Here is a 54,326-nt window from a genome sequence, read left to right on the forward strand (position 1 = left end):
CGCGAAATTCCCGAAACGTTTTGTCGCACTCGGCGCGCTGCCGATGCGTGCACCAGAGCTTGCCATAAAAGAGATGCGCCGTATTCGTGACGAGCTCGGCATGCCGGGTGTGGAAATCCTCTCCAACATTAATGGCGAGGAGCTGGACGATCCAAAATTCTTTGCCATCTTTGAGGCGGCGGCCGAGTTGGGTATGGCGATTTTCATCCACCCATGGGGTGGGTTTATGTCACCGACGGAACCGAAACTCAAAGCCCGTATGCATGCCTCGCGTAACTGGCGACCATGGCTGATTGCGATGGGAATGGAAACCGCACTTGCGTTTGATGCGATGCGTAGTGGCGGTGTGCATGAGCGTTTGCCGCATTTACGCGTGCTCTATGCGCATGGCGGCGGGGTGTTCCCCAGTTTGTTAGGGCGCTTGGAGCATGGTGCCTATTGCCGCCCTGATCTCTTCACGCAGGCTTCTAATCAGAACCCGTATGATGCGGTGCGTGATTGTCAAATTTACACCGATACGCTCACCCATAATCCATGGGTGTTAGAGCTGCTTATCCATACGCTTGGTGCAAGCTGGATCGCCATGGGTTCTGACTATCCCTACCCGCTAGGCGAGGTCGAACCGTTTAATGCCGATAGCCTAAAAGATGCCAAAGGTAATAGCTGTCCCTATCCACAAGCGAAGGGCATTTATCCCGGTCATATGATCGAGCACCTCCCATCGACCGATGCAGATAGAGAAGCCGCGTGGAGTCATTTCCATTGGCTGGCCCGCGATAATGCTGATGGCATGCGTCGTTTGCCATTGTTAACGGGCGAACAAAAACAACGGATGCTGTCTGGCACGGCAAAAGAGTGGTTAGGGCTATGAAATTAAATCTCGAAATTGCAGGCGAAAGCTTCACCGCGAATCTGAATAATCCATTAGATATTACTATCCCCGTGAAATTCGATGGGGCAGGGCTAACCGCTTTCGGCGCGCCCGCAGCCAGCGGTGTGGCTTATGCTGCAGGTGATTATATTGGTGATGTGCGGGCGGGCGGAAGTTGTAACTGTGAGGTGCTCACCTTCGCGCCGCATTTGCATGGCACCCATACGGAATGTGTCGGTCATATTTCCAATGCGCGAATATCAGTCGCAGATGTCTTTAAAGGCGGCTTGGTGCCGGCGAGTTTGGTGACGATTGCTCCCGTTTCTCCCAACGATACAGATGAAACTTACAGTGTAGAGCTTGCGGCCGATGATAGGTTAATTACTGCGGAGAGCTTGAAAGAAACCCTCATTGCTGACGCTCCTCGCAATGACGGTTTCTTAAAAGCATTAATCATTCGTACCACCCCCAACGCACTCGCCAAACAAAGCGGCGATTATGCTTGCGATATGCCGCCCTTCTTCACGCTCGAAGCAATGGGTCTCATTGTTGAACTCGGCGTGCAGCATGTCTTGATTGATACACCTTCGGTTGACCGACTGGATGATGACGGAAAACTCACCAATCACCATATCTATTGGGGTATCCCAGAAGGCAGCCACGCGGTAGATGCCGCTAATCCTTCACCCAAAACTATCACCGAACTTATCTATGTGGTGGATGCGATTAAAGACGGAAACTATTTGCTCGATTTGCAAGTCGCAGCCTTTATGATGGACGCGGCACCCAGCCACCCAATTCTCTATGAGGTAACTAAAAATGACTGACTATCGCACCGATAAAGCCTTTGCCGTTGAGCTGGATGCACAGGATCCACTCAAAAACTATCGTGATGAATTCTATATTGCGCAGGCGCATGGCAAGGAGTCGATTTACTTTTGCGGCAACTCGCTCGGCCTGCAACCCAAGCGTACTGAAAGTGCCATTATGCAAGAGCTGAAAGATTGGCAGAAGCTCGGCGTAGAAGGGCACATGCATGCGAAAAATCCATGGCTGCCCTACCATGAGTTTTTGGCGGAAAGCTATGCTAAGATCGTCGGGGCAAAGCCATCCGAAGTAGTGGCGATGAACACGCTCAGTGTGAACCTGCATTTGATGATGGTGTCATTTTATCGCCCCACGGCGCAGCGTCATAAAATTGTGATTGAAAATAACGCCTTCCCGTCCGATCAATATGCCGTACAATCTCAAATTAGCTTCCATGGTTTTGATCCAGAAACTTCGTTAATTGAAATGCAGCCACGAGATGGCCAAACAACCTTACAGACGCAAGATATTCTGGATTTAATAGAACGTGAAGGCGACAGTATCGCGCTCATTATGGTGGGTGGCGTAAATTATTATACAGGCCAACTTTTCGATATGGCGGCGATTACCAAAGCCGGTCATGCAAAAGGTGCTCAAGTCGGTTTCGATCTTGCCCATGCGGCGGGGAATGTGCCACTCAAATTGCATGAGTGGGGTGTCGATTTTGCGTGCTGGTGTAGTTATAAATATCTGAATTCTGGCCCCGGTAGTGTGTCAGGTTGTTTTGTGCATGAACGTCATGCGCAAGCCGACCTTCCACGTTTTAACGGCTGGTGGGGGCATGATAAAGAAACTCGTTTTAAGATGGGTCCGAACTTTAAAGCCATCGGTGGCGCAGAAAGCTGGCAGCTCTCGAACCCGCCGATTTTATCGCTTGCCGCAGTCAAAGCCTCACTCGAAATTTTCGATGAAGTGGGAATGGATAAATTACGCAAAAAGAGCTTAAAAATAACCGGTTATATGGAGTTCCTACTTGATAGCTTGAAGTGTGATGCTTTCGATATTCTAACCCCTCGCGATACGAATCAGCGCGGTGCACAGCTTTCCATCGTTGTGAACGAAAATGGCAAAAAGGTGTTTGAAGCGCTCGAAGCGGCCGGCGTGATTTGCGATTGGCGCGAACCGAATTGCATTCGCGTAGCACCGATGCCGCTCTATAATAGCTACGCTGATGTGTATCGTTTTGTTGAAATATTTGCGCAGGAATTAAATATAAAGGTGGCCGCATGAGTCAGGAAATTCATGTTGTAGGTGGCGGCTTGGTTGGTTCGCTTGCTGCCGTCATGTTAGGCAATGAAGGCTTTCAAGTTAAGCTCTATGAGCGCCGCCCTGATATGCGTAAGGTGGATATTGCCGCCGGTCGTTCGATCAATTTGGTGCTGACATCACGTGGGATACAAGCGTTGGAACGTGTAGGTTTAAAAGAGAAAGCGATGGAACTTGCGATTCCAGTCAGTGCGCGGATGCTGCATGATGTGGAAGGCCAGACCAATCGAGTACCTTACGGTCAGCATGAGGGCGAGGTGATTAATTCCGTCTCACGTGGCTTGCTCAATAAGCTGCTACTAGAAGCAGCAGATGCGCACGATAATGTTGAGGTGCTGTTCCATCGCACCTGTACCGATTATGATATTAAAGCGAAAACGCTGACTTTTCATAATGATCAGACAAATGCGTCTGAAACCGTGCCGGTGGAACGAGCCATGGGCACGGACGGTGCCTTCTCGGCCATGCGCAAGGCGATGTTGAATCAGGTAGTTAATTTTGATTATTCGCAAAATTTCCTAAGCCATGGCTATAAAGAACTCGTCATTGCTGCTAATGTGGATGGTAGCCATCCGATCGACCCTAATGCTCTGCATATCTGGCCGCGCAAAGATTTTATGTTTATGGCGCTAGCGAATCTGGATGGTAGCTTCACCTGCACTCTCTATATGGCGCATGAGGGTGAGAATAGCTTTGATAGTTTGAAGACGGAGCAAGAGGTTGAAGGTTTCTTTCAGCAATATTTCCCCGATGCTTTACGAATGATGCCGGATTTAAAGCAGGAGTATTTTGAGAATCATGCAGGCTCAATGGTGACGGTGAAGTGTTTCCCATGGAGAGTTGGCGAGCAGTCGATTTTGCTAGGAGATTCGTCTCATGCGATCGTCCCCTTTTTCGGGCAAGGGATGAATTCAGGCTTTGAAGATTGCTTTGAGTTGGGACGCTTGTTGGATAAGCATGGCAGTCACCTTGATTGGGATGCACTATTTGACGAGCTGCAATATATTCGAAAACCCAATACCGATGCCATTGCGGATATGGCACTTGAGAACTTTGTGGAGATGTCTGAGACAACGGCGGATCCAAAATTCCAGCTCAAAAAAGAAATTGGATTCGAGCTTGAGAAGCGTTACGAAGGCAAATTCATCCCGCGCTATTCGATGGTGGTGTTTCATCCAGAAATTTCCTATTCGGAGGCTCAGCACCGTGGTGCGATTCAGTTCGAAATTCTTGAGGAGTTGAGTGACGGTATTGAAAGCGTCGAGCAAGTCGATTGGGCTAAAGCCGCTCGATTGATAGTGAAGTTGGAAGTCTGATTCGATGGTTGATTACGATTATAAATCGATTGCAAAAATGCCGGAATATCAAGCATTGCTTGCGAAGCGGCGTAGGCTGGTTTGGCCGCTGCTTTTTTTGACCGTGATCGTCTATTTTGCCTTTATTTTAACGATTGCTTTCGCGCCGGAATCACTCAGTGCCTCGGTGGGGCAGGGTGTTATCTCTTTAGGCATCTATGCGGGTTTTGGGATGATCCTACTGACCTTTATGATCACCGGTTATTATGTGTATCTTGCGAACCAGCGCCTTGAGCCGTTGGTGGAAGAAATTCAAAAAAAGTTGAGTGAGCAATAATCATGCATGAGTTGAACGAGACCGCCATCATCATGTTCGTACTATTTGTCGGAGCGACGTTAGGCATCACTTATTGGGCCGCGCGCCGGACTAAAACCGCCGCCTCTTTCTATACCGCTGGTGGAGGCATTACTGGCTTCCAGAACGGCTTGGCCATTTCGGGAGACTTTATGTCTGCTGCTTCTTTTCTGGGGATTTCGGCGTTGGTATTTGCGTCGGGTTTTGATGGTTTAATCTATTCTATCGGCTTCCTGATTGGTTGGCCGATTGTGTTGCTTCTTATCGCCGAATCCTTGCGTAATTTGGGCCGCTATACGTTTGCAGATGTGGCTTCCTATCGTTTGAAACAAGCACCTATTCGTGTGCTGTCAGCCTGTGGGTCGCTGATCACCGTATTGCTCTACCTCATCGCACAAGTAGTGGGGGCAGGGAAACTAATCGAGTTGTTATTCGGGTTACCGTACCTTTCGGCGGTGGTCATCGTCGGCACGTTGATGATCCTTTATGTCACGTTCGGCGGGATGCTGGCGACCACTTGGGTGCAGATTATCAAGGCTGTTTTGCTGCTATTTGGTGCGTCTCTCATCGCTTTCCTCGTATTGCAGCAATTTAATTTTGATCTCCAGCTTTTCTTTGCCAAAGCGGTGGAGGTGCATCCAGATGGGTTATCTATTATGCAGCCCGGCGGGTTAGTGTCGGATCCCATCTCCGCGATCTCCTTAGGGTTAGCTTTGATGTTCGGAACAGCCGGTTTGCCGCATATCCTGATGCGTTTTTTTACGGTTAAGGATGCCACACAAGCGCGTCGTTCGGTATTTTATGCGACTGGATTTATCGGGTATTTCTACCTTCTTACCTTCATTATCGGATTTGGCGCAATTGTGCTTGTGGGTACGGATTCTGCCTATCTTACCGCAGAAGGCGGTTTGATTGGCGGCAATAATATGGCGGCGATCCATCTGGCCGAGGCGGTGGGGGGTAACATCCTACTGGGCTTCATCTCTGCCGTAGCTTTCGCAACGATTTTGGCCGTGGTGGCGGGGCTTACACTCGCAGGAGCCTCGGCAATCTCGCATGATCTTTACGCTAATGTGTTCAGAAAAGGCGACGCCGATGAAGCGAAGGAGATGCGGGTTTCTAAAGTTGCGACGCTTTGTTTAGGAATGGCGGCGATTGGTTTGGGCATTTTATTTAAAGAGCAAAACATCGCCTTTATGGTGGGGCTGGCCTTTGCCATTGCGGCGAGCGCGAACTTCCCGGTTCTGTTGCTCTCCATGTATTGGAAGAAGCTGACCACACGCGGAGCGCTCATCGGAGGCGCCGCAGGTTTACTCGTTGCCATCGGGCTGGTGGTGCTTAGCCCTGTGGTGTGGGTCGCGGTATTCGGTTTTGAGGAAGCAATCTTCCCGTATAAATACCCGGCTTTATTTTCTATGAGTGCGGCCTTTGTCGGTATTTGGTTATTCTCTATTACGGATAAGTCAGCGCAAGCTACGCTTGACCGTGAGAAATTTGAGGCACAATATATCCGTGCGCAAACCGGTATCGGTATTTCCCAAGCGGCGAAGCATTAGGCGCTTTAGTATATTCTAGGTTGTAATGTTTTGCAGTTAGCGTAGGAATAACGCCGTAATGATTCTCTCCCCTACATTTAACTCGATTGCGGCGGCCTTTGTTTATGGCGGCTGGGCGGCCTATGCGAATTCTGAGCATGCGACAGATGTTTGGCTGCGTGCAGGGCTCGTGCAAGCGGCCACCTCTTTCACAGTGACGCTCGTGATTACCCTTTTCGCACGTTGGGTCTTCTTGCGCTCTGGCGGCGGGCGGCGTGGAGTAGCTATCGGTTATGTTTGCAGCTTTTGTTCGGTCACACTCTTTAGCTACGGCGCACATTATATTTCAGGCACGCCTGATATTTGGCAGACGATCACTCCTTCGATGATCATTGGCAGCGCCTATCTGGTGAGTTATCTCTTGGCGCTGAAAGCCAACTTGAAGCGCGAAGTCTGAACTCTATATTCTTGTAAGTTGAGGTTTAAGGTTGGCCAAGCTGATTCAACTTAGTTTGATTTTTCTGCGGGCCTAGTGTTACCTTATAGCAAAGAAACTCATTCCTTTGAGTGGCTTTCTCTGTAATGCTTTCTCTTTTGGGAGCGAATGAATAAGCATGACGAGACAAAAATTATTGAAACTTTTAATGGTATTGCTGATCGCTGCGGCGATAGCTGCTTTCTTTGTGTTTGACCTTCAGCTGTATTTTACGTTGGACAATATTAAAGCTCAGCGTGAAGGCTGGAAGCTATTCTACGCTGAGAATAGAGCGTTCACCCTTGCGCTTTTTGGTGGAGTTTATGTCATGGTGACGGCACTTTCCTTGCCAGCTGCGACCATTCTTACGCTACTTGCGGGCGCTTTATTCGGCTTTGTGAGCGGGTTGATTATGGTCAGCTTCGCCAGCTCTATCGGTGCGACGTTAGCTTTTCTGATGGCGCGATTTCTTTTGCGAGATTCGATTCAGGCGAAATACGGCCAGCACATGACGAAGATTAATGAGGGGTTCGAAAAAGAGGGTGCCTTTTACCTCTTTGCGCTGCGCTTGGTGCCAGTAGTGCCGTTCTTTGTGATTAACGTACTTATGGCGTTGTTGCCGATAAAGACCTCTACCTTCTATTGGGTCAGTCAATTAGGGATGCTCGCGGGGACGGTCGCCTATGTTTACGCTGGCACGGAGCTTGGTAAAGTGACGAGCCTCTCCGATATCGCCTCGCCAAGTTTAATCGCCGCTTTTGTTGCTTTGGGGTTATTCCCTTTGATTGCGAAAAAGGCACTCAATTTTTTACGAAAGAAAAAAATCTGATGTCTAAATATGATTATAACCTCATCGCGATTGGGGGTGGTTCTGCTGGGTTAGTTTCCTCCTATATCGCCGCAGCAGTGAAGGCAAAAGTAGCATTGATTGAACGTCACAAAATGGGCGGTGATTGCCTTAATACGGGGTGTGTGCCGAGTAAAGCGCTATTGCGTTCCGCCAAGATGCTTTCTTATGCCAAACGTGCGCAGGAGTTCGGTTTTAAAAGTACAAAGGTCGAGTTTGACTTTGCCGATGTAATGCAGCGCGTACAGGATGTGGTGAAGGCGATCGAGCCGCATGATTCTATTGAGCGCTATACGAAATTAGGTGTCGATTGCTATACAGGAGAGGCGAAGATTTTTGATCCACACACGGTCGAAATTAATGGTGAGAAAATCACTGCGCGTGCGATTATCGTGGCGACGGGTGCGCGTCCTCTCGTGCCACCAATTCCGGGCTTAAAGGATATCGACTATCTCACTAGCGACACTTTATGGGATTTGAAAGAACTTCCCAAACGCCTCGCCGTGCTTGGCGGCGGGCCTATCGGTGCGGAGATGGCGCAAGCATTCGCACGTTTGGGCTCACAAGTCACGATGATTGAAATGGCATCACAGATCTTGATTCGTGAGGATGAGGAGGTGATTGAACTCGCTGTCGATAAATTTGAGAAAGATGGCATTACCCTCCTCACTAGCCATAAAGCCAAGGCATTCGAAAAAGGTAAAGTCATCTGCGAGCATGAAGGTAAAGAGGTGGAGGTTAAGTTTGATCAAGTCATCATTGCGCTTGGTCGTGCCGCTAATATCTCTGATTTTGGTTTGGAAGAATTAGGCGTTAAATTGCGTGAGAATCGAACGGTGGAGGCCAACCCGTTTTTACAAACGAACATCCCGAGTATCTATGTGTGTGGCGATGTGACGGGGCCTTATCAATTCACCCATACGGCGGCGCATCAGGCGTGGTATGCGAGCGTTAATGCGCTGTTTGCACCCTTTAAAAAGTTCAAAGTTGATTATAGCGTGATCCCTTGGGCGACTTTTACCGATCCTGAAGTTGCGCGTGTGGGGCTGAACGAGAAAGATGCGAAAGCGCAAAATATTCCTTACGAAGTCACGACCTACGGTATTGACGATTTGGATCGTGCCATTGCGGATTCGGAAGCGCATGGTTTTGTCAAAGTGTTGACGAAACCGGGTAAAGATAAGATTCTCGGTGTGACGATTGTTGGTACGCATGCAGGTGATTTGATCGCTGAATATGTGATGGCAATGAAGCACGGTCTCGGTATGAATAAGATTCTCGGCACCATCCATATTTATCCGACTTTAGCGGAGGCGAATAAGTTTGCCGCCGGTGAATGGAAGAAAGCGCATGCGCCGCAATGGGCGCTTAACTTGGTGGGGAAATTCCATCGCTGGCGCCGATAAGGCATAATGTGCTATAGGCATAGGGCGAATGAAGGAGAGATCATGAAAATTACCGAAAGCGTCAAAGAATATTACGGCGAAGTGCTAAAGACGAAGGAAGATTTGCTCACAAGCGCTTGCTGTCCGATTGATGCAATGCCTGCACGTTTGCGTCCCTTTATGGCTAATATTCATGAGGAAGTGCAATCGAAATTCTACGGATGTGGCTCACCCATCCCCCCTGCGATTGAAGGACTAACCGTGCTGGATTTAGGCTGCGGTACCGGACGTGATGTGTATTTACTTTCGCAGTTGGTTGGAGAATCGGGCAAAGTGATCGGCGTGGATATGACCGATAACCAACTCGAAGTGGCGCGCCGCACGCTCGGTTGGCACATGGATAAGTTTGGCTTTAAGCAGCCCAATGTCGAATTCCATAAAGGCTATATCGAAGATTTGGAAACCATTGGAATTCCCGATAATTCGGTTGATGTGGTGACTTCTAATTGCGTGATCAATCTTTCGCCAAACAAAGAACAGGTTTTCGCTGAAATCTTCCGTATCCTCAAACCGGGCGGCGAGTTGTATTTTTCGGATGTCTTCACTGGCCGTCGTGTGCCAGAAGCGCTAACTCATGATTCTGTGCTCTTCGGTGAGTGTTTGAGTGGCGCGCTTTATGTTGAAGATTTCCGTCGAATGTTGCGTAATGTTGGCTGTGTCGATTATCGTGTTGTCGATAGCGGGCCAATTGAGTTGCACGATCCAGAGGTCGTGCGCAAGGCTGGCATGATCGATTTCTATTCCCTCACGATCCGCAGCTTCAAATGCGATTTTGAAGATCTTTGCGAAGATTACGGTCAAGTCGCTTACTATAACGGCACGATTGAAGGCTCGCCGCATGGCTTCACATTGGATGATCACCATTTTTTCAAAACTGGACAACCGGTTCCCGTTTGCGGCAACACTGCGCAGATGCTTTCGGAAACCCATTACGGCCAGCATTTCCGTGTGGAGGGAGATCGTTCTACCCATTATGGTGCGTTCGATTGTTCACCGGCACTTGCAGGCACGGAACCCACGGTTAGCGGAGCTTGCTGCTAATGCTAGCCATTATTGGTGGTACGGGCATTTACCATATTGATGCCTTTGAAGTGATGGAGCAGGTGGAAGTGAAGACGCCCTTTGGCAAGCCATCGGCACCGATTGCGAAGGTTAAGTATGGGCAGCATGAGTTGCTGTTTTTGCCTCGTCACGGCGCGCATCACGAGCTTTTGCCGCATGAGCTTAATTACCGTGCGAATATCTATGCGCTTAAAGCATTGGGTGCAAAGCAGCTACTCGGCCTATCCGCTGTGGGAAGTTTGCGCGAAGAAATTCATCCGGGTGAATTCGCCATTCCATCGCAATATTTTGATTGGGTGAAGGGTAATCGCGAACGTACTTTCTTCGGCGAAGGCGTGGCGGCGCATGTCTCCACAGCTGAACCAACCTGTGCGAATATGACAAAATGGATCGCCGGTAAAGCCACCGAACTTGGGCTAACGTTACATATGGGTAAAACGTACGCTTGTGTCGATGGTCCACGTTTAGGCACCAAAGCGGAGAGCTGCTTTTTGCGCAGTGCTGGATGCGATCTAGTCGGTATGACCAATGTGCCCGAAGTGTTCCTCGCGCGGGAAGCGCAGCTTTGTTATGCCACCATTGGTATCGCTACCGATTATGATTGTTGGATGGAAGACCCAAGCCAACATGCCAGCGTTGCCGATATTATCGCCCGTTACGGTGAAAGCCTACAGCAAGTGCAGAAGTTGCTTTTGGCTTTGTTGGATTCAGATCTTCCACCGATAAATGCAGAGTATCGCGAGAGCTTGAAAATGGCGTTATTGACTCCAGTACATGCAATTCCAGCGGCGAAGCGGGAGCTTATGGAAGTGCTGCAAGCGTAAGGTATGGTGAGTCTCTCTATCATCATTCCACTGGCGCCGAATGAAACGCAGCATGAAGCTTTACTCGACTCGTTACCCAAAGATGGTGAAGTGATTCTATCGCAAGAAGGGACCCGCGCGAAAAGCCTGAATGTCGCAGCAGCAAAGGCGACGGGCGAGTATTTGTGGTTCTTGCATGCAGATTCGCAATTGCCTGATGATGCGCTTGCAAAACTCAATCAAGCTATCAAAATGTACCCTAAGCATTTACTTTATTTCGATTTAGCTTTTGCAGATGGTTCACTTCTAATGAAGCTCAATGCATGGGGGGCTAATCTGCGTTCACGCTTGTTTAGTAACCCTTTTGGCGATCAGGGTTTATGCATTAAAAGATCGTTATTTGAAGAATTGGGCGGTTATCCTGAGAATGTTGAATATGGTGAAGATAACCTGTTCGTCATTCGTACGCATAAGGCAGGAGTGGGCGTATCGCCCGTGGGTGCGACCCTTAAAACAAGTGCTCGAAAATATGTGAAAAATGGCTGGCTTAGAACCACTATGATGCACCAATATTTAGGGTGGAAACAGAGGTTGTCCGCATGAAGTTAGGGCTCGGGATTTTCGCAAAAACGGCAGAAGTTTCACCGGTAAAGACGCGCCTCGCTGCCGGTATTGGTGTGGAAAAAGCAAAGGAGTTTTATGCTTTAAGTGTGCAGGCAGTGGAAGCGACTGTACAGGCTTTGCCAGCTTCTATTACTGCATATTGGGCGGTGGCAGAAGAGGCTGGAATAAATCATCCGCAATGGAAGAATCTTGACTGTTTTTGGACAGGTGAGGGCGACTTAGGTCAGTGTTTGCATCAGGTTTATTGTAAGCTGAAACACGAATATGGTGCGGCGATGCTGATGGGAACGGATAGTCCGCAGCTTTCGCCACAGGTTATTGAGGGGGCTGCGGAAGCCTTATCGAATTCTGTGCAGAAATGTATTATTGGCCCGTGCGAGGATGGCGGTTTTTATCTCTTTGCCGCTGCGATCGAAATCCCTCAAGAAGTTTGGTTGGCGGTAGAATATAGCCAGGATTCAACATTAGAGCAGTTAGTGACGCAGCTTGCTAAATATGAGATTGAAGTAGAATTTTTACCTGAAGAGCAAGATGTGGATACGGCTGAAGATTTACAAAATTTGTACGAAGACTTGCTGAAGCAATCGAATTTATCTCCCTCTCAATCTCGATTATTGGATTGGCTAAACTGAGCAGCTTCCGCTGCCTAGAACGCAAAATTTTGCGCAATGAGGGTGGTTGAGCTTTACGCTTCCTGCGGCTTGTTTGAGGGTATTCCCCATTTCAAATTCATCATCATAAGGCAGCAAGGTGCAGGCCAAAACACTTGGCTTATCCGCGCCTTTACGTTTGATAACCATACGCGATGTTGCGCACATCATACTATCGGGGTTTACCTTTAGAATATCCCAGCAATCAGTGGTGATCTCGGGCACTTCGGCTTGTTCATCCATCTCCGGAAAGAGTATGAGTTTTTTGCTATCTTGTGCATCAATTTTTACGCCTAATACATTGAAGAGGTTGGAGAATCCTGCGCGTAATTCGGTCTCATCCTCACCCCAACGCGTGCGGCCTGCAATATCAATATGGAATCCTTGTGAGGAGAGCCACTGTAGGCCTTTTAGCATTGGTTCCCACGTACTAGCGCCGCGCTCTTCTTCATGCAGGGCTGGGGTGAAATGATCCACCGAAATGCGTACGGTCATTTGATCGCCGAAGCGCGCCAGTAAACCGAGCAATGATTCGCGTTTTTGTTCCATTGGCTTCATCGCATTTGTCAGTAGGAGTAGCTTAAATCCGCGCTCTAAGATCAGTTCCATTATGGGGGTGATATCTGGATTCATGAAGGGTTCGCCGCCGGTAATACCAATCTCAACTGTGCCGAGGTTTCCCCGTTCAATCTCGTCGAGATATTCGCGCGCTTCATCAAGTTTTAAATAAACCAGGCGGTCATTCTTAGGGCTGGATTCGATATAGCAATTTTGGCATTCGATATTGCAAAGCGTACCGGTATTGAGCCATAAGGTTTCGAGCTTGGTTAGGTTTACCCAAGCGCGCTGTTCGCCTTTGGCAGTAATATCGGGGTGGGTGAATTTTTCCATGCTTAGTCCTTCGCGTAGATGCAGATAAATATTGCCGATTATTGCGTGTTCATCTGACGTTCTTCGAGCTCTAGCCAGCGCGCTTCACTTTCGCCTAAATCTTTCTTCATCGCATCAAAATCTGCAATCAATTGTGTGAAGCCTTTAGGATCGCGCTCATAGAGGCCGGTATCATCCAGTTTAATTTGAAGGTTCTCCATCTCTTGTTGGATGGCTTCTATCGCATCAGGAGTTTTTTGAAGTTCTAACTTCTCGCCGTATGTTAGCGGTTTTTTCATAGGATCGAGTGGTTCGGGCGTAGAGGTTTTGATCGCCTTCTTCCCAGATTTCTCGCCTTTCTGCTTCGGCTTACGACCTAAAATCTCGCGCACATAGTCGCTATAGCCGCCAAACACGTTCAGTACTTCTGCATCGCCTTCAAAGGCGAGAATTTCGGTCACGGAGCGGTCGAGGAAGTCACGGTCATGGCTCACGATAATGAGCGTGCCTGGATAGTCAGCCAGCATGTCTTGCAGCATGTCGAGTGTATCCATATCCAGGTCATTGGTTGGCTCATCGAGGATGAGGAGGTTGCCGGGATTGGCTAGGATTTTAGCGAGGAGTAAGCGGTTTTGCTGTCCGCCCGAAAGTGTGCCTACCTTATCGCGTGCAATGGCAGGGTCGAACAAGAATTTCTTTAAATAACCGCAAACATGGATGCTGGTTTGATCTGCGCCACGGCCAATAAATACGTCCTGCCCGCCATTGGGGCAGAGCGTTTCCCAGAGCGTTTTATTCACGTCGAGGTCGCTACGGTTCTGGTCAAAATAGGAAATCTCGAGCGTTTTGCTGCGGAAAATATGACCACTATCTTGCTCAAGTTCGCGTGTCAGCATTTTAAGGAAAGTCGATTTCCCCGAGCCATTTTTACCAAGGATACCCAGCCGATCACCTTTGAGGATCATGTGATTGAAATCATCAAGAATTCTGGTTTTATGACCATCACGTTCAAAGCTTTTCCCAACATCTTTAAATTCGGCGACTACCTTGGATGCGTTCGGCGTTTCCAGTGCATCCAGCGAGATTTTTTGCGAGCGTTGCCGGTACGCAGCTTTGTCGCTTCTGAGTTTGTCGCGTAATTTCCCGAGCTCGCGCAGGCGGCGGACGTTACGTTTGCGGCGGCCAGTGACGCCGCCTTGCGTCCAGCCATGTTCGGCTTGCACCTTCTTTTGTAGATTCTGTAATTCGCGTGCTTCTTGTCCGACTTGCTCTTCTAGCCAATCTTCAAATTTCGCGTAACCGAAGGGACAAACTTTCAGTTTACCCCGATCGACCCAGAAGACTTTGCGCGAAACATTGGCGAGAAATTGTCTATCGTGACTCACGATAATTAGTGCGCCGTGATAGCCGCCTAAATAGCCCTCCAGCCATTCAATCGCTTGTAAATCGAGATGGTTGGTTGGCTCATCGAGCAGTAGAATATCTGGGTCTTGCACGAGTGCTTGCGCGAGTGCGGCGCGGCGTAACTGCCCGCCGGAAAGGGGGCGCATGAGTGAGCTAGGATCTAACCCGAGTGGTGCGATGACCATATCAGCCAGATAGGCATTTTCTTCATTTTGCTGGTCTGTGGGGAGGCCGGAGAGGACGAATTCTTTGACGGTATCATCAGGGGAGAATTTCACCTTCTGGGCGAGATATCCGATGCTGGTGCCGGGCAAGATAAAACGTCTTCCAGAATCGAGTTCTAAATCCTGAGTCATCATGCGCATGAGGGTGGTTTTGCCGACCCCATTTTTGCCGACTAAGCAAATGCGCTCACGCTCATTTATGTGCATGGTGAGGCCGTCAAAAAGCGGTTTTCCGCCGAAGCTAAGGACAATATCTTCTAAACTCAGGAGGACGCGGCTACTCATGCAGCCGTCATACTATGGAACGGTAGCAGAAAGCAACTTAGTTAGAGTGCAACATTCGGCATATTAAGCGCATCAATCCCTGCGAGGGCACGTTTCTCCAATGCACAATGATTGGTGAGGATATGGGCGTAATAAAATTTTGCATCGGCTAGCTTGGTCTGGGTGAAAGGGGTGCTTTTCGCTTCGCTTGCTGCTTGTGCGCAAAGCCCGTGATAATAGCCAAGCGCCACGATTCCCATCAGTTCCAATAGCTCATCCGCACCACTGGCGAAATGATTGTAATCACCTGAAGTGAGAGCTTCGCTAACACGTTGAACTGCATGCAGAGACTCTTGTAGCTGCGTAGCGATTTCTTTGAGTGAGGTTACATCAATAAAGTGCTGAATTTTAGTGATAAAGACTGGCAGGTGTTTCATTTGACGTAGTAAGGTAACGGCTTGAATTTGGTTGGTGCCTTCATAGATTCGGGTCACGCGCACATCGCGGTAATGGCGAGCGATGCCGCTTTCCTCAACGAATCCCATACCTCCGTAAACCTGAATCGCGGCATCGGTTACTTGGCTGCCAATTTCGGTAACATGCGCTTTGACAATATTGGTCATAAGGCTTACCCAAGCGGCGGCTTCTTCGGATTCTTTGGCAAGATCCATCTGCAAGGCAGTATCAAGCTGGAACATGCGTGCGCCCGAAATTTGGCTGCGCATTTTTAGCAGTAATTTGCGTACAGCAGGGTGGGTGATAATTAAATCGGCTTCTTTCTCCGGGCTTATAGGCTCAGGTTGGGCACGTCCCATACGGCGACCTGCTTGTGCATCACTGGCGAACCAATAGGCCTTCTGGAAAGCCGCTTCTGCACAGCCGATTGCTTGGCGAGCAACATGGTTGCGTGCTTCATTCATTACTGCGAACATGGTGGCGATACCTTTGCCACGTTCGCCGATTAACTCGCCTTTGGCGGCTTTATATTCCATGGTGCAAGTGGCCGAACCGGCCATACCCATCTTATGTTCAATGCCGATAGGGCCGAGGCTATTGGCGGTACGATTGCCATTTTCATCCACGAGAATTTTAGAGCTGATAAACATGCTGACACGGTCATCTATCTCGCCGGTTTCAGTATCCTTTACCTTGGCGAGTACGACATGGATGATATTACCTGTGTCGCTTACGCCTGTGTAGTGATTATCCCCACCGGAAATGTAAATTTTCTGACCTGATAGATGATAAGAGCCATCAGCCTGAGGTTCGGCAAAGGTGCGGGCATTACTCAGATCGCTGCCTGCGCTGGGCTCCGTCATCGCCATAATACCAGAGGAAACCCCAGAGCTTAAATCCGGTAGGTATTTCTGTTTTTGTGCTTGAGTTCCATAGGTGTAAATGCCCAAATAGGCGCTATGGGTGAGGGTGGGGATGAGCGAGAAATCTCCATTAGCACTATGCAAAAGCTCGTCAATCACGGCGCCCACAATATGCGGTTGGCCGACGGCCATTTCACCATAAGCAGGATCAGCGACAATGCCTTGTAAGCCGGTTTCGATGAAGGTGTCATAGGCTTGCTTATAGCCAGGGGGCAGGGTGACTTCGCCAAAGTTAGTGCCATCAGCGATCGTGAAATTAGCCGCCAAATGTTTATCATTCGTATCATTATAAAGCGGGGTTAGTTCTTTTTCTGCGAAGCTACTGGCAGTCTCCATCATGAAGCGAGCGGTTTCTTCTTCGTAGCTCGCCAGCTTTTCCTGCACTTTAAGGACGTGGTGCAAAATAAAAGCATAATCCTCGTAAGGGGGGCGATAAGTAGACATAAGGAAGCTCCTAGAGGTTTGTATTTCCTCTTATAAGTAGCAGAGATTTGGAAAGACTTAAACTTAGTGTGCGTTTACAGCGCTTAGCACAACCCAGACTGTTTTAAACAGTGTTGCAATCTCTTTCTTCATAGACCAGCGATCGATATAGTCATTATCGAAATTGGTGCGTCTAGCAATTTGCTCGTGAGATTCGATGAAGCCACGGCAGTTGTTCACTTGCGCCCAACCGGTTAGACCTGGTTTTACACGAAAGCGCTTCGGATAGTTAGGAACCGAATTAAGGAAAAGTTTATCATGGTAGCGTGCATGTGGGCGAGGGCCGACTAGCGACATTTCACCTTTAGCAATATTAATTAATTGAGGTAGCTCATCCAAGCTAGCGCGGCGTAAGAAACGGCCAACACGAGTATGACGAGAGTCATTCTCTTGACTCTGGCTTGCCTCACGCTCTTGACCAGCATCTTGAGTCATTGTGCGAAATTTATAAATCTCGAACGTTTCTCCATCAAGGCCGGTACGTGTTTGTTTAAAGAAGATATCGCCCTCACTATCGAGTTTCACGGCAATGGCAATCGCGGCAAAAACAGGAATAATAAAGGGAGTGGAAGCAACGACAGCAGCTGTATCAATAAATGATTTAGTGAAGCGCATTGTCAAACTAGGGGGGCGCTTTGCTGTTTCGACTGCACGTTTTAGGTCGCTCCATGAAAAAGCGCCTAAGGCGAGTGATTCAAGGTATGAGGTTTTTTCTAATACTTGTCCGTTTGCCATTTTCTGTCTCGAATCTAAGTTGCTCTGTTATCGTATAATCTGATTATGGAGCAGAAAGGTTAATCTTTTATGATCATTCTTTGGCATTTTAGGTAAATTGTTGGCTCTATTTGCGCATGAGAGTTTAAATAAGGGTAACCTTAGCGCTAACCGTTAAGCTTATTTCTTCCAAACACCTGAGAAATCTAATAAAATCTTATCTTTCATTGCATCTTTGCTGATGTAGTCAAAGCTACGATGACTCACTAATGTCACAATAATATCTGCTTCATTGACGGCTGAAAGGGCATCGGTCAGTTTTACATTAGGGTATTTTGTTAAGGAGTCAGGTAGGGATTGAATATGCGGTTCTGAAACATAGAGCGTTTTGCTATATTCTTTGACCAAATCATGCACAATTTCAATGGCAGGGCTCTCGCGCAGATCATCGACATTCGGTTTATAGGCAAGACCTAGGCATGCGATTTTTGCATTGGGGTGCTCTTTAAGGTGATCCAGCACAATACGAGCGGTTTGGTGCGGACGCTCATCGTTAATGCGTCGAGCTGTTTGGATGAGGGGAGTCACATCCGGTGCACGGTCAACAATAAACCATGGATCAATCGGAATGCAATGTCCGCCGACACCAGGGCCCGGGTTGAGGATATTCACACGCGGATGCAAATTCGCAAATTGGACGACTTGATGCACATCAATATCATGATGCTGACACACATTGGAAAGTTCATTGGCGAAGGCGATATTCACATCGCGGTAAGCATTCTCAGAAAGCTTCACCAGCTCTGCGGTATCGTGACTACCAATATGGCAGTCGCCGCGAACAAAGACATGATAGAATCGTTTGGCGAGTTCGGCGCATTTCGCGGTCATGCCGCCAATAATGCGATCGTTATTCATGAGTTCCGTAATGATTTGTCCGGGCAACACTCGCTCTGGACAATAAGCGATGCGGATATCACTTTCTTCGCCATGCGTGTGCGGGAAGGTGAGGTCGGAGCGTTTGGCGGCTAAAAGCTCCGCCGCATCTTGCGTTGTGCCAACAGGGGAGGTGGATTCGATAATGACGAGGTTCCCCGGTTGAAGCTGCTCGGCGATTTCCCCTAACGCAGAATCGACATAACTCATATCCGGTGATTTATCTTCCTTAATCGGAGTCGGTACGGTGATGATGAAAATATCCGCCGGCTTGGCGTTTGCGTAAGCCTTCAATTTGCCATCATTAATAACTTTTGTAACGAGCCCTTCCAGATCAGGTTCGACAATATGAATTTTGCCTTGATTGATGGTTTCGACCACATGCGGCACTTTATCAACGCCGATAACATCCAGCCCACGGCTGGCGATTAATGTTGCAGTGGGTAGGCCGATATAGCCTAAGCCCATTACACAAATAGTACTAAATGGATGCTCTGACATCACTCACTCCTGTAGTTGAAACGCCGTGGCGCTCTAAAATATGTTCGACAATGCGGGTGGCAGCGTGGCCATCGCCATATAGATTTTCACCTTGCTGCATCGCACGGTAAGAGGTTTCGCTATCTAATAGTTCAGTCGCCGCGTGGAGGATTTTGGTACTGTCTGTTCCGACGAGTTTGCAAGCGCCTGCGGTGACGCCTTCAGGGCGTTCCGTTAGTTCACGTAAAACCAACACAGGTTTCTTCAGTGAAGGGCCTTCTTCCTGTACGCCACCGGAATCAGAAATAATAAAATAAGCGCGGTTCATGAGGTAAATGAAATTAAGATAATCGAGTGGATCGCCTAGGTGAATAGAAGGGTGGTCCGCCAATAATTCTTGCACAGGGCCACGGATATTCGGATTCAAATGCACAGGAAAATAGATTTCCGCATCTTCACGATTGGCAATTTCAATGAGTGAATTGCAGACGACTTCCACGCCGAGGTCAAAATTTTCACGACGATGCATGGTGGTAAGGATGAGTTTCTTACGCTTATCGAGCATAGAGAACTTCTGTTCCATCTCAGCGCGCATTGAGGCATTGGAGTCCAATAAGTTAGAGAAATAATGCAGTGCGTCGACCACGGTATTACCGGTCATGTAGATATCTTCAGGTACCACCTTCTCATCACGCAAATAGCCAGCTGATTGCTCGGTCGGGGCGAAATGCATATCTGCCAAAAGTGAAATGGCCTTGCGGTTAAATTCTTCTGGGTAAGGCGCGTAGATATTGTGACTGCGTAAGCCTGCTTCAATATGACCAACACGAATGCCACTATAAAAACAAGCAAGGGTCGTCGCAAAGCCGGTGGTCGTATCGCCCTGTACTAGCACACGGTCGGGTTTGTGTTTTTTCAGCGCTGGTTCGATTTCTTTCAAAACGGTGGCAGTTAGGCTGCTTAAGGTTTGATTGGGGCGCATGACGTCGAGGTTAAAGTCAGGCTTTAATTCGCAAAGATTCAGCATTTGAGTCAGCATTTCGCGATGCTGTCCGGTCACGCCGATAATAGATTCCACACCGGGGTTCGCGCGTAGTGCATTAAGCACGGGGGCAAATTTAATTACCTCAGGGCGGGTGCCAAACACAGATAAGATGCGTAAATTTGTCATATTCTCAATTAATAGCTGCAAATAGTAAACAAGCTGCTAACAGTTTACTACCATGAGTAGTCTTACCCCCTTTCTTATCCCCTCTGAGGTTAAATCTAAGCGAATTTCTTTTCTTGGGTGCTCTTTAGACCCACTTTCGATGGAAGAAACTCTCGCCCTAATTGGTCAGGCGATTACGAAGCGGCAGTCATTGCAGCATGTAGTCGTCAATGTCGCTAAATTGGTGCATTGCCAGAAGGATGAAGCGCTTTACCACGATGTATCCGGCAGTGACCTAATTAATATTGATGGGATGGGCGTCGTCTGGGGTGCGCGTATGGCGGGCTTTGATATTCCAGAGCGCGTCGCTGGTGTTGATCTGATGGATAACACACTCAAATTTTGCGCTGAAAAAGGCTATCGACCCTATATTCTAGGTGCTAAGCCCGAGATACTTGAACAAGCAGTCGAAAATTTAACCGCCAAATACCCAGTACTCGAATTTGCCGGTACTCAGCATGGCTATTATGACCGTGAGAATGAACAGCAGGTGATGGAAGCGATACGTGATTCCAAGCCTGATTGCCTCTTCATCGCCATTTCGTCTCCGCATAAAGAACGCATTATGGGGGCTTATAAGGAAATGATGGATATCCCATTCATCATGGGTGTTGGCGGTTCGGTGGATGTGTTTGCTGGTTTTGTCACGCGCGCCCCCCAGTGGATGCAAAAAAGAGGATTGGAATGGTTGTACCGCATCATCCAAGAACCGCGTCGTATGTGGAAGCGCTATGCGGTGACAAATAGCCGCTTTATATGGCTGTTGCTTAAATTACTTACAAAAATGTATCGCCCGCCAAGCTACATGAGCCAGGCGGGCGAGAGTTTAAAGCATTAGTGTTATTTGTTAGAAGATAGAGATATCTAAAGCATCGAGCCCTGTGAAGTTATCGAGGGTGATGGTTCCTTCGCCCGCGATGGTGATTATGGTATCGCTACCTACCACCGCTGCAGCACTTAGGACGTCGGCTGCGATGCTGATGCCAGATACGGTAGAGAAGGCCAGAGTGTTATTGCCGTTTGAGAAATCGATCACTGTGTCATTATCAAATCCGTTACCGAACTGGAATACATCATTGCCGGCACTGCCGGTTAGGGTGTCATCGCCACCGCCACCGATAAGCGTATCTGCGTTGCCGCCACCGGTTAGGATATCGTTATTGCCGACACCTGTCTCTAGGTGAACGAGGCCGTTGCCAAATACGCCGCCTGATACGAGAAGGTCGCCTGTACCATCGCCATCCCAATCCGCCACTTCGAGAACATCTGCTTCGCTATAACTGATACGCTCAAAAGAACCGTCAGGGTTATATTGGATGATGCCGGGAATTGCAGTGCCGTTGCTGAAGCTACCGCCACTGCTGAAGACTTCTTCCGAGCCATCGCCTGTTACATCACCATGACCGAAAATATTGAGGTCATTATAAGTAAAGCGTGTGCCTTGGTTTGCGCCTTGGAATACGACGGGGCCAGCGGCGACTGCGCCACTTGCATAAACAGAATCTTGCATGAGGACTTCTAGGCCACCATCAAGATCAAAGTTACCCACAGTAAAGCCAGAATCACCTGAGAATGTGTGGCGTAAGTGGGTGCCATCAATTTCATAATAAGTGAGACCTTTAATCTCGATACCATTTTGGTATGTGCCATCATTCGAGAGGAATTCAACCGCGCCATCGCCATCAATATCAGCGACTTGGAAATTTTCTCCAAGATCATTGTAAGTGATACGATTACTTGCACCAGTGGAGCCATCATACCAAAGCGCGCCTACGAGCGGCGAACCATTACCATACGTGCCTTGATTACCCACGACATCTAAGATGCCATCATTATTCACATGCGCGACTTCAAAATCACCCACACCATTAAAGGTAATACGGTTAAACTCGCTTGGGTTTGCGCCATTATACCAGCCAGCGCCCCCGTAAAGGTCCGTGACGATATCAAGGGTGCCATCGCCGTTTACATCAGCAATTTTATGGTTGCCAAGATCGAATGAAGTGACGCGGTTCACGCTCATATCTGTGCCGTTTAGCCATACAAGGCCATCACCGTAAGAGCCATTCTGCGTGAGGATATCTAATGTGCCATCGCCGTTAAAATCAGCGACCTCAAAGTCACCAAGGTTAATTGAAGTGATACGGTCTGCGACCGCAATGTCACCCACGGTACCCTCAATCACAAGACCTGAAACACTTGGGTCACTACCCGCTTGAACACCAATAAAGTGGTCGATAGTGAAATCATTTGCGGTGGTGTTTAAGAAGGTAAGCGTTTGGCCATTACCAAAATCTAACACGGAGTGAGCACCGACTTGATTCAGGTTTAGATCTTCAAAATAAAGGCTTCCACCCCATGCGCTCAAATCCACTTGGCTTGTGCTAACGCTCGTATCAAAACCATTGATCGTATCTGCATCTGCACCATTGCTGTCGATCACAAAAGTGTCAGAGCCACTAGCACCGGTCATGGTATCGTTACCTGCACCACCGGTTAGGATATCATCACCCGCGCCGCCGTTTAGAGCATCGTTACCGTCACCACCGTTAAGGGTATCGTTACCGGTATTACCGTCCAATGTATCGTTTCCGCCTAAGCCATTGACAACATCGTTACCGCCTAGGGCATCAATCGTATCGGCTCCAGAAGTACCATCAAGCGTATCCGCATTTGGCGTTGGGCCAGCAACTGGGTTAGTTCCTGCATTCATATTGACGAAATTAGCTGCGCTAAAGTCCACGAGATTCACATTATAGAAAGTCAGTGTCTGGCTATTCGGTAGGGTGACGACTACATGCGCGCCGACTTGACTGACGATATCGTCAAAATACAGGTCACTAAAAGCGCTTAAGTCAACGGTATCAGGCGTGCTTGCTGGATCGAAAGATAGGATCACATCCGCATCGCCAGCATTGGCATCAATCACGAACGTATCCGTACCGTTGCCACCTAGCATCGTATCGTTACCTGCGTTACCGTTAATGGTATCATTACCGCCACCGGCATTAATGTTATCGTCGCCGGTTCCGCCCGAAATAACGTCCGTGCTACCATTTGCAATGATGATATCATTGCCTGCGCCACCATCGATCGTATCTGCGCCGCTGCCGCCAAGGATGCTATCGATGCCATCGCCACCAATGAGGCTATCATTACCTGCGCCGCCATTAAGCGTATCTGCGCCATCGCCGCCATCAAGCGTATCATTGCCGTCACCACCGATGAAGCTGTCTAATCCAGCTAGGCCGGTCACGCTATCGTTACCGCCGAGCGCGTCAATCACATCATCGTCCGTGGTGCCAACTAAGGTATCGGCAAATTCGGTCGGGCCGGTTACACCATCAAAGATGAAATGTCCCGCATTCATGCCGGTAATGCCTTGGACAATAATTTGGAAGCTAGAGCTGTTATGCGAGATGGTGCTATCGGTACCATCATCGGTAATTGTAATTTTATCACTGCCAGCGCCAATGCCGGTGATGCCGAGTGCGGCAAGGCTAATCCCTTCGCCGCTGACGAAATCGGTTAGCACATCCGATGCGCTGCTGGTTGAATCGGTTGTGGTCGTATAAACATAAACGTCAGTACCAGCGCCACCGGTAATTGTATCTGCACCAGCGCCACCATAAATATAGTCATTACCATTTTGACCATCAAGGATGTCATCGCCATTATCACCGTAAACGATATCAGAGCCGCCACCGCCGCGTATTGAGTCGTTTCCTTCGCCACCGTAAATAGTGTCGACACCGCCACCACCAAGGAGGGTATCATTGCCTAAGCCACCTTCAAGATAGTCATTGCCACCTTGGGCATTCACTTTATCGTTACCTTCATGACCGTAGAATGTGTTAGCTGCTGTACCGAGTTTATAAGTACCGGGAGCCGTAATGTCATTAAAGGTACCTGATGCGATGGTCGTTGCGCCATCGGTGATGGTAATATCATCTAACGTATCCGTATAAAGGTGATTCAGAGCACCTGCCTTTATTAAGATAGTGCCGGTTTCGCCGCCTACCGCTGTCCAAGTATAAGTAACATCAGTACCGCCAGTATTCTCAATCTCCCAAATATACTCATTACCACTGACGCCATCGACGTTCTTTTTTCCAAATCCGGTAACTGTAATTGACATAAGTGTACAAGCCCTCTTTATTAATCTATCTTAATATTATGCAGTAAAATAGTTAACATAGGCTTATATATCTTTATACTCTTAGTTTAAATAGTCCTGTGCAGTAATCACTATAGTATCGAGCTAGGGTCAGAAATTCGAGGTGTTTGGTCCTTGCCAGATGCGCAGTTTTCTGCCGTTTTTCAAGGTTTTCGAGGAAGGTAATTAAGGCGTCTTTGAGGGGGGGGGCTATTTCTGACGATTCGATGATAATGGCCGTATCTTCGTTAACAATTTCCTTCACGGTTCCCACATTGGTACAAATAATGGCCAATCCATGCGCCATGGCTTCGAGGATAGTTAGGGGTTGATTTTCGATATGCGATGGCAGCACCAAAATATCTGATTCCTGGTAGAGCTGAGTGAGAGCACTATCACCCAGCCAGCCAGCGAAAGTGACTCTATCCGTTAATCCAGTACTCTTGACCTGCTCTTGGTATCTCTCCATTTCGCCGGAACCTGCCAAGGTTGCGCGCCAAGGGATGTCTTTTAACGCTGCCAATGCATCAATCAACTCACCCACGCCTTTGCGCGGCAATAAATGCCCGACGAAAATAATATGTGGGATGTCACCGCCGCCTTTGCTGGCTTCTCGCGGGGTGGGGACAGCATTCGGGATAAGATGAATGTTCGCCTCGCTCACGCCAATCTTTTCTGCAAAGGCTTTCCATATTTTGCCCAGTACAATAACGGATGAGGCGGTGGTGAAGAGGTGTTCGATCCGGCGCTTCGTGGCTGTTGATCCATTCTCGTAAAAGTCAGAAAATCCGCCTCCATGCAGATGTGCGATATGCTTAATGTTAAAAAATTGTGCGAAGCGGAATAAGATCCATTTGCGATAGAAACTGCCTTTGCTGGCAATGTTAAGATGAATCGTATCGGGCTTATCGGTGAGCGCTAACCATAGGAACCGTAACAGCGTGCCCATAAAGTAAATTGGCCATAGCTTATTGGCGCTGTGGGTGGATAGCCATGAAAAGCGCATACCATCGTCATGCTTGGCAGCTTCTCCCACCAAATACTGTGCTTGGCGAACGACTCCGCCTTTACCCGTACCTTTACCGGGCGCGGCCATTAGGATATGAATATCCTTACTCACCCGTCTTCCGCGCGTTGAATGAAAGGTTTGAGGTCGATCTTTTGATCAATGAATTTGCGTTTTCCGTTATCGGTATTGAACGGAATATCATCCACCAGCTCTAGCGTGAATTTGATGCTATCACCGACTTTCACTTGAATCTCTTCGCAAAAAGGTTGCAGCATTTCAGCGGTAATATCGGGTTTGGGGATGACCTTGATCGTCACTTCGCCTGGAACCTCCTGATGTAGCTGGAAGACATGCACTTTGCTATATTCCGTCGAGTGGATGTTAATGGCCGACATAGAGGTCAGCTCGTTATTGCTGCCGAGTGCATATTCCTCACCCCAACGTCCGCGGATATGAGTCACGCGGAAACGGTAGTTATTTTCAGCCGTACCAAGATGGCGTAAATCCGCGACATCTTCCGTATCATAGCGCAGCAATGGCATGGCCATACTGATAAACCCCGTGCCGATGATGCGTCCAGTAAGGCCCGGTTCTAAGACGGGTTGGCCAATGCCATCGATCAATTCTGCGTGGCCGTAGAGCGGTTCAAAATCGTAGATCTCTGCATTATCGCCGACCTGTCCGGCAATCAGAACTTTTTCACTCATCCCATAATATTTGGTAATTTGACATTGGGGGAAAGCTTGTTTGAATCGCGTAAGTTGATGTGGGAGAGTGGCCTCCGATACCGGTAGAATCCCTTTTAGTGAGGCTGGGAGTTCCGGTTTCTCACGGATAATATAATCGGCAAATACGATAATGCTCGACGGATAACCATGCAGAAAATCGACCTTATGATCATGCATCAGTTGGATGAACATTTCCATATTCTCAGGCGTTAAATGAAAAGGCGAAAGGCGCAATTCTTTAAGCGCCGCATCATATTGCCAAGGCTTCTCATCGACATTATCGAAATGCACGCCACGTAGTACGGCGCGTTTATCGGTGCGGTAATCAAAGCCAATATTCGCCCAGAAGGAGGAGATATAGGCGAACTCCTTTGCACTACGGTTCTTGTCTAGATAGAAGGTGAGGGGGCGGCCAGAGCTTCCGCTGGTGGAGGCCACATCCGTCATGTCTTTCGGCTTGGCGAGGAAGGCCTCAGGGTCTTTACGAATCTCCGTTTTGGTGAGAATGGGCATACGCGCCAAATCCTCAAACGTGAAGCTATCAATATCGGGCAAGCCACCATAGACCTTGGTAAATTGCGCTTGATAATAAGGCGTTTTTGCGGCGTAACTCATTAACTCGCGTAAACTTGCGAGGCGGCGTTTTTGCACGAACGCGCTACCCTGTTTGGCGCGCGCAATATCATCATGCAAGTTGGTGACGGTTTTTCCGTATTTTAGATCAGCCGGTAACAGGGCGATAATCTTGCCCAGCGAGCGCTTTACTGAAGGCGGCGAGGACGCATACCAGCCGCGTAATTGGTCAAGTGTTGTCGACATCGTCGCCTAAAGTGAGGGTTTGATTGCTGGTTGCTGCTTCGACGGCGGCGATGGTTAGCTCTGTCGTATCATAAAGTGACTCTAGCGAAATTGGCATATTTGCACCTTTGAGTAATGCTGTGACGAAAGCATCCATTTGCTGCTTTTGGCCTTTATTATTGCCATAGCCTTTTTTGATCTTCGCCGTTTTACCTTGCTGGTAATGGGTGAGGGTTTCAAAATTATCCATGATGAAGCTTTGATGCCCGCCGGAAACTTCTAAATGCTCCTTAGGTAGTTTATCGCCGCCATGAATGACATATTGCAACGTAGCGATAGAGCCATCGGCATAAGTGATGCTCACGGCCAGATTATCCGCATCCTCAGCAAGTGCATCTTGACCACCCAAACGGCTGGCAGAAACGCGAATCGGTTTGCTACCGGTAAGGTAGGTGAACACATCAAGGAAGTGCCCTGCCTCACCAATAAAACGTCCGCCTTCTTCTTTGTCATGTGTCCAGTTGGCTTTATCAATACGCCCGGCATGCACGCGGTAATGCATCGATAGAGGGCCACTTACATGCTTCTTAATATCCTGCATGATCGGCGAGAAGCGACGGTTAAATCCGACGTGGAGGCGAATATTGCCGCTCTCACGCGCCGCTTCTTCGATTTTCTGCATGCCTTCATAATCAACGGCGAGTGGCTTTTCGACGAATACGGCTTTGCCTGCGCGTAGCCCCTCACATACAAAATGCGGATGACTGGCATGACGCGTACCGATGATAATTGCATCGACGGCATCTTCGCCAATCCATGCATTGTAATCGGTGCCAGAATGTTTGAATCCAAACTTGTCCTGCGCATTTTTTGCCGAGAGAGGCGTCGCATTTGCAACTGCTTCCATCCGTGCTTTCTTATGTGCTTTCAAATTTGGCAATAGCATGCTGCTGGCATAAGCACCTGCGCCGATGCAGCCAATGCCGATACTCTCTTTGGCGGAGTAGGTCTGGCTGAGCGTGGGCGCGGCATGTTTCATTTCCGCTTCTTCGCCATATTCAAACAATAAGCCCATGCCTTGCAGGCTATTATCATTTAGCTTCTCATACACATCGACAGCTTCATCAAATGCAAAGCGGTGGGTAATAAGAGGCGCGATATTTAGCTTATTCTGCTGTAGCAAATCAATAAAGGCTTCGAGGTTGCGGCCCTCTGTCCAGCGCACATAGCCGATCGGATAATCTTGGCCTTTTTCTTCGTAATTTGGGTCATACCGCCCTGGGCCGTAAGAGCGAGAAAAGTGAAAATCAATCTCTTTGCCGAAACATTCACCATAAGGGAGATCCATCTTTGTTTTGCCTACACAGACGACGCGACCACGGTCACGCACCATATCAAGCGCTCCTTCGAGTGGTGCGTTACTCTCGCTACCTACCGTTAGGAAAACGCAATCAGCGCCATTGCCGTTCGTGAGACGCATCAGAGTTTCTTCAAGTAATGCCTCGCCTGGTTTTCCAGCAAGGGTCGCATCACTGATTTCCATTGCTTGCTCACAGCGTGCAGTATCAAGATCAACGCCGATAACGGAAATACCAGAGGCGCGTAAGAACTGAATCAATAATTGCCCCACAAGGCCGAGACCGACGACAACGGCGGTTTCGCCTAATCGTAAATCGCCTTGGCGGAATCCGTGGAGCGATACCGCCCCGATAGTCATAAAGGCGGCTTCATCAAGTGCCACATCGTCCGGCACAGGTGTCACAAGTGAAGAGGGGATTACATTAAATTCAGCATGATTCGCATAGCCAGCACCCGCAACAGCAACGCGTTGGCCGACTTCAAATCCTTCGACTCCGCGGCCTACCGCTTCCACAATACCGGCTGCGGAATAGCCAAGCGGGCTTAAGGAATCGAGTTTATTCATCACCTTGCGATAGGTGGAAAGTAAGCCTTGCTGGCGAACAGACGAGAGAACTTTTTTGACATGATCCGGGCGCGCTTTGGCTTTTTGCGCCAAATTCATTTTACCCTCTTTAATCTTTGTGCCCTCGGTTCCAGGCGAAATCACGCTATAATGCGAACGAACGAGAATGGTTCCTGCTTTGACGGCTGGCGGATCGACATCCTCTAAACTTACTTTGCCGGATTTATAATTTTGTGCGATTTGTCTCATGTTTTTGTTCCGATAGCTTTCGCTCGTTTACTTGCCCAACGTATCATGGGTAACTCAATAAGGATAGCCGATGCAAGGGATAGCGCTGCTATCACTAAGCTTCCAAGTACATAAGCCATCATAGGCTGTGATGCATAAAACTCAATATGCCGCAAAGTGAGAAAAACCGGAACATGCCAAAGGTAAATGCCGTAAGAGATATCATAGCGTAAATGCAGCGCTGGAAGTTTGAAGGCCGCGATGTAAATACCGACGGTTAGCATGAAGATGTAAAGCAAGCGCCATGCGTAGTAATTCTCAAATGCGGCGGCGATCATAACCGATAAAATGGCGAGTATCGGCACGAGCAGGCGCCAATTTTGCTGAATGCGCTGGATCAGGCGAGGGCCATAGAAGTAAGCCGTGCTTCCCGCAATGAAGAAGGCCATCGACCCTGGAATTTGTCGCGCCCATTGGATGTTGATATCTTCCAAGCCGAAGCGCCAAGCAAAGGCACAGGCGAAGCTAAAGAAAAGCCAAGGGAGTCCAAAGCGTTTTAAAAACCATATATAAATGGGAATGGCGGCATAAAACATAATCTCGACTTTAATCGTCCATAGGCTGCCATTAATGGGCTCGCTCACCATCGTGCCAAACCAGGGGCTGATGAAATTCAAGGTGGCTAAATTTGCAAAATAGTATTTGAGATTTTCACCGAGATTAAAAATATCCTGATTATAGTAATTAAGTAAAATTAGCTGAGCGGTAATCACAACAAAATACAGAGGGTATACACGCGCTAGGCGTTTGATTGTATATTGCTTGAATTGGAAGGATCGATCGATACTCCAGCTGATTAAAAAACCGCTAATGATGAAGAAGCTATTCACGGCAATTTCGGCCTGGTGGAACATTGGATTCTCTATTTGCAATCCAAAGATGTACCTGCCATGACTCATGAGCACTAATGTTGCCATTATGAGCCTGAGGATATCGAAATTATTGATACGATTGTGCAGGCTAGGCGATTGATGTGTGGTTTTGGTACGCATTTTGCTACCTATTAGTATAAGCGATGACTTAACTCAGATGGGAGCTTTGTGAAATAAGATGAAGATACAGCATTACATCAAGAACAGCCTGTGGCTGATATGCACCCTTCTTATCGCATCTTGTGGTTTTGAAACGGTTAAGCTGCCTTCGTCAGATCAAGAGATTACTTACAATGTAGCGCCGATTGATGAAAAATTGCAGGTGACGGTGGATACTCCCTTCATGGAGGATGCGGCGCCTGCCACAAAATCTAAAAAGAACGTGCCTTACGACTATATTGTAGGTGCGGGTGATTCGTTGCTCATCAATCTTTATCTCGTTAGCTCCGATGGAAGCTCTGGCCTGACACGTATTATTCCACAAGCGCCTGCACTGCCCTCAGAGAATATGTTTTTGGTGGGAGCCGATGGAACGTTAACAGTGCCCTATGCCGGTAAAATGAACGTAGATGGTATGCCGTTTGGGCAGGTGAAAAATAAATTACGCCAATCTTTCCGTAAATATTTTCTAGACCCACAATTAGAAATGACAATGGCGAATTTCTCTTCTTCGCGTGTGCTTGTGAGCGGTGAACTCACTAAGCCGCAGGAAGTAACTTTATCACATAGACCTTTAACGGTGATGGATGCAATTACCACGGCAGGAGGTGCGTTGCCAACCGCTGATCTGCGGAATGCGAAAATTACACGCGCGAATGGTAAGGCTGAAGGGATTGATGTGGCTGCAATTATCTATGAAGGTGCTGCTGATAATAATAAAATACTCCTTGCTGGGGATACGCTTCATATTCCGCGCAATCACGCGAATCAAATTTATGTGATGGGCGAGGTGTTCGATCCGAAAACGTTGACCATGCACCCAACCGGTATGAATTTGACGGAAGCGTTGAGCGCCGTGAGAGGGTTGAATCCACGTACCGCGAAACCATCGACTATTTACGTGATGCGCGAATATGCCGCGCGTAGCGAAGGCAAGCGCGATGTGTCAGTGTATCATCTCGATGCGAGCAATCCAAAATCTTATGTTTATGGCTCTCAGTTTAAACTGCAGCCGCAAGATGTTGTCTATATCGGTAGCCAAACGATTACTGATTGGAGCCGCTTTATCACACAATTATTACCAGGCGGCATTGCCGGCCTGGTTCAACCCGCGCCTTATGTTCTTAACTAGCGGTATTTCAAAGGGAGAAAAGCGTGGCTACTGAATCAGGTATGGTGATCCCTCAGCAAGGGGTAATTGATCTTAAGGCACTAACAGAGCAAGTGATGAAGTCTTCATGGCTCGTCTTTTGTTTTGCCGTGATGTTTGGTTTTATGGCGTTCTTATTTGCTATTCGGCCTATTCCGTATGAGGTTCATGCAACGTTGAATGTTGAGCCGGTGAACATGGGAAGCATTCTTTCTGCTGGGATGAATATCGATACTGAGGTGGGGCGTATTCGCTCATGGACGACGTTAGAGCGCGTAATCAATAAAATGGGACGTTATGGTTTCGTCACGTTGAAATCCTCTTCTGATATGCCAGACCTTTCGGAGCGCCTGAAGTATTTTTTAAGTACGGGTAAAAAACATGAAGAGCGAAAACTACTCCCGATACAGGTGGACCGTTTGCAATTTCCTGAAGCTTCTAATGGAGGAGTGTTTCTACTGGAAGTAACCGGTAAGAATCGTTTTAAAGTGGAAACCTCCAGTGGAGAAAAATTGTTTGATGGACGCGTAGGCGAAGATCAACGCAAGGGTGGGGCTTATTATTTTCATGTTAGTGAATTGAATGCGCCGATTGGTGCCATATTCACGATTTTCCCTCTTTCAACAGAGACCATGATTGAGCGTACTCTTGCTTCTTTGAAAGTTGTGAAGCGTACGGCAGATCGAAATGGAAGCTTAATTGATTTACGCTTCTTTTCAAAGGAACCTTACTTTGCGCGCCACTTGATTGAAACGATTGTGCAAGATTATGTCGAGCAAGCATATGATCGTATTTCTGCTTCGAAGCAACGTGCTATTGGCGATTTGGAAAAGGAACTGGAGCGTTCGGGCGCGAAGCTTGGCACAAGCGAAGAGTTACTCGGAAGCTACATGAAAGACATTGATGTCGCTGATGTCGATGCTGAAATGCGCGGGCAGTTGGAGATGCGTTTGTCGCTTGAGCAATCATTGCGTCAGGTGCAGTTGCAGCGTGCTCAGTTGAAGCAAATTTATACCAAGGGTCATCCGGCGATGAAAGCCGCTGAGGATAAAGAAGGGCAATTGGTTGATAAGCTTACCTTGATTCAAAATCGTTTAGCGCAATTGCCGGAGATTAAAGGAAAACTCTTCACGATGAATCGCAAGGTGAAACAATATGCGACGCAGTATGATTCGGTATTGGAGCGCTATACGCAGCTAAAAATTGATGCAAGTGCGATGAACAACTATGTGAGTGTGGTGAATCTTGCGCGTATCGTGCGTCGTGACTTGCGTAATAAGAGTATTCAGATTGTCGTGCTTGGTGTGATGATGGGCATCATTATTGCGCTTGGGCTGATTGTTTTAAAGAGTAACCTTCGTGCTAATATCCTCGAGCATGTGGATCAGATTGGTATATTCCCAACGCTGTCAGTTTCTGATCTTGAACCTGGTCATACCCAGCGTAGCTATAACGTTAAAAATGATGAGAACACAAAAGCCATTGACGATATTGTTGCCCAGTTCTCCTATCTTGCAAGTAAGAAGAAAAACAACATTACGGTGGTTACGTCGAGTAAAGCGACACAGCGCAAGAGCCGTTTGACACTGAAAATGGCGAAACGTTTTGCGGCTAAAAACGGTAAAGTTTTGCTGATTGATGCGAATGTGAAACATTCTTACTTAGCAGAGTATGTGGGTATTACCGGTGAAGAAGGCTTTGCCAATGCGATGGTGGGCAAAATGCCATCGACCGATATTATTCATCAAATTGATGATAGTGATCTTTATTATATGTCGCCGGGTAACCCAGGTATGAGTATTCAGATTCTACGTGACTTTGAGCGGTTCGATTACTTGCTTGCAGAGTTTGGTAAATTGTTTGATCGCATCATTGTTGATCTGCCATCACAGATGGAATTACCGTTCTGGCAAACGATGGTGAGCCGTACCGGTACGACGATTCACTTCCTCGAAAAAGGTGAGCATATCGATTACGTTCAGCAATATATGCATACCGTGAGCGAGTTGGCGAAAGCCAAGCCTGAGACATTGCATGAGGTGTTACTTTATACCCGCGAAGGTGAGCCTAAGTCAGGTCTATTTAAGCGCGCTTAGGGCTAAATGCATCCACGCCTGAGTCCAACGTAAATAGCAGAGTCTATTCATGTAAGACTTCGTTTTTTGATAGTAAAAATAACCGTTTCTTGCATCCCATAGATGTGTGCAAACACAGGTACCTATCTTCTCGATCAGCGGTTGATATTTCTGCGCATCAATAAGTTTTAAGGTCAAGATTCCTTGTGCCGCTGAATGCGGATCTAGCGGGTATGGGTTGTTATGATAATAAGCGGCTTGGCCATCCTCGTCGAAGAAGGTCTCCGTATAATAGTTGATGCCTTTGGTGATGGCAGCAGCGATGTCGTCTCGCTCTAATATTTGATTGCTGCGGAATAAGCTTTCCAGATTATAGCCAGTATGAAATCCATCGATAAATTGATGATGCGACATCGTACCATAAACCCATTCGCCTTTTTCACCTTGTGCCTTGAGGGTGGTATCAATCACTTTATTGGCGACGTCACGATATTTCACATCACCGCTAGCCCTATAGGCTTTGGTGCAGATAAGCGCACCCCAAAGGCTCGCATTATGGACCAGCGCATCGGAGCTTGGAATATAGGCAATATAGGTGCCCTGTTCATTTTTACGTAGTAAGTGAGCTAAGACAAAATCTGCTGCTGCGAGGGTGAGTTTTTGAGCCTCTTTCGCCTCAATGGTTTTGGCTTCTGCTGCCGCTTCGACAGCGAGTAGGGCATAAGTAGTGCAGATGACATTTGGGACACCCTTGGCGACGAAAAATGCCTTAGCTTGCCAATCAAAAGGATACCCCCATGCAGCTTCACCCCAGTGCGTTGTATCGCTGCGCAGTTCCATCATTTTATCAAAACAATGGTCTGCAGAAGCCTTGTCACCTTCCTGCAAATAAGAGCGAACAAACAGCGCGAGTGCTTTCGCATTATGGGTGCGCGGTACAAAGGTGCTGGCTCGAAAGTTAGCGGGCGCGCGTTTAAAAAATTGTAACCACGCTAAGCGCATCCACTTGGAGCGAGCGAATGGCGTTAGTTGAAATAACTTGCTGTTGAGCGCATCGAACGGATCCCAACCTGCATAATCATGCGCGCGGCAGGTCGTATCAAGGCGCTTATAGAATTTCGCGAAATTAACCGTCTTCATGCTCTTGCCTTTGTAAGCGTTTTTGCGAATGGGTCTCATATTGCATAGCGGCGATGAGGATGAAATAGGTGATTTGATGATAGTGATGCGAGAAAGTGTTATCTGTCACCATGATGATGATATTATACGCAAATAGATAAATACCAAAGCTAGTGCGGCTAAAGATTACAAGGAAACTCAGTAGGAATAGGCTAAAGCCCATTACGCCAAAATCATAGAAATACAGCAGGAACGAGTTATGTACCTGAAGGGGGTAATTGATGGTAATTTCGACGAGCCTACGGGTGGCGTCACCCGCACCGTTACCAAGCAGCAAGTTCGTTAAGTTCTGATTGCCATATTGCCGAAAAAGAATTTGATATTCCTCTAAACGTCCCATGGTGAATTGGGAAACAGATTGTTCGCTTCCACCAAGCACCATTGCGACCACCTCAAAGAATTCAAAATAAAAAACATTGATGAGTGCGGCCACGGCGAGGATGAAAAACATACTGGCCCATGCAACGCGATATTCTGAAAGTTTAAAGGCTTGGCGAACCATTCTATTGATGAGCATGAGGGCTAATATGACGAGCACCGCAGCAAAGGCGATCCGCTTAAAGGCAAGGAAGAATAGGAAGAAAGTAAAGAGCGACCAGCGTTTGCTCTTTTGCAAAATAAAGTAAATAAGGATACCGCCTAAGGGGAAGGCGAGTCCGCTCTCTAGTGGGCCTTGCGAGCCTTCGAGGTCAATGGCACCGCGGGTAGTGCCACTTCCAGTTAACCAGAGTATGAGTGTCGTGATGGCAAAGATGATCACGAGTATTTTGACGGATTTGTTGGTGAAGACCATCAAAGGTATAAAAGCGGCGAGATAGAAAATCGGCCGCATCGCGTTGACCCAGGTGAGTTTATCAATGGTTTCCGCGCTCAATAAAGCACCGACAAACACGAGTGCCGCATAAAGCATCAGGGCGATAATAAACCGTGTATTGGATAAGAAGCGGTAACTAGGAGAGCTAAGAATCCAATAGAAAAATGACATGACTGGTAGTAAATAAATGGCAAATCGCAGACCAGAATCAGACAAGATTGTGAAGGATGGAATGAAGAGCAGTCCAAAGGTTAGCAGCAACAGCATGCCATGATATTGTGCTCGCTTTTCATCGAGGGAGGTCAGGTTGTTACGCATGTTCCCTCACGAGTTTGAATAAGTGTTTCCACCCTTTGATTGACCACACACCGCTATAGAGTTTGGTTAGTTTTTGGAGTTTCTGATTGAGCCAAAAGTTACGGAAGATAAGGCCAAGTGTCATTCCCATCGCCATACCATAAATCCCGAGCCATTGGCTGAGTGTAACCAATAATACCATGGTGATAATAGTCTCAGAAGCGCTGATTTTAAGGGCTGTTTTCTCATGACCGAGCATCATATAGAAATGCGTGGTAGGGCCAGATGAAGTGTTAATGAGGTAACCAAAAGCGAGAATAACAAGAGGAATATAGGCGTCCATATACTCGCTTCCGGCGATAAGGTTTAAGAGGATGTCGCCGCCAAATAAGAGAATCAGAAAGAGAATGCATGCGGGAATGAAAACCATCCAGCAGCCCATTACGAGCAGTTCTTGTAACGTGTCAGGTTCTTTCTTTGTATCGACCTTGGAGAGTTTCGGCGCAATCACAAAAGCCGCGCACCATTGGATGACGCCCAGGAGTGAGGCAAAACGTAGCGCTGCCTCTAACAAAGCAGTGCCTGCAATGCCAATGAGGAAAGGCGATAGCACGACAGGCAATCGCACATTCAAATTGTTAAAGGCGATCGTGCCAAATAAGCGTCGCGCCAGAGCAGTGAAATTAGTTTGTTGTTTGGGCGTGAGTTTGGTGATTTTTATGCCATAGCTTTTAACCGTGATAAAACGATAGATCAGCGCAATCGTAATGGCGATAGCCACTTGTGTGAGGATAAGATGTTCGAGTGTGAGTTGCTCATAAAGGTGAAGGGTTACCATCGCCAGCATCACCGATACGGGTAAAATAATCGACTCTAGCGCATGCGCCGAAATTTGTTTTTCCATCGCCAGCATGGCAGAAGAATAAAAGCCAAAGAGTAGGTAAGCATATCCGGCGAGCAAGGCCCAAAGCACGGTCGTATAGGAGATAAACGGAATAGAATCGCGCAGTAAGTAAGCGCCGATAGCGATGAAAATATAGAATGCTGAATTGAACCAAAAGGCCTGACGAATGCCAAAGCTAAGATAACCAAGTGCTTTCGGAAATTTCTGTTTGGAAACAAGAGTGCTACCTTCGCGCATAAAGCCGGTTGCATAGCCGCAAGGCCCTAAAGCGCGTGTTAATATCCATATGCTATTGATAACGCTATAGACCCCGACCGCTTCCAGTGGGAGGAGGCGAACAAGTATCACAAACCACAGTAGTTGCAGTGCGATGCCGCCGACACGCATAAACATGACCAAAGACATTGATTTGAAGAGCGAATGCAGCATAGTGACATCATGCGCCAAAACGGGTCGTAACTCACGCCGATTTAACGCAAAACGAAAATCATAAGCGGATCATCACAAAATATGGCAACAATCCTACACACGAGCTGCGCAAAAACGCACGGCGGTAGCTTCAACGAGCGTCTAGCAATGAAGTTACTATGGTTGGCATCATGGTTGTTTGTGCCGATTGCATTTCGAGGGTTCTGGCGAGTGACTCGCCCGATTTTAACACTCTTTGGCGTCAAAAGCCGTCAGTGGGTGCAGTTAAAGTCAGGATTGCGATTAAGCGTGGATATGGCTGACCCTTATTGGAATCGTCTTATCTCGCCTTGTTTCGATTATGAGCCTGAGCTGGATTATCTGCTCAGTAAACTTAACGATTACGATTATCACTTTATCGATTGTGGCGCTAATATGGGGTTCTGGAGTTGCATGGTGGCCTCTGCCAAATATGGTGCAAAGCCAGTGATCTCTGTGGAGCCATTGCAAGATAACTTCAAGTTACTTGCCTCGCATGTGAAAGAGAATAATCTACAAGCCGCGTTGCATCAAAATGCTGTTTCACAAAAGGCAGGCGAGGAGCTTACGCTCTACAAACCGGGCGGGCATGCGAGCGTATCGCTGGTTGTTGGTGCAGAAGTTGAAGGGGCGCATAAAGAGCAAGTGACCACGGTGACGATTGATAGCATCACCGAAGAAGCTCGCAAAAATCAAGCAAACTTTGTTCTAAAACTAGATGTTGAGGGAGTGGAGGTTGAGGCGCTCAAAGGCGCTGGCGAGTTTCTAAAAACGAACCCCATTATCTTTTATGAGGATCATGCAGAAGACTCGACGTCAAAAGTAACCGATTATATTTTGAACGATCTTGGATGCATCGTTTATCACATTACGGATGATCATAAGGTGTTGCCAGTCGAAACGGTAGAACAGGCTAATAAGCTAAAGACGGATAGTACCCGAGGCTATAACTTCATGGCCTTTAAGCTAGGCTGTAAAATGGCGGAAATTGTTTTGAAATAGGTGTGGTAATGCCTTACTGCATGCTTATGTGTGTTTGCGGTTGAATCATCGCAATTTGGCGATCCATCAGCACTTGTTGCGCATAATTGGCTTCTTGTCGGCGTGCATCCCATTTTTCCATAAAATGTGAAATGGCCATGGTGGCGCCCATCGTTACGAGGCCCCGCGCACCGGCGATAATCCCATTTTTGGCATGATTTTTAGCACCAATTTTGATATTTTCGTCTTCTTTACCAATCTGGTGATAAACTTTATCGCTATAGCCATCATAAAGTTTATCAAGTTTATTAGTAACTTTGGGGTTCTGTATACTAGCACGCTTGCCCGAATTGCCTTCAATAAAGCCAACATAAAGATAATTCCCAATCCCTCCCGTACCGAGAGCTCCAGCGATTGAGGGGAGTATTCCATTATTTTTAACAGGGCCTGGGTTGGCGTGTTTTGCGAACCTTGCAAGAGGTTCTTCGTGTTCAGAGCTCCACGTTAAGTTGTTGGAAATCTTTTTAACGCTCGCTTGTATTTTATCGAAGAAGCCTTGGCGTGTTTTTTCATCAATTCGCCCATTTGCTTTTCCATGCAAGTCTGTCATGCGCTCGGTAGCGTTTGTACCGCCTACGGTAAAGAGTTCGGCCTTTTTAGTCGCGTCGATTAGGCTGTTTCTGCTGCGGCTCTTGAAGGTAAGCACGATTGCCGTAACCCCTAGAATAGCGCCCACAATAGCTCCAATCACTGCAAAGCGACTGAATGGTTTTTTCGGAGGTACTATAGGTTGCTTCTGTGCATTTTCTTGCTGTTGCTGGTTCTGATATTCTGCTGTTTGTGTGTAATAGCGCTCAGCGCCTGCAGCTGTCGCGGCTTCTGCTGGTGGTGTCTCGGGTGTCGGAGATCCTGCTTCTGGTGCCGTAGGGGCTGTTGCTGTTTCAGCCGTCACTGCGGGTTCGGGTGTAGCGGCTGCCGAGGGAGCGGTGCCGGTTTCTACGGTAGGTGTGCCTGCTTGCTCCGAGAAGACTTTATCGGCGGTTGCGGCTGCTACGTTCTGTGCGTCAGGGTTTTCCATATCTACCTTTATAGCAAAGATAAACGGCCAGTAGTGTTACGGTTTTGTGAAGATTGGTTTTCTGATTATTCCCACTATACGTAAAATGACGCCCACAGGGAGCGCCATTTTACGAATTTCAGGTTGTGTTGGTCTACTGACTTTCCAAAATAAATTAACCTAGTTTTTTGCTCACACGGGTGGCTCTTTTACGGTCATTCGGATCTAGTTCACGTTTGCGAAGGCGTAGACTTTTTGGTGTGACTTCCACGAGTTCATCTTCTTCAATGTAAGAAATCATCTCTTCCAGCGTCATTTTCTTTGGTGTGACGAGGCGAACGGCTTCATCCGTACCGCTGGCGCGAACGTTGGTGAGTTGTTTGCCCTTTAAGATATTGATATCTAGGTCATTGTCGCGGCTATGTTCGCCGACAACCATGCCCGTATAGACTTTATCTTGTGGGCTGACGAACATGATACCACGGTCTTGTAGGTTGAAGATCGCATAAGGGACCGCTTCGCCTTGACCGGTTGAGATCAATGCACCGTTACGACGGCCTTCCATCTCACCTTTATATTCGCCATGGCTGTGATAAAGACGGTTCATGATACCGGTTCCGCGTGTGTCTGTAAGGAACTCGCTTTGGTAACCAATAAGTCCGCGTGAAGGGGCGAGGAAGGTAATACGTTGCTTACCACCGCCTGATGGGCGCATGTCAGTCATCACACCTTTGCGTAAGCTAACTTTCTCCACAACGGAGCCGCTATATTCTTCATCTACATCGACGACAACTTCTTCCATTGGCTCAAGTGTTTGGCCATTTTCTTCTCTGAGAAGAACGCGTGGACGTGAAACGGTGAGTTCAAAGCCTTCGCGACGCATCGTTTCGATCAATACGCCAAGTTGTAATTCACCACGACCACCGACTTCGAAAGCATCTTTGCCAGCAGATTCCGTTACAGTAATAGCAACGTTAGTTTCAGCTTCCGCTAGTAGGCGGTCACGAATCATACGGCTAGTCACTTTGTTGCCTTCTTGGCCGGCATAAGGAGAATCATTTACGCTGAGGGTAATGGCCATTGTTGGCGGATCAATCGGCGTTGATTGTACAGGCACCGTTACGGAAGGATCACAGATTGTATCCGACACAGAAGAAGTCGACGTTCCAGCGATAGAGATAATATCACCGGCAACGGCTTTATCTACCGGTACACGTTCAACGCCTGAGAAGGTTTGGAGCTTCGTTAAGCGCCCAGATTCTACCTGCGTTCCATCGAGGTTGATCGTTTTGAACGGCATGTTCACTGTTGCGACGCCACTCACGATACGACCTGTCAGGATACGACCGAGGAACGGGTCAGACTCAAGCAAGGTTGCGAGCATCGTGAAAGGTGCTTCTTTATCTACTTCTGGTTCAGGCACATGGTCGATGATGAGGTCGAGCATCGGTGTGAGGTCTTTGCGTTCATCGTCTAATTCGCGTGTACACCAACCATCGCGGCCAGAAGCGTAAAGGATTGGGAAATCAAGTTGTTCTTCATTCGCATCAAGTGCCGCGAAGAGATCAAATACTTCATCAACGACTTCATCAGCACGACCATCGGGGCGATCTACTTTGTTGATAACCACGATCGGGCGCAGACCTTGAGCGAGCGCTTTACCGAGTACGAATTTCGTTTGTGGCATTGGGCCTTCAGCCGCATCCGTCAGAAGGATTACACCATCTGCCATGCTGAGTACGCGCTCTACCTCGCCCCCGAAATCGGCGTGACCTGGGGTATCAATAATGTTGATACGGATATCGTTATACTTAACAGACGTACATTTTGCCAAAATGGTGATACCGCGCTCTTTTTCAAGATCGTTGCTATCCATTACACGTTCTTGAACCGACTGGTTCTCACGGAATGTTCCAGATTGTTGGAGAAGTGAGTCAATAAGGGTGGTCTTACCATGATCAACGTGGGCGATGATGGCGATGTTACGAATTTCTTTCATGAGGGGCTCGATTATCTATTTCCGCTAGGTTTAAAGTTACTGGGTTGGTTGTTTTTGTTCTGGCCTTTGCCACTGCCAAAGGCTCTGCCACCTTTAGGGCTAAATTTTTTGGCGCCTTCGCCTTCACTACGGTTTTTCGTCCAAGGTTTCTTGCTTTTTCCACCGCCACCGCTGCTACGACTTGGAGCACCGCCTTTACGTGGGGCAGGGCCGTGATCGCCTTTAGGGTCGAGCATCTTTTGAATTGCGTGCCATTTATCAGCTTCTTCAGGGGAGATAAAGCAAAGCGATTGCCCTTCTGCACCGGCGCGGCCCGTACGGCCTACACGGTGGATATAATCTTCGGGCACGCTTGGTAAATCGTAATTTACGACATGCTCAATATGCGGCACATCAAGGCCACGTGCGGCGACATCGGTTGCAATTAGAATGCGGTAATCTTCGTCGCGGAAGCCTTGTAACACGCGTTTACGCTGCGATTGCTTGAGGTCACCGTGAATGGCGCGCACTTTGAAGCCTTTTTTATGCAGCTTTTCAGCCAAGTTGTCGCAACCGCGTTTGGTTTTGACAAACACAAGGATGGAACCTTCGCGATCTCCAAGTTCTTCGACTAACTTGCCAAATTTTTCGCCTTGAGCAATTTTAATCTCTTTAATTTCGACGTTCTTAGACGTCTCATTCGTTGGGTCAACCGCAATACGCTCTGGGTTATTGAGGTATTTCTTCGAGATTTTAACAATACTGCCTGGCAAGGTTGCTGAGAATAGAAGTGTCTGGCGTACTTTCGGTAAATAGCGGAACATTTCTTCTAGCTGTGATTCAAAGCCCATATCTAACATACGGTCAGTCTCATCGAGAACGAGGAACTTCGCGTCATGAAGCATTAATTTGCCACGCTCTAGGTGATCATTGATACGACCCGGCGTGCCAACAATAATACGTGGGCGTTGTGCAAGTTGAGTAAATTGTTTGCCCATAGATTCACCACCAATAAGCAAAGCACTTTTGATACTTTTTTGACGGCTGGTGAGTTCTTTTAAAATACCCATTACCTGCATAGCAAGCTCACGAGTCGGGCAGAGCACAAGCGCTGAACCTTTTGAATTATTCATCAAGTGGGCAACGAGCGGAATACCAAAAGCAGCCGTCTTACCCGTACCGGTCTGAGCTGAGCCCAATATATCACGGCCTTCAAGTGCCAACGGAATCGACTTTGCTTGAATCGGGGTTGGTTTTTCATACTGCATTTTTCTAAGTGCAGAATTAAGTGCGTAGGGGAGTTCTAGCTCCGCGAAATTTTCCATTATATTCTTTTCTTTTCTGCGGAATTTAGGCCGCGAGTAAACCTTCAAACATAGCGCGACCATCTTCGCAGCCAAGTTGTACGTCAGCATGACGCTCAGGGTGTGGCATCATGCCAAGTACGTTGCGGGCTTCATTAAAGATGCCTGCGATATTATTGAGCGAACCGTTCGGGTTTGCGTCTTTTGTTGCTTCGCCGTGCTCAGTTACATAGCGAAAGGCCACTTGGCCATTATCTTCAAGCGCCTTAAGTGTCGCATCATCGGCAAAATAGTTTCCGTCATGGTGTGCGACAGGAATGTTTACGACTTGTTTCGCGTTATAATCGCGTGTGAAAGGAGATTCTGTATTTTCAACGCGCAGGTGTGTGTCTTTGCAGATAAATTTGAGATCGCGGTTACGCATTAAAGTGCCGGGAAGTAAGCCGCTTTCGGTTAGAACTTGGAAGCCATTACAAATGCCGAGAACTTTGCCGCCTTTATTAGCATGTTCAATTACTTGTGCCATGATAGGCGAACGGGCAGACATTGCACCTGAGCGGAGGTAATCGCCGTAAGAGAATCCACCCGGTAAAACGACGATATCGCATTCAGGGAGTTCGCTATCACCGTGCCAAACTTTGAGCACTTCATGTTCAGCGTCAGCGCCTTTTGACAAGCCAGTCAAGCCCCATGCTGATTCGAGCACGGTAAAGACATCGCGATCACAATTAGATCCAGGAAATACAATAACAGCAGCTTTCATGTTGCCCACATAGTGGATTTTAGAAGCCGAAGCTACCTAAAACTGCCATTGGGTCCTTACTTCTTGCCTGTTTTGCTTGATAGGCGTTGGTCAGACGCGTCACTAATTCAGGGCTCTCCGCAAATTGATGAGCATAGGCTTGGATGATTGCCTCACTTTTGCCACCGGGTGAGCCATCTAAAAAATGCTGTGTATTGGCGCGAACAAGTAAGGCGGCTTGTTGCATCTCGTCGAGTAAGTCGAATTGTTCTTTTCCTGTTTTCATAAACTCACTTTCTCATAAAAACCTTATCAAAGAGTGAAGGTTTCCTTTCGAAAGAGTAAAGATTCAAGATTGCATTCTCTTGCAATCATCCGCTTTTTTGTTACTGTCTTGTTTTGCAAATTTTGAAAGTGGTTACGTGTATGGAAAAAGTTCCCGTCACAAAGGAAGGCTTTGTCGCTATGGAAGTGGAAGTCAAAGAATTAAAGAATGTCGTTCGCCCCGAGATTATCAAGGCGATTGCTGATGCTCGTGAGCATGGTGACCTGAAAGAGAATGCGGAATATCATGCTGCACGTGAGCGTCAGAGTTTTACCGAAGGTCGCATTGGCGAGCTTGAATATAAAATCGGCCATGCTGAAGTGATAGATGTGAAATCTCTCTCCGGCGATACAGTTAAATTTGGCGCGACTCTCAAGCTTATTGATGAAGATACTGAAGAAGAGTTGGTATATCAGATCGTCGGCGATGACGAGGCAGATCTTAAGAAACGTAAAATCTCTTATGCCGCACCCATTGCGCGCGGTTTGATGGGTAAAGCTGTTGGGAGTTCTGTCGAGGTGCATACGCCTAAGGGGCTGAAATATTACGAAATTTTGAGCGTTGAGTTTAAATAAAACAATTCTGAGTGTTGCGGTGCTAGGGCTGATGGCTTTGGCAGCGGTTTCTTTATTTAAATCACCCATACAGGCGTTCGAAGCAAATGTGGGCTTAGCTGCTGTAGAAGCGATCGACACTGCTTCTGTGCCGGACTTGGTGATAAAAGATAAGCCTGCAACGTCGGTTAACTTTAGAAAATTGCAGCAAGAAATTGCTGAGTTTAACGCCGCATGGCCTACATTAAAGCAGCAGATTCTTGAGAAAGAGAAGGGCTATATCTTTATCGGTGAAACGCCAGAAGAGGCTCTTAAAGACTCAAAGAAAAGCCACGCCATTTTGAAAAAAACAAAGAACTGGGTGGGTAAAGTGGAAAACCGTATGGGCGGGAAAATGAAGAAACTCGATCAAATGGTGATCAATGTCGATGAATATTGCCAAACGGTGTCTGGTGGCGCAGCGGAAAGCCAATGTGTTGAAATAAGCGACCATATCCATCATTACGAAGCACGTATTTCGATTTATACGGGGATGATGGTCGTGATGAAAAAGCGTTATGAAGAGGCTAAGGCGGTATTGAAATGAAAATGATAACGGTTGCAGCCGCCGCTTTGCTGGATGATCAGCGCCGCGTTCTGGTAGGTCAGCGCCCCGAAGGCAAGCACATGGAAGGCTTGTGGGAGTTTCCCGGTGGTAAGATTGAGCAGGGTGAAACACCGGAAGCCGCGTTAGTGCGTGAGCTAAAAGAAGAACTGCAAATTAAAGTCACACAGCAAGACCTTAAGCCGATCAGCTTTGTGTCGCACGCGTATGAGGGCTTCCACCTGCTCATGATGCTTTACGGCTGCACTCGTTGGTACGGTAAAGTCCACGCAAATGAACATAGTGACCTTAAATGGACATATGCAGACGCATTATCGCGTTTACCGATGCCTCCAGCTGATGCGCCATTGATTGAGCCGCTCGGGCGCTTTATGCGTGAGAAGTAGTTTGATTTTAAGGGTTTAAATAAAATGGTGTTCATGCGCCGTGCATGTTACGCCACCAAGGGTGGACTGGCCTTGTCAGTCTTCCGTGAAGCGATGATGAAGAAATGAGTATGATATAAACATGACTGTTACCTTAATCACTGAAACGAAGGAGCTGGATAAGCTCTGTAAAAAACTTGCCAAAGAGCCTTTCATTACGCTGGATACCGAATTCCTGCGTGAGAAAACCTACCATCCGCAGCTATGCCTCGTGCAAATTGGGGGTAAAAAAGACCGCGCCGCGATTGATCCGCTGGCCGAAGGGATCGACATGCAGTCGCTTCTTGATTTACTCGCGAATCCGAAAGTGCTGAAAGTTCTGCATGCGGCGCGTCAGGATTTGGAAATCTTCTTCCGTATGATGGGGCAATCGCCTGCTCCGTTATTTGATACGCAGATCGCCGCGCAAGTGCTCGGTATGGGTGATAATCTCGGCTATCAAAATCTAGTGGCCAAAACGCTCGATATCCAAATTGATAAAGGCCAGCAATTTACCGATTGGTCGCGCCGTCCGCTCTCCGATTCACAGCTTGAATATGCCATCGGCGATGTTGTGCATCTTTACGATGCCTATCTCATTATGATGAAAGACCTCCTAAAACGTGGCCGCGATATGTGGCTGGTGGAAGAAATGGAATCGCTCACTAAGCCGGAGATGCATTATGTGGAGCCTGATCAAGCGTGGAAGCGCATCCGCTCGCGCCTCAAAAGGCCGCAGCAAATGGGATGGTTGCGCCAATTAGCGGCGTGGCGTGAAGATACGGCGCAAGAGCGAAATGTGCCGCGTGTGCGTATTCTGCGTGATGATGCGTTAGTCGAACTGGCGACGAATTTACCTAAAAGCGAAGATAGGATGCGCTCGACCCGTGCTTTCCCGCAGCATTTAAAGTCTGATTTGCGGCACGAGCTTTGGAAGCTTTGCGAGGCTCTACCTGAGTTGCCCGAGTCCGAGTGGATTGAACCGATCAAGAAAAAACGTATTAGTGCCACAACCGAGGGGCGTTTAGAGATGCTTCGTCTGCTGATGAAGCAAAATACCCGCGAGCATGATGTGTCTGCGAGCTTCATTTGCAATCGCGATGGATTGGAAGATTTCGCTTCTGGCGATTACGCCGAAGACCATCCGCTCTTGCATGGCTGGCGCTTTGAAGTATTCGGTAAAGACGCGGTCGATCTAATGCAAGGTAAGCGCGCGGCCATTCTCGACCCCAAAACCGGCGATATCCGTTTTAAAGAGATTTAGGATTTCTTCTTCGGTGCAGCCTTTTTCGCAGTTGTCGGCTTTTTAGCTGCTGTTTTCTTTGGCTTCAGCGTGCTCAGTTCTTTACGTAAAGCTTCATTTTCTTCGCGGGCTTTTTGTGCCATTTTGCGCACGATCTCAAACTCTTCGCGCGTGACAAAGTTCATCTTGGTGGAGAGTTTCTCGAATTGCTGCTGTACCATACGTTCCACTTCGTGACGCATTTCAAGCATGCTGCTCGCAGCACCGGTTGCCATTTTGGCAATATCATCAAAAAACTGGTTATTTTTTTGCATTTTTACGTTCCTTCACTGCGCGATAGATACCATAGAAGCTGATGCCAATCCATATGATTTCCAAAATAACGGAAGCGGTGTTCCAGCTCCAGAGTAATGAAATAAGCAAGAAGATAGCCGAGAACAGATTCAAAATAGAGTAACTAAGGTGGCGGACGCGAATTTTTCGCATTTGCAGCAGGTAGTAGGCCAGTAGCAGCAAGACTACGCCAATCATGCCGATCATATCGAAAAGTAAATCTAAATTGAGTTCCATATTCACCCTTCTTTAACCTTTGGCATGATAAAATCATAGTATGAAAATTATTCTTATTATAGGTGGTGCAGGGTTTATCGGTTCTAATCTTGCTAAGCGCCTCGCAGATCGCGGTACGCATCGTATTGTAATCGCGGATCAATTCGGCAATGGTAAAAAGTGGAATAACCTCGTCCGAGTGCCCGTCGATGAAATAGTGCACCCGGAGAATCTTTTCTACTGGCTGGATAGCTATGGCGAAGAGGTGGATATGGTTTACCATCTGGGCGGGATCGCAGATTCAGCCGAGGGTGATGTGGAAAGCATTATTGAGTCGAACCATAATTTCCCGCTACTCGTATGGCGCTGGTGTGCTGAGGCTTCTGTACGCTTTATTTACGCCTCATCTTACGAAGTTTATGGCGATGGCGCGCAGGGCTTTGATGATACGGAAGATCTCGATTACCAACGTAAATTACGCCCGTTAAATCCGAACGGGTGGAGTAAGAAATTACTTGATATGCATGTGAGCGGCGCGAAGGAACGTGACGAAGCGGTGCCTCCGCAATGGGTAGGTTTACGTTTATTCAATATTTATGGCCCGAATGAATACCATAAGAAATCGAGCCGTTCTGTTGCACTGAAAATTTATGAAGAGGCTTCTAAAGGCGTACCAGTTAAGTTGTTTAAGTCAGGCAATGATGCTTATGCTGATGGCGCCCAAATGCGTGACTTTATGCATGTAAGTGATGCGATCAACATGCTGGAATGGTTCCTTGATACGTCAGATGTGAGTGGCACGTTTAACGCCGGTAGTGGTAAGGCGCATAGCTTTGAAGAATTGGCAAATGTGATCTTTAAAGCGCTCGGTAAGGAGCCCAATATCAAATATGTTGATATGCCAACGGACGTGGAGGGCCAATATCAATATAAGACGGAGGCCACAATCCAGCGTTTGCGTAATATCGGCTATGACCGCCCTATCATGACGATGGAGCAGGGCATTACCGACTACATTCAGAATTACCTGAAGAAAGATGATCCTTATATTTAAGGGTTAACCTTTAGGGCCGATCATCAGTTCTGGTTTTACCCATTCATCAAATTGTGCTTCTGTCAGTAGCTCTAGGCTAAGGGCGGAGGCTTTCAAAGTCGTGCCTTCCCTATGCGCTTTCTTGGCGATTTTGGTGGCGTTATCGTAGCCGATATGGGGGTTAAGCGCCGTTACTAGCATTAATGATTCGTCACGCAGCTTCTCGATGCGTTCAACATTAGCGGTCAAGCCTTCTAGGCAATTTGCGGTGAAGCTGTTGCAGCCATCGGCAATCAAGCGAATCGATTGCAGTAAGTTATAGGCCATAACGGGTTTAAATACATTCAGTTCAAAATGTCCGTTCGAACCTGAAACAGTGATAGTCGTGTGGTTTCCCATCACTTGCGCGGCAACCATGGTGAGCGCTTCGCATTGTGTAGGGTTCACTTTTCCCGGCATGATCGAGCTGCCCGGTTCGTTCTCCGGTAATTGTAGCTCACCTAAGCCGCAACGCGGGCCAGAGCCGAGCATGCGGATATCATGTGCGATCTTCATCAAGCTACAAGCGATCGTATTTAACATGCCTGAAAATTCTACGAACGCATCATGTGCCGCCAATGCTTCAAACTTGTTTGGTGCGGTTTTGAACGCAATGCCCGTGACTTTCGCTACTTCCGCCGCAAATGCCTCGCCGAAGCCTTTGGTGCTGTTAATGCCGGTGCCGACGGCAGTGCCGCCTTGGGCAAGGTTTAACATGCGGGGTAGGGCGGCTTCCACGCGTTCTAGCGCATAATCCATCTGCATGACATAGCCTGAGAATTCTTGTGAGAGCGTAATCGGCGTAGCATCTTGCAAATGTGTACGGCCAATTTTGATGATACCGTCAAATTGCGTCACCTTCGCACTTAGCATATCGCGGATGCTGGTAAGCGCGGGTTTTAGTTCATGATGGATTTGCTCCACGGCGGCAATATGCATCGCGGTAGGGAACGTATCGTTCGAGCTTTGTCCCATATTCACATGGTCATTCGGGTGGACGGGGTTTTTGCTGCCAATCTCACCGCCCATCATTTCAATTGCGCGGTTAGCGATCACTTCATTGCTGTTCATGTTTGTCTGTGTGCCAGAGCCTGTTTGCCAAACGACGAGCGGAAAGTTATCATCCCATTTGCCGTCGGCGACTTCTTTCGCTGCCGCAACGACGTTATTGCCAATCGCCTTATCCAAGCCCGCAATATCCATATTTACGGTGGCAGCAGCGCCTTTAAGGATGCCCAGCGCTCGTACTAACGGTTTTGGCATGGTTTCCGTACCGATTTTGAAATTCATTAGGCTGCGCTGTGTTTGGGCGCCCCAATATTTATCGGAAGGAACTTCCAATGGGCCAAAGCTATCAGATTCGGTGCGGGTGCTAGTCATGATTCATTTCCTTTTTGAGGTCTTTACGCGTAAGATCCTTTAATCATGAGCACATCACAAAGTCCATCCTATTGGCAGCAGGCGATAACCGAACTCTCTGAAAATGACCCCGTGATGGCAAAAATCATCGCACATTACCCGGGGGAGTCGATCGAGAGCCGTGCAGATCCGTTCCTTACGCTAATGCGCTCGATTACGGGGCAGCAAATCTCGACACGAGCATCTGCTGCGATCTGGGGGCGATTAGAGGCGTTATGCAATGACTCTTTAACGCCTAAGAAGGTGAGCCAATTGCCGGAAGAGGAACTGCGTGCCGTAGGCTATTCTCGCATGAAGGTGAGCTATTTGCATTCATTGGCTGAGTTCTTCCTTAACCGTCAAAAGCCAGAGCGCGATTGGGCGGAAATGTCGGATGCAGAAGTGATTAAAGACGTGACCCAAATTAAAGGCATCGGCGTGTGGACAGCAGAAATGTTCCTCATGTTCCATCTATTACGCCCGAATATTTTGCCGCTGGGTGATCTCGGTCTCGTTAATGGGATTGCTAAGTTTTACAATGAAGGCGAGAAGTTGCCGCCTGCAAAGATGACGGAACTAGCGGGAATCTGGCACCCTTGGCGCTCCGCCGCAACGTGGTATCTGTGGCGCAGCTATGATGATGAAGCTGTCGCATATTGAGACTAGGCGTATAAAAACTTCCCATTTTCAGCGAGCTAAGGCATAATTAGCCTATGCAATTAGATAAACAGCACGCCCATGCGGGCTATGATGAGATGGTTCAGGAAATGCTCGGTGATATGACCAGCATGAAGGACATTGTAGAAACACTCCTTGAGATGATGGTCAAAGCGGTCGATGGCGACGAAGTCAGCCTGCGTGAAGCCAAGACCATTGATAAGGAAGTTAATGAGCTAGAGCAAAAAGTCATTAGTTCGCTGCATTCGCTGCTCACCAAATATTCACCGGCGCTTGATGAATTACGTTTCCTGATGGCGATGATGCAAATGGCCTCTCGCTTAGAGCGTATGGGCGATATGGCGAAGGCCAATATCCGTCGTTTAGAGAATGCATGGCCATCTGAGGGTAAAACCCTTCCCGGTCCGGTGCAGAAGGCCGCGTTGCAAATGCTTGAACTAACGCGTGAGATGCTGGCCTCGGCCATGCGTAACGTCTCAGAATTTGATGTGGATCGCCTTTCGCGCAATCTTGGGCGTGAAGATGAGGTGAATAGCCTCTATCTCGGCGTGCTTGAAACGATCGAAGATGGTCCGATGAAGGCGTGGAAAAAGGATATGAGCAAGTATAATGCCTTGCTTATGTTGCTTAAAGATATCGAACGCTGCGCCGATCAAAGCTTTGAAATTGGCCGTATTTCCTACTTCGCCCATACTGGCGAACGTCCGAAAAAGAAAGAAATCCGCAACTCTTAAGCGCGTAGCCACGCCAGACTGTCACAAATCCTTCACATATCTGTCAACAGACGGTCACATTTTATCTGCATAATGAATGGAGATAAAACAAGGAGACCGTAATGGTTGTCGGCATAAAAGATAAAAAGTATAATAGCAGCTATGAGTATCATGAACGAGACGCATCGAATGATGCTGGTCTTGGTACAGCTGGTATGTTCGCTGTTGGTACTGGTGCGGCAGTCAAATATGGCCCTGGCGTTGTACAAGGCACGGTAAAAGGTGCGACGACTTTAGGAACAAAAGCCGTAGAGGGTGTCTTAAAGACGGATGTAAGAATAGGTTCAGCGTTTGGGCGTGGAGCTGCTGGTACGGGTGCTGTTACTCTTAAAGGTCTTGCGAAGTCAGGTGCAGGAAGGGTTTTAGGACCTGCAGTGACAGTGGCCATGGCCGGACCTGACCTTATCAATGGTGGTAAGAAAATTTATAACGGTGAAAAAGGCGGCGGGCGCCAAATTGGTAAGGCAGTTGCTGAAACAAGTGGAGCGCTTGCGGGTTTCTGGCTCGGCTTTACGGCAGGTAGTGTTGTGCTAGGTGTTGGTAACATCGTTGGTGGGATCGGCGGAGCAATTGGCGGTTATCTCCTCTCAGAAGGTGCGGGCAAAGCTGTTGATCTGGCTACGGGCGAAGATGATCAACAGGCAGGGCAGCGCTATGAAAAGGAAACTCGCCAAGAACTAGCAGCGGTGATCCAAGCAAACTTTACGGAAATGACACAAGATCTAGCTGAGCTTCATGCATGGGACGCCGGTACTGATTCCGCACAAATAGCGGCTAAAGAAGCGAAAATTAAAGAAATAGAAGGGCATATAAAACGAACTATCAAAGCTAATAGTAAGCACTTAGCCATTATGGAGGCTGCTGGCGACATAAGCCCGACAGATGTTCTAGATACGAATAAGGCAATGCTAGCAGAGTGGAATAAAGTTAACCCTGCTGCTATTAAAGCGCAAGCTGCACTCGCGGCAGTGGAGTTAGAAAAAACCAACCAAGCCAACGCTGAAGCGGCAGTAGTGGCGAGTCGTCAAGGGATCTATGAAGCTGCGACGAATGATTTAGGGGTTAACGGAAATCGCGTAGTGGATGCCACAGAAGAGGCGATGTATAAAGCTATTCTAGCCAGTAACGGTAACATGGTTGCTGGAGATGATAACATCGACAAAGAGTTGCAAGTTGCCCTTCAAACAAACGCTGTTAAATCCGACGGAAATGGAAACGTAGTCATTAGTGGTGCGGCCCAAGGTGTTCAAGATATGCTGATCCCAGAAAACGTGTTCGCAGGTGCGATTCAAGATTTGAGTGTCGCGCTCGAAGGAAACGGTGGAGCAGATTTTGCGAGTATGGGACAGCAGAACGAAGCTGGTGTGAGCGTGAGGACTACCTAACCTCTAGCCACCTATCCCTAAATAAACTTCTCCCTCCTCTCAATTTTCTTTAATCTCACACATTCCGCGCTTGTTGCGGAATTTCGTGCTGGCGGGCTGAGGCTTTGCAATAAATGCGGAGCGTGGCGTTGATTCGCAAGAAGCCTAAAGCGAAAAACCTCCGCTCGGTAAAAATCGTTACTGGGCTGTTTAGTTTTCTTGCCTCAATTGTCATCTAGCGCTATACCCCGCGCATGATTCCTAGATACTCACACCCCGACATGGTGGCGATTTGGTCGCCTGAAGTTAAATTCCGTATTTGGTTCGAGATTGAAGCGCATGCGTGCTCTGCCATGGCCGAAATTGGCACGATCCCAAAAGCCTCAGCGCAAGAGATTTGGGACAATGCGCCTGAAGCCTTTACCGCTAAAGATGTGGCGCGTGCTGACGAGATCGAAGCGACGACTAAGCATGATGTCATCGCCTTCCTAACGATGATAGCTGAGTATGTCGGTGACGAAGCTCGCTTCTTGCACCAAGGCATGACTAGTTCTGACCTGCTCGATACCGGCCTCGCCGTACAACTAACAAAAGCGACCGATCTTCTATTAGAAGATATGGATAAGCTGCTCGAAGTGATAAAACGTCGTGCGTATGAAAATAAAGATGTCCTCAAAATGGGCCGTAGTCACGGTATCCACGCCGAGCCAACCACTTTTGGCCTAACGCTGGCCACCTTCTATGCCGAGTTTAAACGAGGTCGTGACCGCCTTGAAGCTGCGCGTAAAGAGATCGCGACCTGTGCGATTTCCGGAGCCGTTGGCACCTTCGCGAATATCGAACCTGAAGTAGAAGAATATGTGGCGGATAAAATGGGTCTCGTAGTAGAGCCTGTTTCGACGCAAGTCATCCCGCGTGATCGTCATGCCGCTTACTTTGCCGCGTTGGGCGTCATTGGCAGCTCTATCGAGCGCCTAGCCACCGAAGTTCGTCATATGCAGCGTACCGAAGTGCTCGAATGTGAAGAGTTCTTCTCTAAAGGTCAGAAAGGTAGCTCGGCCATGCCGCATAAGCGTAACCCTATCTTGTCAGAAAACCTAACCGGCCTTGCACGTCTTGTGCGTATGGCGGTGGTGCCTGCGATGGAGAATGTCGCTCTTTGGCATGAACGCGATATCTCGCATAGCTCTGTCGAGCGTATGATCGGCCCAGATACGACGATCACTCTCGATTTTGCCTTACGTCGTTTAACGATGATGATGGAAAATCTTGTCGTTTATCCTGATAATATGTTGAAGAATCTCAACAAGCTGGGCGGATTATCTTTCTCTCAACGTGTGCTTCTCGCACTGACGCAAAAAGGCGTGAGCCGTGAGGATTCCTACAAGATTGTTCAGCGTAACGCGATGAAAGTATGGGAAGAAGGAAAAGACTTTCTTACCGAGTTAAAGGCTGATAGTGACGTCACCGTAAAAATGACAGATGCGGAATTAACTGCGCTGTTTGATATGGGAGTACACACACGTCATGTTGAAACAATCTTTAATCGCGTTTTTAGCGACTAGCGCCATTGGCACAGCGGCGATTGCCTCTGATGCCTTGCCTTCTTTTGATGGATTTAAAGGCGAATTAGAAGCTGGTGCAAGTTTTCAATCCGGTAATACCGACTCAACTGAGCTGCATTTAGGTGCAAAAGGTGAGCAAGAGCTGAATAATTGGCGCCATCATTTCGATGCGAACGCCTATAATAGCAAGCAAAATGGCACTCGCAACGATGAAGAGTACCGTCTTGGTTTTGGTTCTGACTGGAAAATGAATGAGCGCGACTATCTCTATGGTCAAATTGGTTACGTTAATGACCGCTATGCGGGTTTTAACTACCGTATTACTGAATCTATCGGTGTTGGTCGTCGTTGGGCTGATGATGGCGTTTACTTGCTTGATACACGCGTGGGCCCCGGTTTGCGCCACACGAAATTCACCACAGGTGATAAAGAAGATAGCTGGATCATTCTAGGCGGATTACTCGCGGGTTGGAAAATCAACGACCATGTTGAGTTGGGCGAAGAAGCGACGGTTGAATATTCGCCCGATGGAACCATTTTTAACTCATCAACTTTCCTAAAGAGCAAGCTAACGGAAGTGCTTTCTTTCAAGGCTGGCTTTGATGTTGAGCATAAAACAGAAGTGCCAACCGGTTTGAAAAAGACCGATACACGCACTACTGCAGGTATCGTTTACGGCTTCTAATGTAAGCCAATTTGCTAAGCCCTCGTAAGAATTGCTCTTGCGGGGGCTTTTTTTAAGGTGACAGGGCAGCAGGGGTTTGTTATGAAACGCATCCTTGCATTATATGATGCTCGTGGCGGAGTAGCTCAGTCGGTTAGAGCAGCGGAATCATAATCCGCGTGTCGGGGGTTCGAGTCCCTCCTCCGCTACCA

Annotated in this window: 49 protein-coding genes and 1 tRNA gene (1 of these 50 cut by a window edge); 28 read left to right on the top strand and 22 right to left on the bottom strand. The window is 47.9% G+C overall.

Going from position 1 to position 54,326, the window contains the following annotated elements:
- The 13 genes from P8P30_05295 to P8P30_05355 form a co-directional block, all read left to right on the top strand.
- On the top strand, positions 1-871 hold the 3' portion of the coding sequence (locus P8P30_05295) for an amidohydrolase family protein (GenBank protein MDG1286965.1). The gene continues 353 nt to the left of window position 1, outside the view; 871 of the gene's 1,224 nt are visible here — the last part of the coding sequence; its start codon lies beyond the left edge, outside the window; it ends in the stop codon at positions 869-871.
- Positions 868-1,698, top strand: a complete 831-nt coding sequence (locus P8P30_05300; GenBank protein ID MDG1286966.1) for a cyclase family protein — start codon at positions 868-870, stop codon at positions 1,696-1,698. Before P8P30_05295 ends, P8P30_05300 begins: the two co-directional genes overlap by 4 nt.
- Positions 1,691-2,968: a kynureninase gene (gene kynU, locus P8P30_05305; protein MDG1286967.1), complete on the top strand. Its 1,278-nt coding sequence runs from the start codon at positions 1,691-1,693 to the stop codon at positions 2,966-2,968. The genes P8P30_05300 and kynU overlap by 8 nt, the downstream gene beginning before the upstream one ends.
- Positions 2,965-4,320 (top strand): NAD(P)/FAD-dependent oxidoreductase, encoded by a 1,356-nt coding sequence (locus P8P30_05310; GenBank protein ID MDG1286968.1) that lies wholly within the window; start codon positions 2,965-2,967, stop codon positions 4,318-4,320. Before kynU ends, P8P30_05310 begins: the two co-directional genes overlap by 4 nt.
- A 4-nt stretch (positions 4,321-4,324) precedes the next feature.
- Positions 4,325-4,636, top strand: coding sequence for a DUF485 domain-containing protein (locus P8P30_05315; GenBank protein MDG1286969.1), 312 nt, complete (start codon positions 4,325-4,327; stop codon positions 4,634-4,636).
- Between the two features lie 2 nt (positions 4,637-4,638).
- Positions 4,639-6,210, top strand: a complete 1,572-nt coding sequence (locus P8P30_05320) for a cation acetate symporter (protein MDG1286970.1) — start codon at positions 4,639-4,641, stop codon at positions 6,208-6,210.
- Between the two features lie 58 nt (positions 6,211-6,268).
- Positions 6,269-6,646 carry a hypothetical protein gene (locus tag P8P30_05325; protein MDG1286971.1) on the top strand — a complete coding sequence of 126 codons (378 nt, stop codon included), beginning with the start codon at positions 6,269-6,271 and terminating at the stop codon, positions 6,644-6,646.
- A 157-nt stretch (positions 6,647-6,803) separates the two neighbouring features.
- Positions 6,804-7,493, top strand: coding sequence for a TVP38/TMEM64 family protein (locus tag P8P30_05330; protein MDG1286972.1), 690 nt, complete (start codon positions 6,804-6,806; stop codon positions 7,491-7,493).
- Complete coding sequence (locus P8P30_05335; protein MDG1286973.1) at positions 7,493-8,917, top strand: FAD-dependent oxidoreductase; 1,425 nt, start codon at positions 7,493-7,495, stop codon at positions 8,915-8,917. Before P8P30_05330 ends, P8P30_05335 begins: the two co-directional genes overlap by 1 nt.
- A gap of 42 nt (positions 8,918-8,959) precedes the next feature.
- A complete protein-coding gene (locus P8P30_05340; GenBank protein ID MDG1286974.1) occupies positions 8,960-9,997 on the top strand; it encodes a methyltransferase domain-containing protein in 1,038 nt (345 codons plus the stop codon).
- The gene (locus P8P30_05345) at positions 9,997-10,842 is read left to right on the top strand and encodes an MTAP family purine nucleoside phosphorylase (protein ID MDG1286975.1); all 846 of its coding nucleotides are present in this window, start codon (positions 9,997-9,999) and stop codon (positions 10,840-10,842) included. Before P8P30_05340 ends, P8P30_05345 begins: the two co-directional genes overlap by 1 nt.
- A gap of 3 nt (positions 10,843-10,845) precedes the next feature.
- Positions 10,846-11,424 carry a glycosyltransferase gene (locus P8P30_05350; protein ID MDG1286976.1) on the top strand — a complete coding sequence of 193 codons (579 nt, stop codon included), beginning with the start codon at positions 10,846-10,848 and terminating at the stop codon, positions 11,422-11,424.
- Complete coding sequence (locus P8P30_05355) at positions 11,421-12,077, top strand: glycosyltransferase (protein ID MDG1286977.1); 657 nt, start codon at positions 11,421-11,423, stop codon at positions 12,075-12,077. Before P8P30_05350 ends, P8P30_05355 begins: the two co-directional genes overlap by 4 nt.
- Here P8P30_05355 and P8P30_05360 read toward each other — a convergent pair.
- The 6 genes from P8P30_05360 to wecB form a co-directional block, all read right to left on the bottom strand.
- Complete coding sequence (locus P8P30_05360) at positions 12,069-12,986, bottom strand: radical SAM protein (GenBank protein ID MDG1286978.1); 918 nt, start codon at positions 12,984-12,986, stop codon at positions 12,069-12,071. The two genes, P8P30_05355 and P8P30_05360, sit on opposite strands and share 9 nt — an antisense overlap.
- A 38-nt stretch (positions 12,987-13,024) precedes the next feature.
- A complete protein-coding gene (locus P8P30_05365; protein ID MDG1286979.1) occupies positions 13,025-14,878 on the bottom strand; it encodes an ABC-F family ATP-binding cassette domain-containing protein in 1,854 nt (617 codons plus the stop codon).
- A gap of 41 nt (positions 14,879-14,919) precedes the next feature.
- The gene (locus tag P8P30_05370) at positions 14,920-16,680 is read right to left on the bottom strand and encodes an acyl-CoA dehydrogenase (GenBank protein ID MDG1286980.1); all 1,761 of its coding nucleotides are present in this window, start codon (positions 16,678-16,680) and stop codon (positions 14,920-14,922) included.
- Positions 16,681-16,743: 63 nt separating this feature from the next.
- The gene (locus tag P8P30_05375; GenBank protein MDG1286981.1) at positions 16,744-17,454 is read right to left on the bottom strand and encodes a sugar transferase; all 711 of its coding nucleotides are present in this window, start codon (positions 17,452-17,454) and stop codon (positions 16,744-16,746) included.
- A gap of 159 nt (positions 17,455-17,613) precedes the next feature.
- Positions 17,614-18,870 (bottom strand): UDP-N-acetyl-D-mannosamine dehydrogenase, encoded by a 1,257-nt coding sequence (gene wecC, locus P8P30_05380; protein ID MDG1286982.1) that lies wholly within the window; start codon positions 18,868-18,870, stop codon positions 17,614-17,616.
- A complete protein-coding gene (wecB, locus tag P8P30_05385) occupies positions 18,851-20,020 on the bottom strand; it encodes a UDP-N-acetylglucosamine 2-epimerase (non-hydrolyzing) (protein MDG1286983.1) in 1,170 nt (389 codons plus the stop codon). The genes wecC and wecB overlap by 20 nt, the downstream gene beginning before the upstream one ends.
- A 139-nt stretch (positions 20,021-20,159) precedes the next feature.
- Between wecB and P8P30_05390 the strand changes: the two genes are divergently transcribed.
- Entirely contained in the window at positions 20,160-20,897 is a 738-nt protein-coding gene (locus P8P30_05390) for a WecB/TagA/CpsF family glycosyltransferase (protein MDG1286984.1), read from the top strand.
- 9 nt (positions 20,898-20,906) lie between these two features.
- Here the strand turns inward: P8P30_05390 and P8P30_05395 are convergent, their stop codons facing one another.
- The 5 genes from P8P30_05395 to P8P30_05415 form a co-directional block, all read right to left on the bottom strand.
- On the bottom strand, positions 20,907-24,197 hold the full coding sequence (locus tag P8P30_05395; GenBank protein MDG1286985.1) for a calcium-binding protein: 3,291 nt from the start codon (positions 24,195-24,197) through the stop codon (positions 20,907-20,909).
- 73 nt (positions 24,198-24,270) lie between these two features.
- The gene (locus tag P8P30_05400; GenBank protein ID MDG1286986.1) at positions 24,271-25,335 is read right to left on the bottom strand and encodes a glycosyltransferase family 4 protein; all 1,065 of its coding nucleotides are present in this window, start codon (positions 25,333-25,335) and stop codon (positions 24,271-24,273) included.
- Positions 25,332-26,771: a hypothetical protein gene (locus P8P30_05405; protein ID MDG1286987.1), complete on the bottom strand. Its 1,440-nt coding sequence runs from the start codon at positions 26,769-26,771 to the stop codon at positions 25,332-25,334. Before P8P30_05405 ends, P8P30_05400 begins: the two co-directional genes overlap by 4 nt.
- Positions 26,755-28,923 (bottom strand): bi-domain-containing oxidoreductase, encoded by a 2,169-nt coding sequence (locus tag P8P30_05410; GenBank protein ID MDG1286988.1) that lies wholly within the window; start codon positions 28,921-28,923, stop codon positions 26,755-26,757. Before P8P30_05410 ends, P8P30_05405 begins: the two co-directional genes overlap by 17 nt.
- Entirely contained in the window at positions 28,920-29,954 is a 1,035-nt protein-coding gene (locus P8P30_05415; GenBank protein ID MDG1286989.1) for an acyltransferase, read from the bottom strand. The genes P8P30_05410 and P8P30_05415 overlap by 4 nt, the downstream gene beginning before the upstream one ends.
- 58 nt (positions 29,955-30,012) lie before the next feature.
- On the opposite strand from P8P30_05415, the gene P8P30_05420 reads away from it, so the two are divergent.
- On the top strand, positions 30,013-31,125 hold the full coding sequence (locus P8P30_05420; GenBank protein ID MDG1286990.1) for a polysaccharide biosynthesis/export family protein: 1,113 nt from the start codon (positions 30,013-30,015) through the stop codon (positions 31,123-31,125).
- 23 nt (positions 31,126-31,148) lie between these two features.
- Positions 31,149-33,239, top strand: a complete 2,091-nt coding sequence (locus P8P30_05425) for a hypothetical protein (GenBank protein MDG1286991.1) — start codon at positions 31,149-31,151, stop codon at positions 33,237-33,239.
- On the opposite strand, the gene P8P30_05430 is transcribed toward P8P30_05425, so the two are convergent.
- From P8P30_05430 to P8P30_05440, 3 genes are read right to left on the bottom strand one after another with little or no spacing between them, the layout of a single operon-like run.
- A complete protein-coding gene (locus tag P8P30_05430) occupies positions 33,222-34,358 on the bottom strand; it encodes a hypothetical protein (protein ID MDG1286992.1) in 1,137 nt (378 codons plus the stop codon). The two genes, P8P30_05425 and P8P30_05430, sit on opposite strands and share 18 nt — an antisense overlap.
- Positions 34,345-35,529, bottom strand: coding sequence for a hypothetical protein (locus tag P8P30_05435; protein ID MDG1286993.1), 1,185 nt, complete (start codon positions 35,527-35,529; stop codon positions 34,345-34,347). Before P8P30_05435 ends, P8P30_05430 begins: the two co-directional genes overlap by 14 nt.
- On the bottom strand, positions 35,522-36,841 hold the full coding sequence (locus P8P30_05440; GenBank protein MDG1286994.1) for a polysaccharide biosynthesis C-terminal domain-containing protein: 1,320 nt from the start codon (positions 36,839-36,841) through the stop codon (positions 35,522-35,524). Before P8P30_05440 ends, P8P30_05435 begins: the two co-directional genes overlap by 8 nt.
- A gap of 81 nt (positions 36,842-36,922) precedes the next feature.
- On the opposite strand from P8P30_05440, the gene P8P30_05445 reads away from it, so the two are divergent.
- A complete protein-coding gene (locus P8P30_05445) occupies positions 36,923-37,861 on the top strand; it encodes an FkbM family methyltransferase (GenBank protein ID MDG1286995.1) in 939 nt (312 codons plus the stop codon).
- 13 nt (positions 37,862-37,874) lie between these two features.
- On the opposite strand, the gene P8P30_05450 is transcribed toward P8P30_05445, so the two are convergent.
- The 5 genes from P8P30_05450 to P8P30_05470 form a co-directional block, all read right to left on the bottom strand.
- Positions 37,875-38,918: a hypothetical protein gene (locus P8P30_05450; GenBank protein ID MDG1286996.1), complete on the bottom strand. Its 1,044-nt coding sequence runs from the start codon at positions 38,916-38,918 to the stop codon at positions 37,875-37,877.
- A gap of 154 nt (positions 38,919-39,072) precedes the next feature.
- Positions 39,073-40,896, bottom strand: coding sequence for a translational GTPase TypA (typA, locus tag P8P30_05455; GenBank protein MDG1286997.1), 1,824 nt, complete (start codon positions 40,894-40,896; stop codon positions 39,073-39,075).
- An 11-nt stretch (positions 40,897-40,907) separates the two neighbouring features.
- Positions 40,908-42,200, bottom strand: a complete 1,293-nt coding sequence (locus P8P30_05460; GenBank protein MDG1286998.1) for a DEAD/DEAH box helicase — start codon at positions 42,198-42,200, stop codon at positions 40,908-40,910.
- 25 nt (positions 42,201-42,225) lie between these two features.
- Positions 42,226-42,942 (bottom strand): phosphoribosylformylglycinamidine synthase subunit PurQ, encoded by a 717-nt coding sequence (gene purQ, locus P8P30_05465; protein ID MDG1286999.1) that lies wholly within the window; start codon positions 42,940-42,942, stop codon positions 42,226-42,228.
- 19 nt (positions 42,943-42,961) lie between these two features.
- Positions 42,962-43,207, bottom strand: a complete 246-nt coding sequence (locus P8P30_05470; protein ID MDG1287000.1) for a hypothetical protein — start codon at positions 43,205-43,207, stop codon at positions 42,962-42,964.
- 140 nt (positions 43,208-43,347) lie between these two features.
- Between P8P30_05470 and greA the strand changes: the two genes are divergently transcribed.
- From greA to rnd, 4 genes are all read left to right on the top strand, one after another.
- Positions 43,348-43,821 (top strand): transcription elongation factor GreA, encoded by a 474-nt coding sequence (gene greA / locus P8P30_05475; protein MDG1287001.1) that lies wholly within the window; start codon positions 43,348-43,350, stop codon positions 43,819-43,821.
- On the top strand, positions 43,808-44,386 hold the full coding sequence (locus P8P30_05480) for a hypothetical protein (GenBank protein ID MDG1287002.1): 579 nt from the start codon (positions 43,808-43,810) through the stop codon (positions 44,384-44,386). The genes greA and P8P30_05480 overlap by 14 nt, the downstream gene beginning before the upstream one ends.
- The gene (locus P8P30_05485; GenBank protein MDG1287003.1) at positions 44,383-44,790 is read left to right on the top strand and encodes a (deoxy)nucleoside triphosphate pyrophosphohydrolase; all 408 of its coding nucleotides are present in this window, start codon (positions 44,383-44,385) and stop codon (positions 44,788-44,790) included. Before P8P30_05480 ends, P8P30_05485 begins: the two co-directional genes overlap by 4 nt.
- Positions 44,791-44,911: 121 nt before the next feature.
- On the top strand, positions 44,912-46,072 hold the full coding sequence (gene rnd, locus P8P30_05490) for a ribonuclease D (protein ID MDG1287004.1): 1,161 nt from the start codon (positions 44,912-44,914) through the stop codon (positions 46,070-46,072).
- Here rnd and P8P30_05495 read toward each other — a convergent pair.
- Entirely contained in the window at positions 46,069-46,365 is a 297-nt protein-coding gene (locus tag P8P30_05495) for an accessory factor UbiK family protein (GenBank protein ID MDG1287005.1), read from the bottom strand. The genes rnd and P8P30_05495 overlap by 4 nt on opposite strands.
- Positions 46,352-46,621, bottom strand: coding sequence for a hypothetical protein (locus P8P30_05500; protein MDG1287006.1), 270 nt, complete (start codon positions 46,619-46,621; stop codon positions 46,352-46,354). Before P8P30_05500 ends, P8P30_05495 begins: the two co-directional genes overlap by 14 nt.
- Positions 46,622-46,661: 40 nt before the next feature.
- Between P8P30_05500 and rfaD the strand changes: the two genes are divergently transcribed.
- Positions 46,662-47,654: an ADP-glyceromanno-heptose 6-epimerase gene (rfaD, locus tag P8P30_05505; GenBank protein MDG1287007.1), complete on the top strand. Its 993-nt coding sequence runs from the start codon at positions 46,662-46,664 to the stop codon at positions 47,652-47,654.
- A 3-nt stretch (positions 47,655-47,657) separates the two neighbouring features.
- On the opposite strand, the gene fumC is transcribed toward rfaD, so the two are convergent.
- The gene (gene fumC / locus P8P30_05510; GenBank protein MDG1287008.1) at positions 47,658-49,052 is read right to left on the bottom strand and encodes a class II fumarate hydratase; all 1,395 of its coding nucleotides are present in this window, start codon (positions 49,050-49,052) and stop codon (positions 47,658-47,660) included.
- A 45-nt stretch (positions 49,053-49,097) separates the two neighbouring features.
- On the opposite strand from fumC, the gene P8P30_05515 reads away from it, so the two are divergent.
- The 6 genes from P8P30_05515 to P8P30_05540 all read left to right on the top strand — a co-directional run bounded on the left by P8P30_05515 (position 49,098) and on the right by P8P30_05540 (position 54,326).
- Entirely contained in the window at positions 49,098-49,730 is a 633-nt protein-coding gene (locus tag P8P30_05515) for a hypothetical protein (protein MDG1287009.1), read from the top strand.
- A 53-nt stretch (positions 49,731-49,783) separates the two neighbouring features.
- Positions 49,784-50,482 (top strand): PhoU domain-containing protein, encoded by a 699-nt coding sequence (locus P8P30_05520; protein ID MDG1287010.1) that lies wholly within the window; start codon positions 49,784-49,786, stop codon positions 50,480-50,482.
- A gap of 101 nt (positions 50,483-50,583) precedes the next feature.
- The gene (locus P8P30_05525) at positions 50,584-51,906 is read left to right on the top strand and encodes a hypothetical protein (GenBank protein MDG1287011.1); all 1,323 of its coding nucleotides are present in this window, start codon (positions 50,584-50,586) and stop codon (positions 51,904-51,906) included.
- A 233-nt stretch (positions 51,907-52,139) separates the two neighbouring features.
- The gene (purB, locus tag P8P30_05530; protein MDG1287012.1) at positions 52,140-53,450 is read left to right on the top strand and encodes an adenylosuccinate lyase; all 1,311 of its coding nucleotides are present in this window, start codon (positions 52,140-52,142) and stop codon (positions 53,448-53,450) included.
- Positions 53,413-54,135, top strand: coding sequence for a DUF481 domain-containing protein (locus tag P8P30_05535; protein ID MDG1287013.1), 723 nt, complete (start codon positions 53,413-53,415; stop codon positions 54,133-54,135). The genes purB and P8P30_05535 overlap by 38 nt, the downstream gene beginning before the upstream one ends.
- 114 nt (positions 54,136-54,249) lie before the next feature.
- Positions 54,250-54,326 (top strand) — tRNA-Met (locus P8P30_05540).

Source organism: Rickettsiales bacterium (genome assembly GCA_029252805.1).
Taxonomy (GTDB): domain Bacteria; phylum Pseudomonadota; class Alphaproteobacteria; order Rickettsiales; family JALZUV01; genus JALZUV01.

Coding starts and splice junctions, on each gene's coding strand:
- P8P30_05300 (MDG1286966.1), top strand. CDS start 868: ATGAAATTAAATCTCGAAATTGCAGGCGAAAGCTTCACCGCGAATCTG.
- kynU (MDG1286967.1), top strand. CDS start 1,691: ATGACTGACTATCGCACCGATAAAGCCTTTGCCGTTGAGCTGGATGCA.
- P8P30_05310 (MDG1286968.1), top strand. CDS start 2,965: ATGAGTCAGGAAATTCATGTTGTAGGTGGCGGCTTGGTTGGTTCGCTT.
- P8P30_05315 (MDG1286969.1), top strand. CDS start 4,325: ATGGTTGATTACGATTATAAATCGATTGCAAAAATGCCGGAATATCAA.
- P8P30_05320 (MDG1286970.1), top strand. CDS start 4,639: ATGCATGAGTTGAACGAGACCGCCATCATCATGTTCGTACTATTTGTC.
- P8P30_05325 (MDG1286971.1), top strand. CDS start 6,269: ATGATTCTCTCCCCTACATTTAACTCGATTGCGGCGGCCTTTGTTTAT.
- P8P30_05330 (MDG1286972.1), top strand. CDS start 6,804: ATGACGAGACAAAAATTATTGAAACTTTTAATGGTATTGCTGATCGCT.
- P8P30_05335 (MDG1286973.1), top strand. CDS start 7,493: ATGTCTAAATATGATTATAACCTCATCGCGATTGGGGGTGGTTCTGCT.
- P8P30_05340 (MDG1286974.1), top strand. CDS start 8,960: ATGAAAATTACCGAAAGCGTCAAAGAATATTACGGCGAAGTGCTAAAG.
- P8P30_05345 (MDG1286975.1), top strand. CDS start 9,997: ATGCTAGCCATTATTGGTGGTACGGGCATTTACCATATTGATGCCTTT.
- P8P30_05350 (MDG1286976.1), top strand. CDS start 10,846: ATGGTGAGTCTCTCTATCATCATTCCACTGGCGCCGAATGAAACGCAG.
- P8P30_05355 (MDG1286977.1), top strand. CDS start 11,421: ATGAAGTTAGGGCTCGGGATTTTCGCAAAAACGGCAGAAGTTTCACCG.
- P8P30_05360 (MDG1286978.1), bottom strand. CDS start 12,986: ATGGAAAAATTCACCCACCCCGATATTACTGCCAAAGGCGAACAGCGC.
- P8P30_05365 (MDG1286979.1), bottom strand. CDS start 14,878: ATGAGTAGCCGCGTCCTCCTGAGTTTAGAAGATATTGTCCTTAGCTTC.
- P8P30_05370 (MDG1286980.1), bottom strand. CDS start 16,680: ATGTCTACTTATCGCCCCCCTTACGAGGATTATGCTTTTATTTTGCAC.
- P8P30_05375 (MDG1286981.1), bottom strand. CDS start 17,454: ATGGCAAACGGACAAGTATTAGAAAAAACCTCATACCTTGAATCACTC.
- wecC (MDG1286982.1), bottom strand. CDS start 18,870: ATGTCAGAGCATCCATTTAGTACTATTTGTGTAATGGGCTTAGGCTAT.
- wecB (MDG1286983.1), bottom strand. CDS start 20,020: ATGACAAATTTACGCATCTTATCTGTGTTTGGCACCCGCCCTGAGGTA.
- P8P30_05390 (MDG1286984.1), top strand. CDS start 20,160: ATGGAAGAAACTCTCGCCCTAATTGGTCAGGCGATTACGAAGCGGCAG.
- P8P30_05395 (MDG1286985.1), bottom strand. CDS start 24,197: ATGTCAATTACAGTTACCGGATTTGGAAAAAAGAACGTCGATGGCGTC.
- P8P30_05405 (MDG1286987.1), bottom strand. CDS start 26,771: ATGTCGACAACACTTGACCAATTACGCGGCTGGTATGCGTCCTCGCCG.
- P8P30_05410 (MDG1286988.1), bottom strand. CDS start 28,923: ATGAGACAAATCGCACAAAATTATAAATCCGGCAAAGTAAGTTTAGAG.
- P8P30_05415 (MDG1286989.1), bottom strand. CDS start 29,954: ATGCGTACCAAAACCACACATCAATCGCCTAGCCTGCACAATCGTATC.
- P8P30_05420 (MDG1286990.1), top strand. CDS start 30,013: ATGAAGATACAGCATTACATCAAGAACAGCCTGTGGCTGATATGCACC.
- P8P30_05430 (MDG1286992.1), bottom strand. CDS start 34,358: ATGAAGACGGTTAATTTCGCGAAATTCTATAAGCGCCTTGATACGACC.
- P8P30_05435 (MDG1286993.1), bottom strand. CDS start 35,529: ATGCGTAACAACCTGACCTCCCTCGATGAAAAGCGAGCACAATATCAT.
- P8P30_05440 (MDG1286994.1), bottom strand. CDS start 36,841: ATGCTGCATTCGCTCTTCAAATCAATGTCTTTGGTCATGTTTATGCGT.
- P8P30_05445 (MDG1286995.1), top strand. CDS start 36,923: ATGGCAACAATCCTACACACGAGCTGCGCAAAAACGCACGGCGGTAGC.
- P8P30_05450 (MDG1286996.1), bottom strand. CDS start 38,918: ATGGAAAACCCTGACGCACAGAACGTAGCAGCCGCAACCGCCGATAAA.
- typA (MDG1286997.1), bottom strand. CDS start 40,896: ATGAAAGAAATTCGTAACATCGCCATCATCGCCCACGTTGATCATGGT.
- P8P30_05460 (MDG1286998.1), bottom strand. CDS start 42,200: ATGGAAAATTTCGCGGAGCTAGAACTCCCCTACGCACTTAATTCTGCA.
- purQ (MDG1286999.1), bottom strand. CDS start 42,942: ATGAAAGCTGCTGTTATTGTATTTCCTGGATCTAATTGTGATCGCGAT.
- P8P30_05470 (MDG1287000.1), bottom strand. CDS start 43,207: ATGAAAACAGGAAAAGAACAATTCGACTTACTCGACGAGATGCAACAA.
- greA (MDG1287001.1), top strand. CDS start 43,348: ATGGAAAAAGTTCCCGTCACAAAGGAAGGCTTTGTCGCTATGGAAGTG.
- P8P30_05485 (MDG1287003.1), top strand. CDS start 44,383: ATGAAAATGATAACGGTTGCAGCCGCCGCTTTGCTGGATGATCAGCGC.
- rnd (MDG1287004.1), top strand. CDS start 44,912: ATGACTGTTACCTTAATCACTGAAACGAAGGAGCTGGATAAGCTCTGT.
- P8P30_05495 (MDG1287005.1), bottom strand. CDS start 46,365: ATGCAAAAAAATAACCAGTTTTTTGATGATATTGCCAAAATGGCAACC.
- P8P30_05500 (MDG1287006.1), bottom strand. CDS start 46,621: ATGGAACTCAATTTAGATTTACTTTTCGATATGATCGGCATGATTGGC.
- rfaD (MDG1287007.1), top strand. CDS start 46,662: ATGAAAATTATTCTTATTATAGGTGGTGCAGGGTTTATCGGTTCTAAT.
- fumC (MDG1287008.1), bottom strand. CDS start 49,052: ATGACTAGCACCCGCACCGAATCTGATAGCTTTGGCCCATTGGAAGTT.
- P8P30_05515 (MDG1287009.1), top strand. CDS start 49,098: ATGAGCACATCACAAAGTCCATCCTATTGGCAGCAGGCGATAACCGAA.
- P8P30_05520 (MDG1287010.1), top strand. CDS start 49,784: ATGCAATTAGATAAACAGCACGCCCATGCGGGCTATGATGAGATGGTT.
- P8P30_05525 (MDG1287011.1), top strand. CDS start 50,584: ATGGTTGTCGGCATAAAAGATAAAAAGTATAATAGCAGCTATGAGTAT.
- purB (MDG1287012.1), top strand. CDS start 52,140: ATGATTCCTAGATACTCACACCCCGACATGGTGGCGATTTGGTCGCCT.
- P8P30_05535 (MDG1287013.1), top strand. CDS start 53,413: ATGTTGAAACAATCTTTAATCGCGTTTTTAGCGACTAGCGCCATTGGC.